The organism is Caldibacillus debilis DSM 16016 (assembly GCF_000383875.1).
Taxonomy (GTDB): Bacteria; Bacillota; Bacilli; order Bacillales; family Caldibacillaceae; genus Caldibacillus; species Caldibacillus debilis.
This window is the reverse complement of the sequence record NZ_KB912902.1, coordinates 115,343-173,013: the sequence shown is the minus strand read 5'-3', so window position 1 is coordinate 173,013 and position 57,671 is coordinate 115,343. Positions and strand designations below refer to the sequence as shown.

Here is a 57,671-nt window from a genome sequence, read left to right as displayed (position 1 = left end):
GGCGGCTTCCAGCAATTCTTCCTTCGTGCAAGTCCGCATGCCCTTTTCCTCCGTTCCCGGATACGGGGCTTTCATCCACGCCGTCTTCCCGGAAATCGTTCCGTCCATAAACAGTTTCACGCCGCCGATGCGGATGCGGCCGGTCAAATCCCTTTCTTCCAATCGGCGGATCCCCAATTCCTTCACTTCCTCCCAAAGCAGGTAGAGGACGAGCCGCTGTTTGAATCCCCGTTTTTCCGCTTTCCGGAAAAGGGACAGGTCGTTCCAGCGGCCCATCATTTCGGCGACGGAAGTGATGCCGAACCGGGCGAGCCGCCGTCCGGTGCGCACGATACCTTCGATCCGTTCTTCTTCCGTTTTTTTCGGTTTGGCGTTCTCGATGAGCCGATTGGCGTTTTCGATCATGATCCCTGTCGGATCCCCGTTTTCATCCCTTTCGATTTCCCCGCCGAAGGGATCGGCGGTGCTCTTGTCGATCCCCGCCAGTTCGAGGGCCTTTGAGTTGACCGCGGAGGAGTGAAAATCCGAGCGCATGACGTGGACGGGCCTTTCCGTCGACACCCGGTCCAGGTCGAAGCGGTTCAACGGCCGGCCGTCGAGGAGCTTTGTCTCATCCCAGCCCCAGCCTTCGATCCAGCCGCCATCCGGCGTTTTTTCCGCCTGCTTTTTTAAGGCGGCAATCGCTTCTTCGATATTCGTGACTTCGGGGATGGTGATGGCGGCCTGTCCGGCGATATCCGCAAGCAGGCGCGGATGGGCGTGGGCGTCAATGAAACCGGGAACGATGGTTTTCCCTTGCAGATCGACCGGATCGGGGGCGTCCACCTGTTCCGACGGGCCGATCCATTCGATTTTTCCGTCGGTGACCTTCATGGCCGAAACGAAATCCCTTTCGTTTTTCCCGGTAAAAATTTTTCCGTTCACAAAATATTGGGAAGGCATGCTGATCCTCCTTAAAGGCTCATTCGGATAATGGAATGCTGACAAGTTCATTGTATCACAAATTGAATCTTCGATACGGGGAGGGTGAAAAACCTTTTCCGGCAGAGCCTGCCACTGTCCCTTGCTTTGTTCCAATCGGCCCTTGGCCATGATTCGAGCCTTCCGCCAAAAAGCGGAATGGTGAAACGCGGATATCCCGGGGAACTTCCCGGGATTCCAGTTTAGGGCCAATCTTTTACGAAAAATTTATTCTGATAAAATAAAAAAAACTAAAAAAATGTTTTTTTGATAATATTTAAATATTTCAAAAGTCTGATATAATAATTTTGTACATAAATCATGAAATGAGGAGGAATCGGATGAGTGTAAAGGAATTAACCGCGCCGGATTTTTACAATTTTGTCCGGGATGAGGTCGAGCAATTTGCCGCCGATCCCGGGAGAATCGCGATCAAATATGTGACGGAAGACGGGACGTCCCGGCTGATTTCCTACCGGGAATTGATCGAAAGGACCAACCAATATGCCAACGCCCTGCGGCATCACGGGTTAAAAAAGGGAGACCGGGCGGTCGTCATCGTCCCGCGGTCGCCAGAGGCTTATTATTTGTATCTGGCCTGTTTGAAGGCCGGGATCGTGATCATTCCCTGCTCGGAAATGCTGCGGGCGAAAGATTTAAGCTACCGGATCAGCCATTCGGAAGCCAATACGGTCATCGCTTACTATACGTTGACTGCCGAAGTCGACCGGATCGGGGAACCGCTGCCTTCATTGAAAAACAAGTTTACGGCCGGCGAAGGGGAGGCGGACGGATGGATTTCCTTGACGGGGCTTGCCAATAGTGAAAGCGTTTACTATGAAGGAGAGAACACTGCCCGGGAGGATCTGGCCCTCCTGCCGTATACATCCGGAACGACAGGGAATCCGAAGGCGGTCGCCCATACCCACGGCTGGGCATACAGCCATTTGCGGATGGCCGGGAAACTTTGGCTCGATGTGCGGGAAGGGGACCTGGTTTGGGCCACCGCGGCGCCCGGCTGGCAAAAATGGGTTTGGAGCCCCTTCGTTTCGACGATCGGTTTGGGCGCCACCGCCTTCGTGTACAACGGAAAATTCCATCCGGAAAAATATTTGCAGCTATTGCAGGAACATGAGATCAACGTGCTGTGCTGCACTCCGACCGAATATCGGTTCATGGCGAAGCTGAACGATTTGTCCAAGTATTCCCTCCCGAAATTAAGGAGCGCCGTATCCGCCGGGGAGCCGCTCAACGCCCAAGTCATCGCCACGTTTAAGGAGCAGTTCGGCATCGATGTCCGGGACGGGTACGGCCAATCGGAAAATACGATGATGATCGGGAACCTGCCGGGCATGAAAATCAAACCCGGTTCCATGGGAAAACCTTTGCCGGGCTACGTTATCGACATCATCGATGAAAAAGGCGAACCGGTCCGACCCGGCGAAGTCGGCGATATCGGCGTCCACCGCAGCTTGCCGGCATTATTTAAAGAATATTATAAAGACCCGGGGAGGACGGAAGCGGCCTTCCGCGGCGAGTGGTACATTACCGGGGACCAGGCGAAGAAGGATGAGGAAGGCTATTTCTGGTATGAGGGCCGTTCCGATGACATCATCATCAGTTCCGGCTACACGATCGGCCCCTTCGAGGTGGAGGACGCGCTGACGAAGCACCCGGCCGTGAAAGAATGCGCCGTCGTCGCGAGCCCCGACCCGGACCGGGGAAGCGTCGTCAAAGCATTCATCGTCCTGCGGAATCCGGAAGATAAAAACCGGGAAGACCTCATCCCGGAGATCCAGGACCATGTGAAGAGGCTCACCGCACCGTATAAATATCCGAGAAAAATCGAATTTGTCGATGAATTGCCGAAAACCACATCCGGAAAAATCCGCCGGGTGGAATTGAGGCAAAAGGAGCTGGAAAATGCGAAACTGCAAGGATAAAAGGGGCGAGGGGGGGTACGAATTTTTTACTATCCCACTTCGTTCAAATAAAACCCCGATCGTTCCGTACGAATTTTGGGTGACAACCTTCTTCCCGCATGAATCCCTTTTGCAAGGCGAAGGGGATCCGAAGGAAAGGAGACCGGCCGCCGCAACCGCCCGTTTGCCAAACACCGGCCTCCCCGGTAAGGAAATTCGACCTTCGCCGGGCAACACCCATGGGGAAAAAGGCAAAAGGAATTCCCAGTTTTGGGGACGGTGGATCTCGCTGGGTAAAACCATCGGAGAAAAGGCCGGGTGGACGTGAAACGGAGGGAGATAAAAAAGGGGGTCTTCGAACGGTTCCGCCGTTCCCGTTTTTTCCGGAGATAAAGATCATGGAAAAAGCAAGGGGAAACGGCGGGTAAGATCCATGGGCCGGACCGGGGAACGGCACGATGCTGCGGAGAAAAGGGAATCCTTTCTCCGCATTTTGTTTTTCGGAAAGATTCATTTTAAATCCCAAACTTTCCTTCGCCTTGGAAAGCATCGTTTGGAGCTGACCCCCATTTTCCGCCAGGAGCCGGGCGGCCGTTTCGTCTCCCTGATCGATCGGGTTCAATTCTTCGTCCAGGTTGATTTCATAAACCTCTCCGTCTTTTTGCACCATAAATCCGTATTCGTAGCCGCCAATGAGCAAAGGCCAGATAATCAAACCTTCCATGCTTTCTTGTTTGGACACGCCCAGATGCCCGGTCAAGCTTAAATATCCCGGTTTTTTCTCGTTAAACAGGTACCCGTCGATTTCTTTGCTGTGCACGCCGAATTGGTTTTTTACGGCTTCCAAAAAGGGCTGATATTTGATTGTCGTGACCAGCCGCGAGATGGATATATAAAATAATATTCAGAATCTTCTGATAATATTCGGTGTTTTGCAAAACATTGGTTTTCGTAACGATCTGATCGGTCAAGCGATGTTCGTCAATAAAGCGGCTGAATGTTTCATCGTCGGCGATTTTGTACATGATGGCATGGAGATAGGACAATCGGGAAAGTTTATCCGTTTGCCCGATCCATGCATCGGCGGGGCGGGCCCGTAGAGGAAAATGATGACGGGATTTTTCACGACTTCCCGGCCGGAACTTACCGTTATCAAAGACAACGAGAAGGCCTTCAACTTATACAGAAAAATGGGATTTGTCCTGGAAGGGGAAAAGGTGCATTCACTAATCATCAATGGAAAGCCCGTAAATGAATAATATATATATAAATTGATGTAGAAAAAGGCAGTATCCGGGCGGTTCGGACGTTGGGCATTTCGGCTCCGTACAGAAAGGATTCCTTGCGGGAGAAGTTTTCCGAGAGCCGGTGCAAACAGATTAAGCCGGAAAGGGAAATTTTTTCGAATGGCAGATTTTTAAGATGAAAAAAATTTCCTCAGCGAGAAGAGGGGAATTCGACTAAGCCTGTCGACATTTCCGGAAACACCCGCCGCATTGGCATTCCGGTCAAAGCGCAATCGTTTTTCTTCGAAATGAAAAGTGGGAAAATGATTTTGAATGCGCCAATGGCGTTGTATGCAATTTCAAAAAGGAAGGGAGATCCCAATGAAACTTGTCGGCATTTCCGGAAGCTTAAGAAAAGACGTATAACACGAAACTCTTGAAAACGATCGGGGAAAGGTACGCGGAATCCTTTGATTTGGAAATCTTGAGCATCCGGGAGCTGCCTTTCTACGACCAGGATGAAGAAGCGGATCCGCCGGATGCGGTCAAAACCTTCAAGGAAAAAGTGAAGAAGGCGGACGGGGTGATCATTGCCACGCCGGAATACAACTGGTCCATTCCGGGGGCATTAAAAAACGCGTTGGACTGGCTGTCCCGGGGCGACAAGGAGATGAAGGATAAGCCGGTGATGGTCGTGGGGGCTTCCACGGGCATATTGGGGACCGTCCGCGCCCAAATCGATCTGCGGAAGATTTTGGGAAGCTCCGGTTTGTCGGCCAGGGTCCTGCCTCCTTCAACCAACGAATTTTTAGTCACGAACGCCCATGAAAAATTCGATGAATCCGGCCGGCTGACGGATGAAGCGACGCTGCAATTTCTGGACGCGGTCGTAAACCGCTTCGTCGAATTTGTAAAAAAGCCATGAAGGAAAAAGGGGAGGGAATCGGAGGATAAGGAGGTGTCCGAATAGAGGATTTCCAGGTGCCAAAGGGGACCGTCCGGGGGAAATCAGCTTTTGCGCTCCTGCCGGCATCCATTCCCGGGTGGACGGGCGATCATAAGGCATCGGAAAAACGCGCGTTTCTTTTCCAGCCCGTTTCCAGGTGACGAAGGGAGCCGGTCATGGGAACAGCCTCCGGCCGCTTTTCGGCATCCCTTCCCGGGTGACACGGGGACCCGAGTCGGGTGTGTAGGCTTGGATGAGCGCGAAAAAATCCGGAAAGATGATGGAAAATGTCTGTTTCCGGGAACGGCCAAAATCCGAATGAAAAAAGGAACCTGGCGCCTCGGCCGGTGCCATGGCGTCAGGGAGCCATCCTTTGGGGGCGGCGGTTTCGGATCCGTGTTGCCTTTTCAATGGGCGTCCGCGAAGTCTGACGATGGCTTTCGCGCAACCGCCCTTTTGATTTTCTGATCCGGGTGTGAAAGGGCAAGGAAGACCGGATGGTCCGGCAGGCGCAATTTTTTCCTGAGTTGGGATGCGAGCCGATGTCCATACGGGGTTTTTCGCAATTTTCTTATGGTTTACCGGAACGTCGTTGCCGTTCATGAAACACCCTTGAAAAGGACCTCGACCGTCTGATTGGATTCCGGGCAGGACCGGGAGCCGGCGATCCGGTTTCCTGCGGCATGGCAACGACCTTTTCCCGTGGACCGTAAAAGCCGGAATTTTCCGCCGCGGAACCGGTCCGCGGCCTAAGGAACTCCGGCTCCGGCCGGTAACGGCAGACCGGCATTATTGGTCGAGGAGGCGGTTCACCAGGAAAATGAGCCACCCGCATTTTTCATCGTTCTTTAGGTTTTGCAGCAAGCCGAAAACAATGGCGCGGCTCGGTTTTTCCTTTTGCAATTGTTCCGCCAAAAGGTCGAGGGATTCCCGCTCCAAAGGTTCCTCCACTTCCTCCGAAAGGCGCCCGATCTCTTCCAAGACTTGCGGAAGGGTGATTTTGTTCTTCGCCGGGTGCCGCATTTCCCGCATGAGGCCTTCATCGATAAAAACCGCCGAGGAATGTTTCGCCAACAGATTCGTTTTTTCCGCCAGGGAACGGGAAAGCTTTTCCAGGTCGACCGGCCGGTCGAGGGTGAAAAAGATTTTGGCGTAACCGTCAATAAAACCTTTCATGCAGAAGAGCAGGTCGTATTTTTTCGCTTCAACCGCGCCGCCGTACAGCTCCTCCAGCAGCCTGAGGATCGCGTCGTCGATCAATTCTTCGTAGCGGTTCAATTTTTCGAGCAGTTCCTCGTTCACCGTCTGCAGATGTTCTTTGACGAACATTTTGGCGAAATCCTTATGTTCCTGAAAAATTTGAAAGGTCGTCAGGAAATATTCATACAGTTTCACCTGCGGTTCGGCCTTTTTTCTGACCACACGGTCAATCTCGGCGGCAATCTTTTTCATAAAATGGTCGATGATCGACAAGATCAATTCTTCTTTCGACTTGAACGACAAATAAAAAGCGCCTTTCGAAATCCCGCAAAGTTCCGTGATTTGCTGGACGGATGTGGATTCGATGCCCTGCGTGGCAAAGAGTTCGATGGCCTTTTCCATAATGAGCTGCCTTTTCGTCATTGGCCAACCACCGCCTTTTTTTGTTGACAACTGACCAATCAGTCATTATTATAGGTAATGTTATTAGCCTCGTCAAGAAAGGAAGGGATACATTGAAATCGATCATCAACTTCGTGCTGAGAAACAAATTCGCGGTATGGCTTTTGACCTTAATTGTCGCCGCCTCAGGCATCTATTCCAGCACCAGAATGAAGATGGAAACGATCCCGGACATTTCCATCCCCTATTTGATGGTCATGACCGCCTATCCCGGCGCAACGGCGGAAGAGGTGATGGATAAGGTCTCGATCCCCATCGAAAAGACAGTGGAAAACCTGGAGGGCGTCAAGGCCGTTTATTCTACTTCCTATGCCGGTTTGTCCAGCATCCAAGTGGAATACGATTATGAACAAAACATGGCCGACGCAAGGCGGGAGCTGCAAAACGCCATCGATGACGTCACGCTGCCGGATGAGGCGATGGAACCGAAGATTTCCGGAATCAGCATGAACATGATGCCCGTCCTCGCTTTCAGCGTCAGCAGCTCGAAAGAAGACATCGCCGAGCTGACGTCGACGGTGGAAGACATCCTTGTCCCGCGGATCGAGAAAATCGAAGGGGTCGCTTCCGTCACGGTGACGGGGCAGCAAATCGAAGAAGCGGAACTGAAGTTCGACGGGCAAAAGTTGGCCTCCCTTGGCCTCAAGGAGGAGGACGTCAAAAATCTGATCAAGGCCAATGATCTGGATGTATCCCTTGGCCTGTTCGAATTCAAAGATGCGGAGCAGGCGGTCCGGGTGGACGGCAAATTTACGACCGTCGACGAATTGAAAAACATGCTCATCCCGGTAAAACCCGGTCCGAACCAACCCCAGCCTTTCGTCCGCCTGGGCGATATCGCCTCCGTGGAAATCGTCGGAAAGGTGGAATCCGTGTCGCGGACGAACGGCAAAGAAGCGATCGCGATCCAGATCGTCAAGGCACAGGATGCGAATACGGTAACAGTCGTGAATGAAGTGAAAAAACTGATGGCGGATCTCGAAGAAAAGATCGACGGCTTGACCGTCGAGACGACCCTTGACCAAGGGCAGCCGATTGTCGATTCCGTGAAAACGATGGTCGGAAAAGCCCTGTTCGGCGGGCTCATCGCCGTATTGGTCATCCTGTTGTTCCTGCGGGACTTCAAATCGACGTTGATTACCATCATTTCCATTCCCGTTTCCATCCTGCTGGCCCTTTTGCTTCTGCATTGGCTCGGCATCACCTTGAACCTGATGACTTTGGGGGCGATTACCGTCGCCATCGGCCGGGTGATCGACGACTCCATCGTCGTCGTGGAAAATATTTACCGCAGGCTCCATTTGAAAGAGGAAAAATTAACGGGACGGGCGCTCATCCGTTCGGCCACCATCGAGATGTTCCAGCCCATTTTGGCTTCCACCTTGGTAACCGTCGCCGTTTTCGCGCCGCTGGCCTTTGTCGGCGGGATGGTGGAAGAACTGTTTATGCCCTTCGCGCTGACGATCGCCTTTTCCCTGGGCGCGTCGCTCCTGGTTGCCATAACCATCGTCCCCGCTTTTTCACATACATTGTTTAAGAAAAAGCTGTACAGTGAAAAAACGGAGATCCCCCATAAGGAATTAGGGAAATTGGCCGTTTCTTACAAAAAAGTGCTGAACTGGGCATTAAACCATAAAGCCGTCACTTCCTTGATCGCCATCGTCCTTTTGGTCGGCAGCTTGATGTTGACGCCGCTGATCGGCGTCAGCTTCCTCGGCAATGAGCAGGAAAAGGTGATGTACCTGACGTACACGCCCAAGGCGGGGGAATTGCCGGAGACGACGCTCCAAAATGTGAAGGAAATGGAAGAAAAGATGCTGGCCCGGGACGACGTCGAGACGGTGCAAATTTCGATCAACCATGAAGCCGATGTCATGTCCGCGGCCTTCGGAACGGGATCGAAAGGCGCCTTGATGTACGTCATTTTTGATCCGGATACGAAAGATTTCCTCGATGTCAAAGCAAAAATTGAAGAGGAATTGAAAAAGACCGGCCATTCGGGTACATGGAAAAGCCAGGACTTTTCGGCGACCGCCTTTGCCAATAACGAGCTCAGCTACACCGTTTACAGCGAGGATTTGGACAAATTAAAGGAAACGGTGGACGAGATCGAAAAGATCATGGCCGAAAGCGACAGGCTGAAAGATGTGTCTACCTCGCTGGAAGAAAACTATGATGAGTTTACGTTGAAAGTGGACCAAAAGACCCTCTTGCCTTACGGTTTAACGACGGGCCAAATCGCCGCGATGTTGAACCCGAACATGCAAGAGGAAGTGCTGACGACCGTTCAAAAGGACGGAAAGGATCTTGAAGTCGTAATCAAAAAGGACAAAAAGACACCGGAAACGATCGACGATCTGTTGGCCCAGCAAGTTCAAACGCCCACAGGCGCCTCCGTAAAACTTTCCGATCTGGTGAAAGTGGAAAAGGGCCAGGTGCCGAACAAATTTGACCGGAGCAAGGGGCAATACTATGCCACCGTCACCGGGACCATCATCGGCGATGATGTCTCGCGGGCATCCAAAGAAGTCAATGAAAAAATCGATGAGCTGAAACTCCCCAAAGGGGTGGAATTGGGCGAAACGGGGGTCACCTCCGACATTAAAGAAACCTTTACGAAATTAGGCGTCGCCATGGCCGCGGCGGTAGCCATCGTCTATTTCATCCTCGTCGTCACCTTCGGCGAAGGATTGGCACCTTTTGTCATCTTGTTCTCCCTGCCCTTCGCGGTCATCGGTTCCTTCTTCGGGCTTTGGATCGCCGGAGAGACGATTTCCGTTTCCGTGATGATGGGTCTCTTGATGCTGATCGGGATCGTCGTCACCAACGCCATCGTGCTGGTCGACCGGATCATCCACATGGAGCGGGCGGGAATGCCGATGCGGGAGGCGATTCTGGAAGCCGGCGCAACCCGTTTGCGCCCGATCCTGATGACGGCCATCGCGACGGTCGGCGCCCTCATCCCGCTGTTGTTCGGCGAAGAAAGCAGCGGCTTCATTTCCAAAGGTTTGGGGATTACCGTGATGGGCGGTTTAACCAGCTCCACCTTGTTGTCGCTGCTCATTGTCCCGATCGTTTATGAAGTCCTTTCGAAACTCCTTCGGAAAAACCGGAAAGAAATCCAGGAAAACTGATGACCTTGCCCCTTTCCTTTCGCGAAAGGAGGCAGGAACCGAAAAACGGCCATCCGCTTTCGGGGCTGCCCGTAAGCCTGTATAGGCAAACGGGCGGCCCTTTTGATTCGGATAGCAGGGGGAGGGGCATGACATCTCTTCCTGATCCCCTTCTTGTCGCGAAAGCGCTGCCATCCGTTACATGGGAGGATGACGCCCCTTCCCTGATCCCGGAAACCGCCGTTCACCGGGACACGGATGTTTTTTGCGCCGGAAAATCCCAGGATTCAGTTTTTCGGCCGGTATAGGAAACGGTTTTTCGGCTTTTGGGAATATCCGTTTGCGCCTTCCGAATGGGCCTATCCGTTTGCCCGCCGGAAACGTCCGGGATGTTCCGGAAGGGGGCGCGGGGGGCTGATTTATCGTTTATGGCCAATCTTTCTGCAAGAACCGGGTGCATTCCCGTCGGATTGAGAATTATTTCACTAATTCGTCATATCTTTTCCGATCTTTGATCCCTTTCCCATATATAATAGGAGTGTAAGAAGTTTTTATTTTTACCCATGCGGGACTAAAAATGACCATAAGGGACAAAAATTGACCAACAAGAATAGGAGGGAATCGTCCTTGGCCATCGTTGAAAAGGAAGTTCAGAAAAAAACCGATCATTACCAAGAAATCGATGCGTTGGTTAAAAAGGGACAAGAGGCATTGAACCAATTTTTCCTGCTGGATCAGGAAGCGGTTGACCGCATCGTGAAAGAAATGGCCCTTGCCGGGCAGAAGGAGCATATGCGGCTGGCCAAGCTGGCCTATGAGGAAACGAAGCGGGGAGTTTACGAAGATAAGGTGATCAAAAATTTGTTCGCCACCGAATATATTTATCACCACATCAAATATGACAAAACCGTCGGCATCATCAAGGAAAATGTTCATGAAGGCATCATGGAAATCGCCGAACCGGTGGGCGTCATCGCCGGCATAACCCCGGTCACCAACCCGACATCGACGACGATGTTCAAGGCGCTGATCGCCATGAAGACGAGAAACCCGATCATTTTTGCTTTCCATCCGTCCGCCCAGCAGTCGAGCAAGGAAGCGGCCAGAGTCATGCTGGAAGCGGCGGTGAAAGCCGGGGCCCCCGAACATTGCATCCTGTGGATCGAACATCCCGCCGTGGAAGCCACCCGTTATTTAATGAAGCATCCGGGCATCTCCTTGATCCTTGCCACCGGGGGAGCGGGCATGGTTAAAGCGGCTTACAGCTCCGGAAAACCGGCGTTAGGGGTCGGCCCCGGAAATGTGCCGTGTTACATTGAAAAAACCGCCGACATCAAACGGGCGGTGAACGATCTGATCCTTTCCAAAACCTTTGACAACGGCATGATTTGCGCATCGGAACAAGCGGTTATCATCGACAAAGAAATTTACGAGAAAACGAAAAACGAATTGAAACAGAACGGCTGCTATTTCGTGACGAAGGAAGAAAAGAAAAAACTCGAAAAAATCGTCATCGATGAAAATTCTTGCACGATCAACAGCGCCATTGTTGGCATGCCAGCAAAAGTTATCGCCGATATGGCGGGAATCCAGGTGCCCGAAGATACAAAAATCCTGATTGCCGAGCTGGAAAAGGTGGGACCGGAAGAACCCCTTTCCCGGGAAAAATTGAGCCCCGTTTTGGCTTGTTATAAAGTGAACAGCACCGAAGAGGGATTTGAACGGGCGGAACAAATGTTGGAATTCGGCGGTTTGGGACACAGCGCAGTCATCCATTCCAACGATGAAGCGGTCATCCGGGAGTTCGGGAAACGGGTGAAGGCGTGCCGGGTCATCGTCAATCAGCCCTCTTCCCAGGGAGCGATCGGGGATATTTACAACGCCTATATTCCGTCATTGACCCTCGGATGCGGCACCTTCGGCGGAAACTCGGTATCCACCAACGTCGGGGCCGTGCATTTGATCAACAAGAAAACGGTGGCGAGAAGGCGGGTGAATATGCAGTGGTTCAAAGTTCCGCCGAAAATTTATTTCGAAAAGGACGCCACCCAATATTTGTCGAAAATGCCGGAGATCTCCCGGGCGTTTATCGTCACCGATCAGGGGATGATACAACACGGCTATGTGGACCGGGTATTGTATTATTTAAGAAAAAGGCCGGATTACGTCCACTGTGAGATTTTTTCCGAAGTGGAGCCGGATCCCTCCGTGGATACGGTCATGAAAGGCGTGGAAATGATGTTCCATTTTCAGCCGGACGTCATTATCGCCCTCGGCGGGGGATCGCCGTTGGACGCGGCAAAAGCGATGTGGCTGTTTTATGAACATCCAGAAACCGAGTTTAACGGATTGAAGCAAAAATTTTTGGACATCCGCAAAAGGGTGTTCAAATTTCCGAAACTGGGGCGAAAGGCCAAACTGGTGGCCATCCCGACGACTTCCGGTTCCGGGTCCGAAGTGACGTCCTTTGCCGTGATCACGGACAAAAAGCTGGACATCAAATATCCGCTGGCGGACTATGAATTGACGCCGGATGTGGCCATCATTGACCCGGCGTACGTGATGACCGTTCCGAAATCCGTCACTGCAGATACGGGAATGGATGTGTTGACCCACGCCATCGAAGCTTATGTTTCCAACATGGCGAACGATTATACGGACGGATTGGCCATCAAAGCCATTCAGCTTGTCTTTGAATATTTGCCCCGGGCGTATAAAAACGGCCAAGATGAGCTGGCGCGGGAAAAAATGCACAACGCGTCCACCATTGCCGGCATGGCTTTTTCCAATGCCTTTTTGGGCATCAATCACAGTCTGGCCCATAAGCTCGGGGGCGCTTTCCATATCCCCCACGGCAGGGCCAACGCCATTCTGATGCCCCACGTCATCCGGTATAACGCGACGAAGCCGACCAAGTTTGTCGCCTTCCCAAAATACGAACATTTTATCGCCGACAAGCGGTATGCGGAAATCGCCAGAATTCTCGGACTGCCTGCGAAAACGACGGAGGAAGGCGTGGAAAGCTTGGTTCAGGCCGTGATCGGACTGGCGAAGGAATTGGAGATTCCGATGAGCCTGGAAGCCCTCGGCATCGATCGCGATGCCTTCGAAAAGAAGGTGCACGAACTGGCCGAGTTGGCTTTCGAAGACCAATGCACCACGGCGAACCCGAAAATGCCTTTAGTCTCGGAATTGGAAGAAATTTATCGGCAGGCGTATAAGGGCGTTTGAGCCGCCCGTTTTTCGGCGGACGGCGGCGCTTCCTCGGCCGGGGCGGGCGGCAGCCGCGGAAAAGGGCGAAACCGTTCCCGCCGGATGGATGAATGAACGGATAAACCATGTCCCGAATGAAAAGAGAAGAAAAGGGGATTTCCGGAGGCGGAAATCCCCTTTCGTGTTTTCAGTTTCCGGCCCCGTTCGCGGCAGATTTTTTCCCATAAGATTTTGAGATTTCTTCGGAGCCTTTTCCAGGTTTTTCTTCTCAAGTTTCCTCGTCCGTCTTCCTCCATTCGCCGCGCCGGTCCCCATTTTTCCAGTTTTCCGAACCGGACTCGGTCGGCGGGGAACGGAGGCCGCCTTTAACCCTCCTGGAAAAATTCCTGATCCCCTTCTCCTTCAAACACCCTTAGTCCATGTTCCGTTCAGCCCATGGCCATGAAAAATTTGTCCCTTTGAAAACGGGCGGGCTTTTTGTTCCTGGCGTTCGGTCCTTTTCCGGGAAGGAGGCGGCCGTCCGGGGATGCAAAACTTTTCGAGGGATGAGGAGGAAGCTGCCAATCCGGATTTAATGTTAAAAAATATTACATAAATTTATTGACAGTTCTTATTTTTCCGTTATAATTTTGGTTATATAAAAGGTTATGTAATATAATATAACATAACCATGTAATAAAATATCTGAAATCAAGGGGAGGGTCGTTGTTATGGATGAAATGTATTTGATGAACAGTTTATGGACGATGGCAGGGGCCATTTTGGTGGTCTTAATGATCGGCGGGTTCATCCTGCTGGAAGCCGGGTCGACGCGGATGAAAAACGCCGGACACATCGCCGGAAAGACGATTTTCACATTCGGTTTGACTTCTTTAGTATTTTGGGCCGTCGGTTACGGATTTATTTTCGGGGGCCATGCCAATTTCTTCGTCGGTTTGTCGGATTTCTTTTATTCGGGGGATCAAGGGGAAGGGGCGGTTTCGGAATCGGTTTATTTTGTCTTCCAATTGGCCTTTGCCGGCATATCATTAACCATCGCCCTCGGCGGATTCGCGGAACGGGCCAGGTTTTCCGTTTATGTCCTGTTTACGGTCCTGTTCAGCATGTTCGTCTATCCGGTAATCGCCCATTGGGTTTGGGGCGGGGGCTGGCTGAGCGAACTCGGAAAACAGGACTTTGCCGGATCCACCGTCGTCCATTTGACGGGAGCGATGGGAGCCTTGGCGGCGACCATGCTGTTGAAACCGAGGATCGGAAAATACAATCAAGACGGGTCGGCCAACAATATTGCCGGGCATAACCAGGTTTACACCGCTTTGGGGGTTCTTTTGCTGTGGGTCGGCTGGTTCGGATTCAATGCGGGCAGCACCGTTTCCGTTGACGGGGCCTTTTTCGGGTATGTCGCTTTGAATACGAATATTGCCGCTGCCGCCGGCGCCGTGGCCGCCACGCTCATTTCCTGGCTCGTGTCGGGGAAGCCCGATATTCCGACCATCATGAACGGCGCCCTGGCCGCCCTGGTGGCGATTACGGCATCCTGCGCCTTTGTCGAGCCGTGGGCCGCGGTCCTGATCGGTTTTGTCGCCGGCATTCTCGTCTTTTACAGCGCCAGATTTTTTGAAAGAAGAAGAATCGATGACCCCATCTACGCCCTCTCGGTCCATGGAACCGCGGGGGTTTGGGGGACGCTGTCGACGGGATTTTTCACGACTCCCGACCTTGCTTCGGTCGGTTTGCCGGGTCTGTTTTACGGCGGAGGCCTCACCCAGTTGGGCGTGCAAGCCCTCGGGATCGTCTCGTGCGGGCTCTATGCGTTCATCGCATCCTTCATCATACTGGTCATAACAAAGAAACTGCTCGGCGGACTCCGCGTCTCCGAAGAAGAAGAAATCATGGGACTGGACTTGAGCGAACACGGCACCTACGGCTACCCGGAACAGCTCAGCGGCGAAAAGTCGAAAATACAGGCTGTCTAAATGACGGCAAAAATGGTTTTCCTGAGGCAGCGGCGCTCCGGACAACTGGAACGAACCGTTTTGAACGACGGCCGGAATGGGTTTTACGCTTAACCCCGGAGGTCCGATGAATCCTCGTCGGGCGCCGAACGGCCTCCTTCGCCGCGCAGTGGGCCGGACCTCCGGGATGCCTTCCGACGATTGAATAAAATCGGGCGGAGGGCAGCTGAATCCGCCGGAACGGCGGATTTTTTGCCGCTCGGCTGAAGAGCGGAAAATTGCAAATATTGGTTTTGCCAAAAGACCAGGGCGACCGCCCGGCAGCGGTGATGCGCGGAAAGTTGTCAACATGGAGTATTGCCCCGAAAACGACCCATACCTTCCGAGGAAAAATGTCAACATGGAGTACTGCCTCCAGCGAGATGCTCGGAAAATCGGCCGGAGGTGCCCGAAGTTTTGCCGGTCCCTGCGGAAATGTCCAACATCTCTTTTGCCTCCGCGGCCGTGCTGTCCAACATCGCGTCTTAATGGTTCAAGAAATTTTTCCGAGTGACTGACATCCGGGCGGGATTGTCCAATATTTCCGAAAGATCGTCCAACATCCCATTTGACCGGAAAACCGTTTCGTCCAAAATCGGATCCGAAAAGTCCATCATGATCAAAAAAATGTTCAACATCACAAATCGATGTCCAACATGGTAAAAGATTTGTCTAACATTTGAAAATTTTTGTCCAACATGAAAGAAAAATCGTCCAACATGGAAAAAAATATGTTCATCATCGCCAAAAATTTGTCCATCATCGCTCAAAAAATGTCCATCATCGATCGTTGTGTCCGACATCGGCCGCGGAATGTCCAATAGGTCTCCCGAAAAGTTCAACATTGGGCCTTCTGCACCGGACGTTGGCAGGAAAAATTCATTAGGAAAAGAAGCGGCCGGGTCTGCCCCGGCGGTTTCCCGATAATAATCGGCTGCCCTTTTCCGGACATTTTGCCGCGAAAGATCATGAAAAATCGGCGGACATTTATCCCTGTGAAGGAAGTGCGGAGATGCCAAATGCGGAAGGGGCCTATCAAAGGCTGAAAGATTGGAAAGAGAAACGGTTGGCGGAAGGCTTCACCGACATTTCCTCCTTAAACCGTTTCCATGATTCGGTGATGCGCCGGGTGTTTGCCGTCGCCGCCGCGCGGTTGGGGAATCCTCCCTGCGACTTTTGCTGGTTTATCACCGGAAGCGGCGGAAGGGAGGAACAAGGGTATGTCAGCGATCAAGACCACGGATTAATCTACGAACCGGGGGACGGGGAGATCGACAAGTATTTTTCACGGTTCGGTAAGGAACTTGCCGACGGCCTCCACGCGCTCGGCTATCCCTATTGCCCCGGAAAGGTGATGAGTTCGAACCCCCTTTGGTGCAAATCATTCCCTGATTGGCAGAAACAAATGAAAGAGTGGCTGGAGGAGGGGAGCTGGGAAGCGGTCCGCTATCTCCAAATCTTTTTTGACGCCCGGGGGTTGAATGGGCGCGGGGAATGGATTTTGGCGTTAAAAGATTTCATCTTCGAGCATCAAAGAAAAAACCCCGGCCTGTTGATCCGTATGACCGAACAATCCTTGAACGTGAAACGGGCCTTTGGACCGGTCGGTCAGGTTCTCGTGGAGGAAAAGGGGAAATATCACGGCATGATCAATTGGAAATATTCCGCGTACCTTCCCTATGTGAACGCGGTCCGGATCTTGGCCGTCAAGGAAGGGATCTACGAAACGTCCACCTGCGGCCGCATCGATCAGCTTTCTGCAAACGGGGGATACGAGGAGATCATGAAGGAAAAGAAGGAATTATTCCAATCCCTACTCCAACACCGGCTTTCCATAAAGACCTTTTCATACGAAGAATCCCACTATTTGCCTTGGGAAAGGTTGAATGAAAATGAAAAAAAGGAAATGAAAAAAATGTTAAAAGAGGGAACGAAATTACTGAAGGCCGTTCGGAAACGGGTAGAAAGGGATGTTAAACATGGCCTTTGAACCGGTTCTTTCATTAATCCGCTTCCTTCAGGGGACCGTTTCCCGATACGCGGACTTCCCGATTGTCCAAAACCGGGAGCAAATGGCCCTTTTGAGGGAACTGCAAAAAGAGATGCAAAAAAGGGATCCCTTGAATACCCCCTTCGATCAGCTCGATGTGGTGGCCATAGACTTGGAAACGACGGGATTTTTTCCCGATAAAGGGGATGAGATCATCTCGATCGGCGCGGTGAAAGTGTCGGGAAAAAAAGTCTGTGATGACCAAACCTTCTATTCCCTCGTGAAACATGAAAAACCGCTGGCCGAAGAAATAAAGATCCTCACGGGCATTTCCAACGAACAGCTGAAAGCGGCCCCGCCATTGCCCGAGGTTCTTCATCATTTTTTTCATTTTATAAGGGATTGCATCCTCATTGCCCACCATGCCGGCCATGAGAAAAATTTTTTGCAGCGGGCCTGCTGGAAAAGCTTCCGCAGCCCTTTCCCGCACCGGATCGTGGACATTTCCTTTCTTTCCCGGATCGCGGAACCCGATCTGAAACATGCGGAGTTGGAAGAAATCTGCGCCTGCCACGCAATCCCGGTCGTCAACCGGCATCACGCCCTCGGGGACGCCCTGTTGGCGGCGCGGGTTTGGTCCCTGTATATCGAAAAGGTGGAAAAGAAAGGTTGCCGTACCCTGCGGGAGCTCTATGAACGACTCGCAAAATCCGGTTAAAGCAAGTCCGCTTTTCCGGGACGCCCGGCCATTCCGTTTTCTTTCTTTGTCAGTTGCCCGCATGGCTCTTCCTCCCGCTTTCCCGAAGAAAAATTCCTTTCAAAAAGCAGGAAATCAAGCGGGCCTTGGGGAATGAAAAATTTGGAAGGGAAGGCGGACGGGTTCCGGTTTTCCCTTCCCTGGTTCCCGCCAACCGGCATCCGGCCCTTCCCGACGGGGAAATCGGCGGGATGCGGACGGGAAGTTTTTCCACGATAAAAGCGAAGGGGAGAGAAGGCCGTATGGCAAATCAGGAATGGGTCCGGCGATTGAAGGAATCGTTAAGGCTTCCGCTCTTTGTTGCGCCGATGTTTTTGATCTCCAATCCGGCGATGGTTTTAACGGCTTGCGAAGCGGGGGTCATCGGCTCCTTTCCGGCGCTGAACGCCAGAACCGGGGACATATTGGAAGAGTGGCTGAAGGAGATTAAGGGGCAATGGGACGAATGGAAACGGAAAAATCGGAAGGAACCGGCGCCATGGGCGGTCAATTTGATCTGCCACCGTTCCAACGCGCGCTACGAGGAGGATTTGAAACGGATCGAAAAATATCAGCCCCCGATCGTGATCACGTCCCTCGGGGATCCCGGACCGGTGGCGAAAATCGTCCATGGATACGGCGGGGTCGTCTTTTCCGACGTGATCAACGTCAAATTCGCCAAAAAGGCGATCGAAAAAGGGACGGACGGGCTGATTCTCGTGGCCGGCGGAGCGGGGGGACACGGCGGAACCTACAATCCCTTCGCCTTCCTCCATGAAGTGAGGGAATTTTGGGACGGTCCGGTCGTATTGGCCGGCGGAATGGCGAGGGGGGAGGACATCCTTGCCGCGGAGGTTCTCGGCGCCGATTTCATTTACATGGGTTCGAGATTCATTCCCTCCGAAGAGAGCGCGGCGGACGAGGAATATAAACAAATGGTGCTGGACGCTTCCATCGAAGACATCCTCTATACGGATGCCTTCAGCGGCGTCCACGCCAATTTCCTCATCCCTAGCATCGTAAAGGCCGGCCTGGATCCGGCGGATTTGCAGGGGAAGGGAAAGGTCGATTTTTCCGAGATGAACGGTCCGAAGCGAAAGGCCTGGAAGGACATCTGGTCCGCCGGGCACGGGGTCGGCGCGGTCAAGAAACGGCAATCGGTGGCGGAAATTGTCGCCGAACTGGAGGCCCAATACCGCGCGGCCAAAAGGAAGATCGCAAACGGCCATGGGGAATAAATAGGAACGCCGCGCGCAGGAAAACGGGTATACGGCCCCACAGGATGCGAAAGAAAGGTAAATCTTTGCAATTGGAACTGCAAACGTGCTTTCCAAATCCGGGAAGGAATGAAAAGGCGGATCTTTCCGGAGGCAGACAGGCGAATCGCTATCCGTTTCATGCCGGAAGGATCACTCTCTTCGCGAAAACCGTTCTGTTCCAGCATCCGGCATCCGTTCGTTCCCGCCCCGGACGGAAATGAAAAAACGAACTTGGCCGATGGACGCAAGTTCGTTTTTTCCGGTCAGCGGGCGTTCGGGAAGACCCTCCGCACCATTTCATTGAATTCTTCCGCGAACCCTTGGATCGGTTCGCCGTTGTTGATCTTTTGCGCGTAATCGTTCATCCGCTGGGCGAAGTCTGGATTTGCGGATACATACACGTTGTCGATGCTCGTATCGGCCCTTCTTACCCGGTCGGCGATCTTTTCTTCCAGCCTTTTGGACAGGCGGTCCACGTTATCGTCCAAGACAACGGCGACATAAGCGTTGCGGTCCGTGCAGATGACGTTGGCGGTATCGACTTCCTTTAAATCCGCCACTTGCCGCGCCGCTTCTTCGGCAACCGCATAACGGTTATTTCCGTTATTGTCCGCCCCGTAACGGCCGTTATCGTTCGTCATATCGGGATTGTTGACCGTATTCGGCCCATTGCCATTCCGGCCGTTGCCCGTAAAATCCCACGCATTTCTTCCGTCCCTTTGATCATTGACGTTCAGGGTGTTGTCCCGGTTTCTTGAAGTTTGTTCATTTTGATCTTGATCGCCGTTCATGCAGCCGATCAGGCTGAAAGATGCGGCGGTCAGCAAAAACATCAGCACCAGCTTCTTCATGATGCGATCCTCCTTCCATTTTTTCTTTTTATAGGATGTTCTCAACCGGAAGATTTATTCTCCGGTTCCGTGGAAAACGGCCTCCTTTTTTTTCCTGAAAAATTTTTCATGAGGTAAAAATGCAAAGGCTTTCCGGGAAAACCGGCCTGGAATCGTCCGGTCAGACATCGGTTTTTTCTTCCCATAAGCCGACGGCCAAATGCTTCCAATCGCTGCCTGACTAAAGGCGATCGGTGAAATCGACATGATTGAGGCGGAGGCATATCCTTCCGATCCAGACACTCCCGATGCCGGCGGAACGGGGAAAGGACCGCATCTCTTTACAAAAGTACGGGCGCCTCCGGACAGGCCGGGGACGTGCGGCGCTGCCGGCGATCGGCGTCCCGGCCGTGACATCCGGGCCTAAACTAAACGTTCGCCGCGAAAACGGATAGAAGGCCGGCCGGCTGCTCCCGGATGAAACCTTTCATACGTGCCGGCGGAGCGGTTGGAAAAGCGGGGCCAAACCGGATTGAAAAGCCCTTGCCGGTCTTTCCGTATCGCACATCAATAGGCGTCAAACGTCCGGATGCGGCCCGGCTTCATCCCGGAAGGACAGGAAAAAATTCCCGCCTTAAACATTGACTATCGGTTCAGCAATGATAAGATTACGGTAGAACGCCAAGGAGAAAAAGGTGAATGGCCGTGAGCTTCATCAAGCTGGAAAATGTCCATAAGCGGTACCGGATGGGGGAAGTGACGATCCATGCGGTGCGGGGGGTCAGCTTTACGATTGAAAAGGGCGAATTTGCCATCGTCGTCGGTTCCTCGGGGGCCGGAAAAACGACGGTCCTCAACCTTTTGGGCGGGATGGACCGGGCCGATGAGGGGACGATCATCGTCGACAAGAAAGACATCAGCGCGTATAACGATAAGATGCTGACGGAATACAGGCGGAACGACATCGGTTTCGTCTTTCAATTTTACAACCTCGTCCCCAACCTCACCGCCAAGGAAAACGTGGAATTGGCGGTGCAGATCAGCAAGAACCCCCTTGACGCGGAAGAAGTGCTGGAAAGGGTCGGTTTGAAAGAACGGATGAACAATTTTCCCTCCCAGCTTTCCGGAGGCGAACAACAGCGGGTGGCCATCGCCAGGGCGCTGGCGAAAAACCCGAAACTTTTGCTTTGCGACGAACCGACCGGCGCCTTGGATTACCAAACGGGCAAAACGATCCTGAAACTTTTGCAGGATACGGCGAGAAAAACGGGGATGACGGTAGTGATGATCACTCACAACTCCGCACTGACGGACATGGCGGACAAAGTCATCCGGATGAAAAGCGGGGAAGTGACCGCCATCGAAAGGAACGAAAATCCCGTTCCCGTGGAAAGGATTGAATGGTAATGGGAAGCCATCCGATGTCCAAGCTATGCTTTCGCACCATCTGGAAGACGAAGACCCGCTTCCTTTCCATCTTTGCCATCATCGCCCTCGGAACGGGATTTTTCGCCGGGATCAATGCGACGGAACCGGACATGATCCTTTCCGCCGACGAATATTTTAAACGGACCAACCTTTCCGATCTTCGCGTGTATGCGCCGCTCGGATTGGATAAAGAGGACATGGAAAGGGTGAAAAAGGAAAAGGGGATCGGAAAAGTCCAGGATGGGTACTCGAAAGATCTTTTTCTGACCACCGGGCAGGGCAACACGTACATTGTCAGGGTGTACAGCTATAATGAAGACGATTTCCGCGGGAAGAAGGGATTGAATCAGCCGGTGCTGAAGGCGGGCAGGCTGCCGGAAAAGCCGGGTGAAATGGCCGTGGAAGGGGGAAAATACGCTCCCGGGGATGTCATATTGGGCAGCAGCGTTACTTTGTCGGCGGCGGAGGATGAAAAAACCGGGGATGTTTTGAAACGGCAGACCTTTACCGTCGTCGGCGTCATCGATTCCCCTTTATATATCAGCTTCGAACGGGGCCAGACCAACATCGGGGACGGTGCCATCGATTTCTTTGCCTTCATCCCGGAAGAAGATTTCGCCGGCGAAAAACCGACGGACCTTTTTATCCAAACGGAGGAATCCCGCCGCTTGACCGCCTTTACCCGGGAATATGACAAACATCTGCAGCCGATCAAAAAATCGCTGGAAAAACTCGGGTCCGAGGCTGCCTCCGCCGACAAAAGGGATTTGGCGAGGAAGCTGGACGCGGCGAAAGCGGAACTGGCCGAGCAAAAACGGAAAGCAAAGGAGCGGCTTGCCGCCGGGAACAGGGAGCTTTTGCGCGCGGAGCGGGACATCGGGAGGGGCGAAGCGGATTTAAAGGCGCAAGAAGAAGCGGCCGAAGCCCAATTGAAACAGGCGAAAGCGGAATTGGAAGAGGCAAAGGGGGCTTTGGCGAAGGGAAAAGCCGCCTACAAAGAAAATGAGGAAAAATGGCAGGCCGCCTATCGGCATTATCTGCAGGAAAGGGAAAAATTGGTTTCGGCGAAGCGTGAACTGGACCGAGGGTTACAGGAAATAAAAGCGACGGAAGGGAAGCTTAAAGCGGCTGAAGGCCGGCTGGAACAAGGGCGGAAACAGCTGGAAGAACTGGAACGGACCATCGGGGCATTACGCTCGCTGCGGGAGGCCTTGCTCCAAATCTCCCCGATTTCCCGGGAAACATTCAAACAGCTGATCGAAAATGCCGGCCTGCCCGAAGAAATGAAGGAATGGCTGTTGAACAGCTATAACGGGGAAAACGGCCCGGCCGTCGCCGCCGAATTGGATAAGTCCCTTTCCCGAATGGAACAGGAATGGACCGGGCAAAAAGAGGTTTACGAAAGGGAAAAGGCGGAATACGAAGCCGGACGGGACCTCCTCGATGGGGCGAAGAAAGAATACCGGTCCGAATTGAGCCGCTATGAAAACGGCTTGGCGGAGCTCAAGGCTGCGGAGGAGGAATTGAAGAGGGGCAAAGCGGAGCTGGACCGGGCAAAACGGGAAATCTCCCGGAACGAAGAAAAAATCGCCGCCGGGGCTGCGGAGATCACCCGGAAGGAAAGGGAACTGCAGCAGGCGCTGTCGGAAGGGAGGAACCGGCTGAACGCGGCGAAGGCGAAATTGGCGGAAGAACGGAAAAATTACGAGGCGGAAAAGGCGAAGATTTTGAGCGAAATTCGCCAAGGGGAAGAAAAAATCCGGGATTCGGAGAAAAATTGGCAGGAGATCCCGGATGAATGGTTTGTATTTACAAGGGACGGAAATCCGGGCTATTCCGGATACGGGGACGATGCGGAAAGGATCGGCGCGGTGGCGAAGGTTTTCCCCCTGTTCTTCTTTTTGGTGGCCGCCCTCGTGTGTTTGACGACCATGACGCGGATGGTGGAAGAAGATCGGGTGCAAATCGGGACCTTGAAGGCCATCGGTTACGGATCCGGACGGATCGCCGCCAACTATTTGATCTACGGTTTTTCCTCCAGCCTGTTGGGATCCCTGTTCGGGCTTGCCGTCGGTTTCCGGCTGTTTCCGAAGGCGATCATGGAGTCCTACCAAATCATGTATACGATTCCCGACATTTTAACGCCCTATCATTGGGATCTAGCCGTCCTTTCCACCGCCATCGCCCTTCTGACGACGACGGCCTCCACCTTTTTGGCGGTGATGCAGGAATTGCGGTCCGTGCCGGCGAGGCTGATGCAGCCGCGGGCGCCGAAGCCGGGGAAGCGGATCCTTTTGGAGAGGATCACTCCCCTGTGGTCCCGGCTGTCCTTTTCCTATAAGGTCTCTTTCCGGAACATCTTCCGGTACAAGCGGCGATTTTTCATGACCGTGCTGGGCATTTCCGGCTGCACTGCCCTGTTGATCACCGGTTTCGGATTAAGCGACTCCATCAATGATATCATGGGAAAACAGTTTAAGGAAATTTTTCTCTATGACGGCCAGGTCATCGCGGAAGGATCGGATGGGGAAGCTGTAGACTGGGCGGCGATTTTGGGGACCCGGAAAGAAGTCCAAGCCTACATGCCCTTAAGCGGCGAATCGGTCGACGCCCTGCTTTCCGGGTCGGACCGTTCCTATGAAGCCAATTTGCTCATTCCGAAAGAACCGGAGGAGCTGGATCCGTTCATTCATCTACGGGAAAGAAAGACAAAACGTGCCATCCGCATCCCGGAGGACGGGGCCGTCATCACCGAAAAGCTGGCCGAACTGTTGAACGCCGGACCAGGGGATACGATCCGTTTCCGGGATCCGGACAACCATACCTACGTAGCGAAAATCTCCGCCGTTGCCGAGAACTACATGTCCCATTATCTATACATGTCCCCGGCGTACTATGAAAAAATAACGGGGAAGGCCCCGGATTACGATAAGGCGATTTTTTCCTTGAAGGACCCGGAAGGAAACGGCAGGACGGCCTTGGCGGAAGATCTGATGAAACAGGACGGGGTGGTGAACGTCTTTTTCCTGAAGGATATCGCCGACCATTTCCACGATACGTTAAAAAGCCTCGATTCCGTCGTGCTGATCCTCATCGTTTCCGCGGGGGCCCTCGCCTTTGTCGTTCTCTACAATTTGACCAACATCAACATCACCGAACGGATCAAGGAAATCGCGACGGTCAAAGTGCTCGGCTTCCGGAATTGGGAAGTGGATGCTTACGTTTACCGGGAAAATTTGCTCCTGACCTTGATCGGGACATTGACCGGTTTCCTATTGGGAATCCTTCTCCACCGCCATGTGATCGATACGATGGAAATCGATACGATGATGTTCGGCCAGCAGGTTCATCCGGACAGCTTCCTTTGGTCGGCCCTTTTGACCTTCGCCTTTTCCATCGCCGTCAACCTGGTCATGCATTACAGACTGAAGGGCATTCCTATGGCGGAATCGCTGAAGTCCGTCGATTAGGAAGCGGGGGACGGGAGCGGAAAACAGCCGGCGATCCGGAAGCGGGCATTTCCCATCCCCGGGCCTGCAGCCTTGATGGTGACGATGGTCAACGGGGCCCGGCCCGTTAATGTGGTACAAATTAGGGAGGAGCAGTGCGGTACGGAGTTTGTCGGAAAAAGAAATTCCAAAAAGAAGCGGGCAACTGCATCTATGATTTTGGGAAAAAATCTTCCATAGGAAATTTGAGATAAAAACAAAAGCCCCCTGTTCAACAGGGGGCTGAAATCATATTTTCAAGGGAAGAGAAAAGGTTTCAGGTAACGGTGCCAAGCCTAATGTTTTTTCATAAAAAATTCAAATAATATAACGGTAAGAACAACGAGGGTTGATTTCAGCGGTATTTGCAAAATAATCCGAATGATGAACATTATTTCATTCCGAAGGATCCGTCCTTTGATACAAGTAGGGTCATCCGGCCAAGGACAACCCCTTTATTTCATGAATATCTGGGGGTCAATGGAAGGAAAACGGCCTGGACGACGTTTAGTGAAGATCAAATCGACGTCAATTTCCGTCATTTCCCGGTTTTATTGGAGATGACCGATATTCTGCTCGAGTATGCCTACAAAGGGGCGGCGAGCATTCGTTTAGACGCGATCGGTTTTATATGGAAGGAATCCGGCACCAGTTGCATGCATCTGCCCCAGACCCATGCCATCATTCAATTGTGGCGGCTCGTTCTCGATTATTTTAAACCAAATACCCAAATCATCACCGAAACGAACGTGCCGCATGCTGAAAATATCAGCTATTTCGGAGACGGGACAAATGAGGCCCACATGGTCTATCAATTTTCGCTCCCGCCGCTCGTGTTACATGCGTTCACGGTTCATAACTCGCGAAAATTAACGGAGTGGGCGAAAACCATCGGGAAAGTCTCCGACCAAGCCACCTATTTTAATTTCTTGGCCAGCCATGACGGAATCGGCATGCGCCCGACAGAAGGGATTTTGTCGGAAGAAGAGAAACTATTATTGGTGGAGAAAGTGTTGCAAAACGGCGGACGAGTCTCCTATAAAACGAATACCGACGGAAGCCGGTCGGTCTACGAATTGAACATAAATTATTTTGACGCGCTCATGAACCGGGATACCGATGTCACGGAAGAGCGGCAAGTTCAAAAAATGCTTGCGGCCCATGCGATTTTACTATCGGTAATCGGTGTTCCGGCCATCTATTATCATTCGCTGCTCGGCTCGCGCAATGATTATAAGGGCCTTGAGGAATCAGGAATAAACCGCCGGATCAATCGTGAAAAACTTGAATACGGCCGCATTGTCCATGAATTGGAAAATAATTCCCGGCGCAAAGCGATTTTTCACGGCTTGAAACGAATGATCGAAATCCGCCGCAAACAGCCGGCATTCTCGCCCTATGCACCGCAAAAGATCCTTGAATTGGGCGATCACGTATTTGCCTTAAAAAGGGAGAACGAACATACGGGTGAATCGGTTTATTTGGTTGTGAACGTCACGCCAAACACGGCAAGGGTCGACTTGGGAATAAGCGGAGAGGATTTGTTTACGGGTGAAAAAGTGAATGGATCCTTCTCATTGTCCCCGTATCAGTTTGTGTGGATCAAGTAACCGGGCGGGACGGATGTTTTTCGGCAGCCGGGGGATGTTCTTTAGGATTCGACCCCCTGAAATTATTGATCGATGAAAAAAGGGCGCATACCTCGCCCTTTCTTTTCTAAAATCGGATGTGAAGGAAGGAACAGGAGCTGGATTTTCATGAGATTTTTAATCGCAACGGATTCTTTTAAAGATTCCCTTTCCGCATATGAGGCGGGGAAAGCCGCAAAAAGCGGAATTTTGCGGGCGTTTCCTGAAGCGGAAGTGGAGATCGCTCCGATGGCTGACGGCGGAGAGGGAAGCGTCGACGTTCTTTTATCCGGAAATCCCGATTCGGCAAAGGGAATCGAAGTGTTCGTACACGGTCCGCGGATGGAACGGGTAAAGGCAACCTATGCCGTGATCGGGCAGGATGGGGAGGAAACGGCATTTATTGAATCGGCCCAAAGCAGCGGACTCATGCTCCTTGCCCCGGCGGAACGAAATCCGATGTATACAACGACTTACGGCCTTGGAGAACAGATCCGCGATGCGGTCAAACGGGGATATCGCCGCATTGTCATCTCCCTTGGCGGAAGTGCGACGAACGACGGCGGCGTCGGCATGCTGCAGGCCCTCGGATGGAAATTTTATGACGAAACGGGGCAGGAAATCGGAAAAGAAGGAAATCCTTTGTTGAAAGTTGCGAGTTTTTCGGATGATGACGCCATCCCTGAGCTGAAGGAATGCCGATTTATTGCCGCCAGTGATGTCATGAATCCCTTTTATGGGGAGAAGGGAGCGGCTTACGTTTTTGCCCGGCAAAAAGGAGCAAATGAATCTGAAATTGCCGTGCTGGACGAAGCGTTACGGAAGCTGGCCAAACTGTTTGAAAACCATTACGGTGTCAATGTGCAAGAAATTCAAGGCGCAGGGGCGGCCGGAGGGCTCGGCGGCGCCATCACCGCCTGTTTGAACGGCCGCATTTCTTCCGGGGTGGAAACGATGATAAAGCTGACAAGATTGGAAGAAAAAATAAGGCGGGCCGATGTGGTCATCACCGGGGAAGGAAGCTTGGACAACCAGTCCATGATGGGCAAAGTGCCGATCGGCGTGGGAAAACTGGCAAGGAAGCACGGGAAAATTGCCGTCGGCATCGCCGGCCGGATTGACACGGAACTGCAAGAAATCAATCGGTTTCTCCATGCGGTCTTCTCCATCCAAACGGAATGCCGTCCGTTAGCGGAAGCCCTTCAACCGAATATTGCCGCCAAACAGATTGAAGTAACGGTCGAGCAGGTTGTCCGAATGCTCAGGGCGGGGGTTACGTGAAATGGTGTCAAACGTCAGTGGAAAAGCCGCAGTCACGCGTCAGCGAATGGACACCGATTTTTACCGTCTGTGGAAAACGTATTGCAAAAATTTCATGATGCTCCACACGCGACGCTAATAACGCCGGCCAGAAGATGATGCCCATTTTTTACAACCCATTTTCCCTCCAATGGCTCTTATCAACAATGTAACAAGTCAGGGTGAATGGTGGGTCTTTAATTGGGGAGATTTTTCCTGGTTCTAGAATTACGACCATTGCGAGGATCATGAAATAATTCCGCGACCGGGAAGAAAAGCGGCGAATTGCCAAATCACATGTGGAAAATGTAGAAAAAAGAAAATCCAAGCAAGAAGAGTATGTATGAAGGTTTTCGAGAATCATACAATCCATTTTAATTGACAGAAAGGCGGAGGGAGGGCTGTGGTTCCTTGATCAGAAATTCTCCGCCTGTTTCGTTATGGATTGGGATAATAACGTTGGTATGAGTGTTGAGGGAACTGTACGTTATTCGGAACGCTTAAAAAGCCCTAATCCTGAAATTACGGAGAGAATAAGAAGTAAACCTAATCCAATCCAATTCAAAAAAAGACAAAATTTTCCACCTGTTACAAGGTCAGGAGATCAGTTGTATTCATCTACATAATGACCCACATTCCAAAATAACCCTAAAGAAATGAAACTAAAAACAAAAAATACTATGTTGATTTCTCATTTTGTCAAGGCCGATTATTTTTTCGCCAAAATCGCCGGTTTAAAATTCCCCGGAAGGACCTCTTGGATCCTTCTGTTTTTCTTGTTGGTTTTCGCTTGGATTTGGAAGGGGGATTGGGAGAGTGAATATATTTTCGGCCGGTTTTCCGATCGATCCCTTCCCTTGCGATATCGGAAATACTTTCCCCTTTCATACATCTCTTTGATCATGAAAAATTCCCCTCTCGTAATCAAAAACCTAGCTCCTCTCATCGACACTATGGTTCTAATGTAAGTGGGGAATTTTATTCCGGCTATATTGGGGATTTTATCATCGGCTTTAACAGTATAAAATGCAATAGAAATTGTTCTGCGTTTTGAATTAGAACCGGCAATAGTAAGGTAAATAAGGATTATTTCAACCTTCGGACATCCTTGAGCTTTAACCTTGAATCAAAAGACCAAAGCAGCTGATCTCATCCAATTTCACTTTCCTCGAAACGGCGGCATGCGGAAAAACGTGATGTTTGAAATGTTGTGGATGACAAACTTTAAAACCGAACATAGGTTCCCTGACAAGGAGTTGTCGCAGAAGGGAGATATATTTATTCATGAGACAAAACATAGAAAAATCGTGTAAGGATTGCGGAGACGGCAGCCTGCTGATGCGATGCAAAAATTCGTAAAAGCGGATACGAATTTCCACCGGAGGGGATCGGGATGGAAAAATGGGTGTACGTTGCCATAACGGGCGTTCACCATTATTTCGGAACGAAGATTTTTCAACTAAACCAAGTCATCGTATTGACCAAAGAACCGGACAATCCCTATGATGCCGAAGCGATCCGGGCGGAAATCCCATCCATCGGCAAGGTGGGTTATGTGGCCAACAGCACGCATACCGTCCCCCGGGGTTGCCATAGCGCGGGGAGAATCTATGACACTTTTGAACAAAGCATTGTTGGCGCTGTAAGGTTTATCCTGAACGATACGGTGATTCTCGAGCTTTTGCCCGAGGTGAAGGGGATTCATTTTTTCATGGGATGGGAAGAGAGCAAAATATTCGGGTAACCGGTTCGTTTTTTGCGAAGCATCCGTTTCAATGGTGAAAGGAAATCAAATCTCGTTCTCGAATAACGATAAACAGCGGGAATTCTATGAAACAGGGGTGCCAGAAAATGACGGAACGGTTGATACGATTGCTTCGCATTCTGATCCTCATCCAATCGAAACCGGGCATCCTGGCGCGGGAACTGGCCGAGCGATGCGAAACGACGGAACGGACCATCTACAGGGATCTTGAACTGTTGAGCCTGATCGCTCCCATCACCCATCTCGGGCACGGGAAAGGGTATCGCTTTATCGGGAATTTTTCTTTATATCCGTTAAACTGGACCGAGCAGGAGGCGTTGGCCTTCTCCATGTTGCCTTCGGTGATCGATCCGGTCAAGGGAATGTTGTCTCCCGGTTTTGAGACGGCCTATGAAAAGGTGATGGCCGCTTACCGGAAAGAAAAGATGGAAAACGACGAGATCCTGGATCGCGTCGCCCGGGTGATCCAGATGGGAACGCCGGCCTATCGGGAGGAATCCACCCATTTTTTATCTGCCATCATCCAGGCGATTCTTTCCCAACATACGATCGATACCGTCTATCATACCCAGAGCAGGAATATCGAGACGCGGAGAAAAATCGACCCCTATTATCTCGTTCCGCGGGAAAACCGGTTTTACCTGATCGGGTATTGCCATTTGGCGAAGGAAGTGAGGACGTTCCGCATCAGCCGCTTTAAAGCGGTCAACATTTTGGAACAAACTTTTGACAAGGATTATTTCAATATCCGCGCCTATCTGCAACATTCCTGGTCCATCGAAAGGGGAGACCGGCTGATCCGCTTCAAGGTCCGCTTTTCGCCGAAAGTGGCGAGGTACATCAAGGAGGAAGAACTGTTTGTAAAACCGAGGATGACCGACCTGGAAGACGGCAGCCTCCTCTTCGAAGTGACCCTCAACCATGACCGGGAGTTTCTTAACTGGATCTGTCAATACGGACCGGAAGCGGAGATTTTGGAACCCGAATCGTACAGGAAGAAAATGCGCGATATGTTGATGTGCTGGCAAAAAATCTACGAATAAAACTGAACATAGATTCTTTAGCAATACACACATCTTATTATTCCGTAATCAAAAAGCCTCAACATGGTATTCCTGGAACAAAGTTTTTCCGATTATTATCTGTAGAAAATAGACACATTGAATGATCTGAAAGAGAAGAAGATTAACTTTTTATTGTTGGAATCATATTCCATCAAGAATAATTAAGTTATAAACAGTACCCGAACTAAGAAAGACAATCATCCTTTACAAGCACAAGAACCATGTGGAGAAAGGATGGTATAGGTCAATTAGGAAAATAGAATCAGGCAGATGAGAGGGATATATCGAAGGAAAACTGTCATACTTCAAAGAACTAAATGGTTAAGTTGTACATTATCAGCTAACCCTTGATATTGTTATAAAATAAAAGAAGAGAGGTTCAAAAGAGTCTAATATAAATAGTGTGAATTTTGAGTATGTGACCAACGAGATGTAGGAAGAATGAAAATAAATCCTGTGGATTTTGAACACTATATTTTTGACAAAAATTGGTTCATGCATAATAATTTCATTCTACTCCACATCATTATTTTGTTTCGGTTGATTACATCGGTAGATGACATTTCTTCCGTATAATGTAGAAATTTAGAGAGTTCCAAATAATGACTGTTTAATTTTTTTCCTATCATTCAGAAAAAACGGTTCTTGAAGAATATACAAAGGGATTTTGTATCTTTGGGAAAGATTCCGCAGAAGCGCAAGTTAATGAATGTAGGAAGAAAAAGGGGGAGAAGAAATATGCATAAAATTCTTGATTCTTATTTGGAACAGTTCACAAAAGAGCATGAAATACATGACGGTGCAATCGCCCGGAGTGAAATCGAAAATTATCAACCTTGATGAAAAGGGAGGAAAACCGGATGATCGCAAACGTGAACGGATGCGTGCTGGAACTCGTGACCGGAGATATCACCCGCCAGGAAACGGAGGCGATCGTCAACGCCGCCAACGGTTCCCTGATGGGCGGGGGCGGGGTGGACGGAGCCATCCACCGGGCGGCCGGGCCGGAACTCCTGGAAGAATGCAAAAAGATCCGTCGGGAGCAGCTGAAAGGGGAGTTTTTGCCCACCGGCGAGGCGGTGATCACGAAGGGCTACCGGCTGAAGGCGAAATACGTCATCCACACCGTCGGCCCGATCTGGGACGGGAAGGATCGGGAATGGAAAATGGAACAGCTGGCCGATTGTTACCGTAATTCGCTGAAATTGGCAAAGGAAAAAGGGATAAAGAGCATTTCCTTCCCTTCCATTTCCACCGGGGCTTACCGCTTTCCCGTGGATTTGGCGGCGGAAGTCGCCCTGAAGGCGATCGTCGGATTTTTAAGGACGGATCCGCTGGAAAAGGTGGTCATGACCCTCTTCAGCAAGGAAGATTACCAAATTTATGAAAGGGCGTTGCATAAGCTATTGGAAGAAGGATCGAAGGAACAGGCATGAACGGGATCCGGCAGTCGGACGGAAAAAAGGGACTTCCGCACACCCCGGCATGGGACGGCGGACGCCCCTTTCTTTTGTCGGATCCCAAGATTCCATGATTTCACGGCCTTCTTTTGGCCTTCCCGGCGGCCCGGCCTTGTTCCGGGCGCGGCTTTTTGCAAAATCCCGCCCATTTTTTATCGGACGCCCGGTCCGCTTGCCAGCATCACGTGAAAAAGGCTGGCCGATATACTGTACAGGAACCCTTCCGCAGCCGACGTCGGATGCAGATACGGACGACAAGCCGATTCCGCATGTTTCGGCGTTCAAATCCGGAAGGGATTTTCAAACCCTTCTACTGCCGGTGCCGGATGCGAAACCAGTTTCCCTTGTTTTAGACGTTCGTCACCGAAAGGGCGTGAGCCGGCACGAATCCGGAATATGATTCTCGGTTCCGGCTTTTCTCTCCCTTGCCCCCCGCAGGATGAACCCCAAGTTGGGCGGCCGATTGGCGGCCTTTTCCGGTTTAACGATCCGCGCACGCGGCGAAAAAGCCAAAGGCGCGGGAAAAGCGGATCAATGGCCTGCCTTTGTCAGGAGCGGATGCTCCCGTTTTAAGTGTTCCAAAAATTTTCGGCAGCCTTCTTGAACCAATTCGTAAACTTCTCGGAATCTTCCCGTATAATAGGGATCCGGGACGTCCATTCCCTTTTTGCCGGGAACGAAGTCGAGCAGACGGAAGACTTTCCCTTTCGCCCCGGGATCGAGGCGGAGGACGTCTTCGTAATTCTCTTCATCCATAACGAGGATGTAATCGAATTCCCGCAAATCGTCCCTGCGGATTTGCCTCGCGTAGATTCCTTCATAGGAAATCCCGTTCTCATCCAAGATCTTTCTTGTCCCCCGGTGGGGTTTTTCGCCCGTATGCCACCCGCCGATCCCGGCGGAATCGACGGTAAAATGCCCGGCGAGTCCCTCTTTTTCCAGCAAATGCTTGAAAACCGCCTCCGCCATCGGCGAACGGCAAATGTTTCCCATACAAACGAATAACACCTTGATCATGCTGCATCTCCTCCTCAATTCCATTTTCTTTGAAAAGGGGAAAAAAGCAATAGGGAAACGGGGACCGCATAGATTTTTTCAAGCCGGGATGATACATTTATTATGAAAAACCATGATGGAGAAGGGATGAAAATGGCAGGACTGAACGCGATCATGGAATGGACGTTTTTTGAAGAAGTGCCGGTTCCGAAAGAGGTCAATGAAATCTTGGTGGAAGGGGAATATGCGGAAGCGGCCTACAAGACGGTCCGGGACGTGGCCGTCATTACCAATAAAAGGCTCATTATCGCCGACCGGCAGGGCCTCACCGGGAAAAAGGTGGAAATCTATACCATCCCTTTCAAATCGATCATCATGTATTCCTCGGAAAATGCGGGGCTGCTTGATGTCAACGCGGAATTGGAGCTGTGGACAAAAGCGGGGACGTTCAAGCTGAACATAAACAAAAAAGTGGATATCCGAAAGCTGGACCGGCTGATCGGCAAATATATCCTGTGATCCCGCCTTTTTCCGCGAAATGTTAAATGCGGAATCGGCAAAAGGCGACCGGGTTCAGGATGGACGGTTCCGGGAAAAAGTTCCCCCGGACACAAGACGGGGGTAGACGTCTTTCCGTTCAGAACGGACGGATCCGGGAAAAAGGCTGGGGGATCCCGTTTCCGAGTCCCTTTTGGACTGCGGTTTCTTCCGTAAAAAAATAAGACGGGAAATTCCGCTGGCGGACAATGTTTTCCGAAAAAACAAGAACGGGATTCCCGTTGAGGGACGATGTGTCCCGAAAAAAACATACAGGACTCCCGTTGGCGGACGGCGTTTTTCGCCGCTTTCCCGGTGAAACCGCGGGAAGTGCCCGCAAAATTCCGGAAACCGGCCATCTTCGTACCCGGATGAGATTGTCGTCGGATGATTCCAAACGGGAGAAGGCATCAAAATCTCCGCCGTCTCCAACCGGACGGCGGCCGATTCCGCGAAAGGAAAAGGACGTTTTGTGAACGAAAATAAGAGGTGCTTGAAATTGGCAAAGGAAAAATCCCGGGAAAAATTTCCGGACGGATTTTTCGTCCCGAAGGAAATGGAACCGTATCCGCTGCCGGAAGGCTGGGCATGGGTTTTTTTTGATAAAGTGGTCATCCATTATTTTGAGCGGAAAAAACAGCTGCCGAAGAAAAAATACCGGAAGGAGGGCAGGCTGCCCGTCGTCGATCAGGGCCAGCCGTTCATCGCCGGTTACACCGATCAGGAGGAATTCCGTTTTTCCGGGGATTTGCCCGTCGTCATCTTCGGCGACCATACGCGATGCATCAAATGGGTGGATTTCGATTTTGTCGCCGGCGCGGAGGGGACGAAAATCCTCCGGCCCGTTTCTTTCATCGACCCGAAATATTTTTATTATTTATTGAAAAACATTCCCCTCCCGGACAGGGGATACAGCCGGCATTTCAAGTATTTGAAAAAAATGCCCCTGGCCGTCGCCCCAATGCCCGAACAGAAGCGGATCGTGGAAAAAATCGATCTCTTCATGTGGAAGATTGAGCGGGCGAAAATGCTGATCGAGGAGGTAAAAGAATCTTTGTCCTTGCGGAAGGCGGGATTGCTGCAAAAGGCCTTCATCGGCTATTTCGGGCCGAACGGGCCGGAGGACGGGGGCCGGGAAGAGACGCCGTCCGACGGCGCAAGACAAAATGGACGCCCGCTCCCCGAAAATTGGAAGTGGGTTCCTTTAGGATCGGTGGTGCATTTTTACACGGGGAGTCCCTTTCCCGGCGGACTGGAAAAAGGAAAGGGAAAGGGCTATCCCTTTTACAAAGTCGGGGATTTGAAATATGCGGATGAAAACGGTTATCTTTCCGAAGCGGAAATTACGGTGGACGAAAAGACGAGAAAGCGGATGAAGGCGAACCCCGTCCCCGAGGGAACGGTGATCTTCGCCAAAATCGGCGAGGCGATCCGGCTGAACCGGCGGGCGATCGTGCCGCGTCCGGCCTTAATCGACAGCAATCTCATGGGAATGAAGGCCGACGAACGGTACGTGGATGATAAATTTTTATTCTATTGGTCTTTAAAGGAAGATTTTTTCCGGTATACCCGGGCCACTTCGGTGCCCTCGATCCGGAAAAGCACGCTGACCGCCATCCCTTTTCCCCTTCCTCCGCTGGAAGAACAGAAACGGATCGTCCGGACGCTGGACGGCCTGGTAAAGAAATTGGAAGCGGAAAGGCGGCGGCTGTTGGAAGCGGAAGAAGCATTGGGCCTGTTGGAACGGTCGATCCTTGACCGGGCCTTCCGCGGCAAGCTCGGCACCGCCGGCGAAAAGGACGAACCGATCGTCCTGCAGGTGAAAAAAACCTTCTCGCCGAGCCGCAAATAATTGGCCGCCAGGACAGGAAAAGGTTTTGGCGCCGCCGGCAAAACCGGATCCTTCTTTTTCCGCCGGAAGGAAAAGGCTTTCTTTTTTCGCGTCGGCAAACGGGAGGTTTTCCGGCCGGCGGAGCAAGGAGTTTTTTACCTCGATGCGGATGCGCCTCAAGCCCCTGAACCGGAATTGGATGGCGCCGGGGAACCGCCGCTTTTTCCGGAACGGTGCGCCTTGCGCCGCCGCTTTTTGCGGCCCGTTTCCCGTCCGTTCCGCAAGATCCGTGGACGGCCGGGCGCCGCGGCCGGCCCTTGGCGGGCGTTCTTCACCGCGGGCTGAAGTCGATATTGCAATAAAATCACAAATATTCTGCCATCTGCGGTTGATTTTTATCGGGGGTTCATGGAAGAATTATAGATAGAAAAATTTTAGGGGGCGGGATCTTATGACGGGCCAAACTGAAAACGCTTTCGATTATGCGGGCGGATCGGGAATCTGCTTTCATCCTTCCGAAGCGATGGTCAACGGGGCGAACGTGACCGGATTTATGAAAAAACACGGGATCGGAACGTACGAAAGCTTGCTGGAAAAAGCGGCCAACGACCCGGATTGGTTTTATCCGGCCGTTTTCGAGGAATTGTCCATCCCGTGGATGAAAGGGTACGAGCGGGTGCTGGACGTATCCGGCGGCCCCGAATTGCCGCTGTGGTTCAAAGGGGGCTTGACGAACCTCTATCTTTACGGCCTGCAGAAGCATATCGATCAGGGGAACGGCGGACGGACGGCCCTCATCTGGGAAGGGGAAGACGGAGCGATCATCCGGAAAACTTTCCGCGAGATCAAGCGGGAAACGGACCAGTTGGCGGCGGGATTGAAAGCCTTGGGAATCCGGAAGGGGGATGCCGTCGGAATCTTCGTTCCGCAAATCCCGGAAATTCCGGCGATCCTTTTTGCCTGCGCGAAAATCGGCGCGATCGCCGTCCCCTGTTTTTCCGGGTTCGGAACCGATGCGGTGGCGGCGCGCCTCACGGATGCGGAGGCAAAATGTCTGTTCACCGTCGACGGATTCCGCAGGCGGGGAAAGGTCATCCCGCTGGCGCAAAAATCCGCCGAGGTCGCGCGGCTGGTCCATTCCTTGGAAAACATCGTCGTCATCGCCAATCTCCGGCGGCAAGAAGGGGGGGCGGGAACAAAGGGGGAGGGGAATTGGCTGGATTATGAAGCGGTATTGAGCCTCTCCCAGGAAGACGTTCCCATCGAGCCGATGGATGCGACGGAGCCCTATATGATCCTCTATACGTCGGGCACCACCGGCAAACCGAAGGGGACGTTGCACACCCATTTCAGCTTCCCCTTGAAAAACGCCATCGACATGTATTTTTGTTTCGATTTGAAAAAGGACGACCGCATGTTCTGGCTGACGGATTTGGGTTGGATGATGGGGCCGTGGCTCGTTTTCGGGACGGCGGTCAACGGGGCGGCCATGGTGATCTATGAAGGAAGCCCGGACTATCCGGATGAAAACCGGCTGTGGGAGCTTGTGGAAAAACACCGGATTACCATCTTCGGCGTCGCCCCGACGGTGATCCGTTCGCTGATGAGGCAGGAGGCCGCCCCCGCGGACGCCTATGACCTGTCGAGCTTAAGGATTTTAGGTTCCACCGGGGAACCCTGGAACCCGAAGCCCTGGTTCTGGTATTTTGAAAAAGTGGGGGGAAAACGCTGCCCGGTCATTAATTATTCCGGGGGAACGGAAATATCCGGCGGGATCCTGGGATGCGTTCCGATCCTTTCGCAAAAGCCCTGTTCCTTCCACGGACCCGTTCCGGGCATGGCCGCCGCCGTCGTCGATCAACAGGGGAATCCCGTATGGGACAGCATCGGGGATTTGGTGGTCACCAAACCTTTTTTGGGCATGACCTACTCCTTTTGGAAGGACCATCAGCGCTATTTGGAGGCCTATTGGAGCCGATGGACGGGATTGTGGCATCACGGCGATTTCGCCAAGATCGACCGGGACGGCTTTTGGTATATCTTGGGCAGGTCGGATGACACGATGAATGTGGCGGGGAAAAGATTGGGGCCGGCCGACCTCGAATCGGTGGCCGTCATGCATCCGCTCATTAAAGAATCGGCCTGCGTCGGCGTGCCGGATGAAGTGAAGGGGGAAGCGCCGGTCTTGTTTGCCGTCCCCGGCGGGACGCTCCCGGATCCGGCTGCGGTCAAAGAAGAAATCCGGACATTGATCGCGGAAAAGCTGGGAAAGGCGTTCCTGCCGAAAGAGGTCCGTTTCGTCCCCCAGCTCCCCAGAACCCAGAGCGGGAAAATTGCCCGCCGCCTGGTCCGCGCCGCCTATTTGGGCCAGGAACCGGGCGATGTTTCCACCCTGCAGAATCCGGAAAGCCTGACGTCCATCCGGGGGCCGGGCACAAAATGAAGGATGCCCCAAAGCGGAAAAAGGGAGCCCCCCGGACGTTGTCCACCGCGGCGCTCCGAGCAGGAGCGTGCGAACGATGAAGCGCAGCCGATCCTTGGATCCGTTCCAAAAGGCGTATGGGAATTTTCCTGCGTACGAACGATGAAGTGCAGCCGATCCTCCCGGACAATGTAAACCGAGGCGGATCGCTTTTCGGGAAATGACGTGAACATGCCGGCGGCAAAACACGAAAAACAGGCTCAAAACCATTGGGGGAGCAGGTCTGAATCGCCGTGAACATGCCGGCGATAAAACCCTTTGGGTAAATGCGAAGCAATGCCGGCGTTTTTGCAAAGGGCCGAAAAAAGATGGCCGCCATTCCGCCCGTCTCCTCGTGCCGATTTCTTCAAAAAAGGGCGGGATTCTTCATCCGGAAGGCGTTTTCCGGGTTTTTTTGTTGTTCCGGTTTTTCCAAAAGGCAAAAAGCAAGAGCAGAACCGGAACGACGACCTGCAAAGGGAGATGCAGATAAAGGGTCTCCCATTTTAATCCTTGCCTGATATGTTCGGGGTAGTTGCTGGCAATCATCATAGAAACGATTAAAGTGACTACCCCGATTGGATAAACCGCCCGCCTGTGGGAATCCAGACGGAAAAAATCGGCGATGGCAATGACGGAGGCATAAAAATAGATGGCAATTTTGAAAAAAGCGCCGATGAACAAGGAGATCAGAAAAATGACATCCAGCCGCTGCAAAAATTCCATCACGTCAATTTCCTTGATGGCGGCCAAAAGCGGGAAGGGCGTGTTCTTCATGGCCGTCATCCCCAAGGTGCACAGGTTGACGGCCTTGGTGAGGGCAATGCTCAGGCCGCTGAATAAAAGGGCGCATATCCCGATCATCCTTCCCCCTTTCCTGCGGTTCAAATAAGGGAAGATAAAGGCGAAGACGACCGCCTCCCCGAAAGGCATGTAGAGGATTTCCGTGAAGGCGGATTTCAAGACGGGAAAGAATCCGTTCTCCAAAAAGGGTTTCAACCGATGAAAGTCGATGGCATTGGAAAAAAACAGAAGGACGATCCCGAAAATGGCGATCAAGTATAAAAGAAAAACATTGAGCTCCCCCGTTCTTGCGATGACCTCGATGCCGTTTTTTGCCGCATACATGATGACGACGATCATCAAGGCGTTGATGATGAACAGCGGGGTTTCCGGATAAAAGGAGGAAAGCAGAAATTCGCCGAAAACCCGCAAGTCCCTTGCGGCGGTGTACAAAAAATAGAGAATGTAAACGTAGGCGATGATCCCTCCGGCCAGTTTTCCGGCGATACTTTGAACATAGGATGAAAATACCTGGTCCGGATAAAAGAGAAATAATTGATAGTAAACGAAAAAGAGGACGGCGCCGCCCAATGTCCCCAGCAAAACGGCCAGCCAGGCGTCCCTCCCCGCATCGGTACCGAGGGGGATGACGATGGCGGTGCCGAGTTCGAACAACAGGATGAGAAGAAAAAGCTGCAGACGATCGATTTTCGCCTCTTCCACGGTCATTCACCGCCCTTCATTCGGTAAAAATAAGGTTTGGTCCGCAAGTCGGATCTGCGGATGTAGGCGTCAACGCGGACATTCACTTCCAGTTCCGGAAAAATCTTTTGATTCCATTCTTTTTTCACCTTTTTCCAGTATTTCGGATGGTCGGAATAAAAGTACTCTCCGAATCCGAAAATGTCCACCTTTTTTTCTTTCGCAAATTCGACGCTTTTCAAGATTTCCTTGCGAATCTCCTTTCGAATCGCTTCTTGCAGTTTGACCAATTCCGCCGGATCCCATAAATCCAGCGGCACGTGGGTTTCCCCGATGTTCCCCTCCACTTTGACGGATACGGTTACGGACGGCCTCCCGTTTGAGAGCTCGGCTTTCGTCCCCGTTTTGGAACGGACAACCCGGTAAGATACGGCCTCTTTGTGATTCGCCCAATCGAAATTGATGATGGTGCTTTTGATCCGGTTTTGCGTCCATAGGAAACCCCTTGCCGTTTCCTCGCCGATCCATTCGATCAGCCGATCGTTATTAAAAACCCCGATTTTGTCGGAAATGATGCGGGAAGGGACGAATGTTTCTTCCATGTCCGTTGCGTTTCTCCCGTTTCGTTTGTTTCCTTCGATGGAAAATCCGGTCAAGGTGAGCTGTTTTCCGGAAGAAGAAAGATCATCGATGGCTTCCTTGACGTCTTTTTTGATGGATTCCCCCCATAAGGACTCCGAGAACTTGATGGTTTTGATGATTTTGTTTGCCGGGATCTGGTCGATGGGCGTTAAAATTTTCAACAGATCGGTCGCCCGCATATCTTTGGCGATGACCACAAAGGATGTCGTACGGAACTGCGGGCTCCTTTCCAGCCTGTCGAAGATTTCCAATACCCCTTCCCTGGCCAGGTCCTCGCCGATGACGACCAGATTGGCGTGGGAAAAATATAATTCCCGGGAAATATGCCCCATGGCCTCCCGGGCGGCTTCCACGATGGTGTTGCCGTTTCCGGTGTAGACATTTACCGGGGAACCTTTGGAGGAGGAGACTTGCTGCATGCTCGCCGAGTTCCTGGGGTTCATGATCTGCATCGTCAATAGGTAACGGTTATCTTCCGACTTGTCGATGCCGATGGCGATCACAAAGGCGATATTGGTCAATTCCCTTGAACTCCAGCAGCCGGCGAGGGAAGGAACGGTCAACATCAGGCATAACCATAGCAGGATTTGTTTTCTCATGACGCTCACCTTGGTTGTTCATCTTTTTTGTCAGGAGGCTTCGGTCCTTGATCTTGCCCGGTACGCTCGATATTGTTCTGGCTGATCAGCTTCGGCCGGATGTCCTTTTTCCACGCCGGCATGCGAATGACGGTGTCCCCCAGGTTTTTCACGATCAGCGGAGCGAAGGGAGCCATATAAGGAACGCCGAAGGAACGCAAACTGCATAAATGGATGGTGATGAACATCACGCCGATAATAATGCCGTAAATCCCGATAATGGACGAAATGATCATCAAGGCGAAGCGGATCAGCCGGGCGGAAATGGCGATGCTGTAGGACGGGGTGGCAAAGCTGGCGATCCCGGTAACGGCGACGACGATCACCATCATCGGGGAAACGAGACCCGCCTGGACGGCCGCCTGGCCGATGACGAGGGCCCCGACGATGGATACCGCCTGACCGATCGTTTTCGGCAGCCGAAGACCCGCTTCCCGCAAAATTTCAAAGGTCAGCTCCATAAGGACGACTTCCACGATCGCCGGGAAGGGAATGGCTTCCCGCTGGGCGGCGATCGTAATAATTAATTGGGTCGGGACCATCTCCTGATGGAAATTGGTCAAGGCGACATAGGTGGCCGGGGCGATCATGGAAACGAAGAAGACCAAGATTCTCAACAGCCGGATCGCGTTGCTGATATCCACCCTCGTGTAATAATCGTCGGCAGTCTGGAAAAATTCGATGAACAACGCCGGAACCGTCAGGACGAAGGGGGAACCGTCGATGATGATGGCGATCCTTCCTTCCAGCAAATTGGAGGCGATGGTATCGGGCCGTTCCGAGTAAAAAATGGTCGGAAAAACGGAAAAGGTCTCATCTTCGATAAATTGTTCGATGATTCCGGAATCCAGGATGCTGTCCGTATCGATGCGGCGGAGCCGGGTTTTTACTTCTTCGACGATTTCATCGTTCGCGATTCCCTTTATATACATGATTCCGACATTGGTTTTTGTCTCTTTCCCGATCTTCATCGATTCGAGCCACAGGTTCGGGTTGCAAATCCGCCTGCGGATAAGGGCGGTATTGTCGCGGATGGACTCGGTGAATGATTCCTTCGGTCCGCGGATGGAAACTTCCGTGTTCGGGTCGGTCACATTCCTCGTCTTGCCCCCTCTGGTGCCCGCCCCAAGCGCCTGATCCGTTCCGTCGACCAGGACGACCGTCTCCCCCGACAGGACGGAGTTAAATAATTCGTTCCATTCTTTGATCACTTTGACATTGGTTACGGATAAAATCTTTTTTTCGAGGACGGTCAAAACTTCCTCTTTCGGGATGTCTTCGAAATGCTGCTCGTTCAATAGCGATTCAATGATAAATTCGCTGACCGTCGCGTTATCGGACAATCCGTCGGCCATAACGACCGCCGCTTGGAAGGGAAAATGGGAACCCTTTCCGGCTTCCAGGACGCGGATGATAATGTCGCTGCTATTGCCGGTCGTTTCTTTGATCATTTGTATATTCGCTTCCAAACGTTTGTCCAAGTACTTTTTTTCCAGGCCGTCCGCCCGGCCGCTCCTGGCCGGCCCGTTTTTCATTCCGTTCGGCTTCCGCTGTTTGTCTTTGATGAGCTTGTTAAAGAAGGCTGACCACAAAGCCAATTTGCTTCCCCCTAAATCATTTGATTTCCGGATTGACGGAAACGGGTGCTCCCGGCCGGAATGAAGTTCCCGTGGATTTTTTTTCATTATTTGTTAAAGGGGAAGCCGTTATACATAAAGATTGGAAAGAGAGGAAAGAATATGGATGGGGAAAAGGTGATGACCATGTTCAAAATTCTCGGCATAACCGTTCTTCTGTTTGTCTCCCTCGTCGCGCTGTCCTTTGCCGTCGATTTGGCGATGGGCACCGGTTTTGAAACGGCCCTTTCCAATCTGCGGAGCCCCTTCCAGGTGATGAGCGCTGCGGAATATTGTGTGTTAACCCTGTTCCTTGCCGTTTTGCTCGGCGGTCAAATCGCTTCGGTTTGGGCAAAGAAAAAAAATGGGCGGCAAGGGGGAAGAGCGGCTAAAAAGGGAACGGACGGGAATTCATAAATTCCGGGGAAACGGGCCGGCGGCGGGGAAAACGGGGGATTTGTCAGATACGCGGGGTCCCTTTTCAAAAATCAGGAGAGGGAAAAATCGCCGGAGAACGCCCGGACGAACTTTTGCGGTATTTGCCAATGGAGGGACGAAACGGGTGGAACCTCAACCGGCGGGCGGGGCTCTATGCGCGGCTGGGGGATCCGCGCGTTGGCGGGATTTGACGGAGGAAATGATCGTTGTCCATTTTCACCGCCCATCCCGGGAAAAGTTATTTTCCGGCGGATGGGGAAAACGACGCTTGGCGGCTTAAAAAAGGAGAAAGGAGGCCGGCTACGGCCCTTTCTCCCGATCGCGGTCAAGTCGGAATGTTGGCATTTGCAGTGTTCCCCGATGGAGGAAGCGGGTTTCGCCCATGAAAACCATGCCGCTTACTTTTCCACGGCTTTCATTACTTATTCCCGTTACTGCTTGGATTTCCGGTATCCTGCCTTCATCGCTTCCTCTTCCGTGCAAAACCATTCTTCCGCCTTTGTCACATCGTAATACCTTCCGCCGGGAAGATGATAGATTTTTTCCCCGCGGGAATTGATATTTCCCTTAATGGTTGGATTTTGGCAGCTTTTCTCCGCGGAAGGTCTCCTTCCGTCTTCCCCGGTTTGCCCTTTGTCCCCTCCGCTTTGGAATCCGTCTTCCTTGACGTAGTTTTCGATGGACCAGATGCCGATTCCCTTTTTCCTGGCCTCATCCTGGATTTCCCGGAACTCATCCACATATTTCGTATTCGGAGGAAAGACGGCCACCCGGGCGAGTCCTTTTTCCAAAAGCAGTTTATTGACCATTTTTCCGCCCACATAGGCGTAGGCTAATATCCTGCCGTATTGATCCCGTTCCTGGACATCCAGCTCCAGCTCCACCTTTTTTCCTGTCAGCAGCTTGGCGGTAAATTCGGACGCTTCCTTTCCGAAAGGCTGCTCACCGATCCTCGGATGCTTGGTCTCCGGGGTGTCGATTAAGATGAGGCGGACCCTTTCCACGGAGCCGTCGGCAAACCGGGCATCGAAGGTATCCCCGTCGACGACCTTGATGACGGTTGCCGCGATCCGTCCGGAATCGCCGGCGGTGTCAGCGGGAACTTCCCGGTTCAGCTTTTCCGCCGCCTGATTTACTTGCTCCCCGTCCGCGGCGCCTTCCGTCTGCGCCGGGATGTTTCCGGAACTTTCAAGCTTTGCGGCCGGATTGCCGCATCCGGTTAAGTAAAGGAGAAGAAACAAAAGCGGAAGGATTTTCCGAAACCGGTAAAAAACGCGAACCTTCCGGATATTCATCGACAAGCCCCCTTGGAAGTGAGTCGGTGAAAAAAGAATAATCCTGAATAAAATTCCCTTTCTATTATAATGGAAATTCTTATTTTTTCAGGGGAAAAATTTAAGCTTGTTGAAAGGGGGCGAAACGGGCGGGAAATGGCCTATGGGAAACGGATCGGAACCGGGGAGGGTCATCCTGCGGTTTCAGGAGAAACGGGAGACAATCCGCAAGAAAGCGGAGGATCCGTCCCGGGGCAGCCGTTCGTCTCGTGGGAAAGATTTCGGTACGAAGGAATTTCCGTTGACAAAAAAGAGGCTGCCCCGATAGGCCGGGTAAACGGCCGTTCGGAGACAACCTCCGGCTGAGCGTATTTCCTTTCCGAAAGGATCTGCCATTTTTCTCTTCGGATATTTTCCCTTTTCGCAGACATTTCCATCCTTGGAGTGCCATCATTATTTATGAAAAAGACATTCGGTTCGGCCGGCGATAGCTTTCCGGAAAAAGGGACGGAAAGGGCCTTTCCCTGTTTGGCCGGGCCGGTTCAGTAGGCCGTCCAGCCGGCGTCGGCGGTGATGACGGCGCCGTTTACGAAGCTCGAATCGTCGGAGGCCAGGAACAGGGCGACCGCGGCGATTTCCTCCGGTTTTCCCTGGCGGGGATTAATATTCGCTCCGGACATCGCCCGATTCATTCCGAACTTGCTCGGAGCGTTGATCGTCGTTCCGATGTTCGTTTCCACCGCACCGGGGGCGATGGCGTTGCAGCGGATGCCTTCCTTCGCATATTGGAAAGCGACGTTTTTCGTAAAACCGATGACCGCATGTTTGGATGCGGTATATGCGGCCCCTGCCCGGGAACCGAACAGGCCGCCGATCGACGCGATATTGATGATGACCCCGCGCTTTTTCTCCAAAAAGATCGGCAGCGCTTTTCGGGTGGCGCGCATGACGCCCGTCGTGTTGACGGAAAAGACCCGGTCCCACAGTTCATCCGTCACTTCCGCCGCGGGCATGAAGTTGTCCATAATTCCGGCGTTGTTGACCAAAATATCCAATGTCCCGAAGGCCTTGACGGTTTGATCGACCAGGTTTTGGACATCCGCCTCCACGGCCACGTTGGCTTTGACGCCGATGGCTGTTCCGCCGTTTTCGGTGATTTCCTTAACGACGGCATTTTGTCCCGCCTCCTGGACGTCGGAGACGACCACCTTTGCCCCTTCTTTGGCGAATAATTTGGCGATTTCCTTCCCCATGCCGGATGCCGCTCCGGTTACGATGGCGACCTTCCCTTCAAGTTTCACAAATTTTCCTCTCCTTTCAATTATGATGGGCGGTGCAGCATCTACTATCAGAATAAAAGAAGGAGGCGATGGAAAACAAGGGAGGAATCGGAAAAATTTTCGGATTTTTCCGGTGTCCGGCAAAAACTTCGAAAAAACTATTGTCACCGTGCATTGTCCCTTTTATAATAAAAATTAAAATGAAATATGGAATCAACCTGCTTGTAAAGGGGAGTAGCGTCAGGGAGAATTCCCTGAAACAAAGTCGTCAATTCATGGATGTGTGAAACATCCATCGGCTTTGTTGGCATGGCGGTGCCCAGCAAGACCTTTACCCAAAGGGTAAAGGTCTGTTTTTTTTGTCCGGACGGAAAGGATCGGCAAAAGTTCCGGCCTGCTTTCGGCCGCCTTCCCCGTTCCGGGAATGGGAAAAGGGATATTTTCCCGCCCTTGTGCGGGGAAAGACCGGAAGAGGCCGGGGGTGCTGGGCATTGGCCGGCGGAGGGTGGGTTTTGCGGCGGCCGGATGGTTCAGCCGCAAAGGTCAACGGGCTTTATTCGGAAAACCGGAACGAATGCTGCGGGAGGGGAGATATCCGGATGACTTGATGGAGAAGCTGGAAAATCCGTCAAGATTGCGAAGCGAAGCCATCCGTCCCATGCGGGAGCCGAGGGAAAGGTCCCGATCATTCGGACGCGATTTCATTGGTCATGGCCCTTTTTAAGCGGGAAAGGGACTCGGCCCGACCCGATCCCACGGCCATGGGATTTTCGTGCAATCATAAAATCAGGGTCAAGCGGAAATCCTTTATCTGATGCCGGCCCCATCCGGTAAGGGGAGGGGCCGGGGAGGGCGGTTCGGACCGTCCCATTCAAGAAGCAAAAACGACGAATTTCGAAAATCTGCCAGAGGGGGATTTGGTATGGATTTTTCCATCCTGCTTGAATACGGTTGGGTATTAATCGTATTGGTCGCGCTGGAAGGATTGCTTGCCGCCGATAATGCCGTTGTCATGGCGGTGCTGGTCAAGCATTTGCCCGAGCGGGAGCAAAAGAAGGCTCTGTTTTACGGGCTCTTGGGGGCGTTCACTTTCCGCTTTCTTTCCTTATTCGTCATTTCCATCCTGGTAGACGTTTGGCAAGTGCAAGCGGCAGGCGCCTTATATTTGCTGTATATCTCCGTCAGCCATTTCCTTAAAAAGAAAAAAAGGAAAAAGAAAAGCGGGGAAGGGCACAAGGGCGACTCCCTGTGGCGCACGGTATTAAAGATTGAACTTTCCGATCTGGCCTTTGCCATCGATTCGATTTTGGCGGCGGTGGCCATCGCCGTAACCTTGCCGGAGACCGGATGGTTCAAAGTCGGGGAAATCGATATCGGCCCCTTTTCCGTCATGCTGCTCGGAGGAATCATCGGAATCGTCATCATGCGGTTTGCCGCATCCGCCTTCGCAAAAATTTTAAAGAAATATCCGGATTTGGAAGCGGCGGCCTTCATCATCGTCGGATGGGTGGGTGTCAAACTCGCCGTCTACACCCTTTCCCATCCGAACCTCGCCTTGCTTGACAGGCACTTCCCGGAATCCTTCGCATGGAAGTCGATCTTCTGGACCGTTTTGATCGCCATCGCCTTGGGTGGATACCTGTTTTCCAAACGAAAGGCAAGGACGGCCGATACCGAATTATGACGAAATAAAGCGGACGGCTTGACTGGCGGCAAAGACCGGCCAAGCCGTCCTTATTTTTCGGGCAAAAAAGGATAGAAATAAAACGAACATTCGTTCTATAATGGAGATATAAAAAGCCGTCTCGCCAAGATCCGTTCCGAGGCTTCCCGCTTCCCGGCCGGCGAACCGCTGCCGGCGGCTCAGCCGTTTCCGGCTTGCGCTTCCCCGGTTTTCCGGAGCGGCTGGCGGAACGGAGAAGGGTTGACCTTGATCTCAAGCTGCGGCCGTCCGGATCTTCTTGCCATATTGCAGCCAACAGCATTCATCCGGAACCGGCTGCGGCCATCCGCCGGAAAAAAGGGACGTCGGTCCGGGGGCGGAGATCACGCCCTCCGTTTGCAGGGAGGGACCCGCGACTTTTGCAATATTTTCCATCCTTGAAGGAATTAATTTTTCCATGTCGAATAAATGAAAAACAAGCGGGCGGCCGATGGGAAAAAGGAGGGTGGAAAATGGAAAATTTGCCGTTTACGGACGAGCTGCAGAAACGGATGCGGCTGCTGGAGGAAGATAATCAAAGGCTGAGAGAACAATTGAACATATACAAGAAAATATACGACAATTTGCCCGAACCGTACATTTTATTGGATGAAAACAAAAAAATTGTCGACGCCAATCCTGCGGCTTGCACCTTGTTTGAAACGAATTTCGAGACGTTGATGAACAGCTCGATCACCGAATTTCTTTCACTAACCCCGCCGGAAGTCTTCGAGGATCAGAGAATGCTCATCCGTGAAAACGGGATGTTGGAAGACGAATGGTTGATCCGTTCAAAAAACGGGTTGGTGAAACATATCGAATTTTTTTCTTTGGGCAATATTTTGCCGAACATCGACTTGTACATTCTAAAGGACGTGACCGCGCGAAAACGGCTGGAATTCGAACGGTTTTTCCATCTCCAGCTTTTTAATAATATTTTCAATCAGGTCATCGACGGGATCGTCATGTTTGATGAGAAAGGGATCATCGTCAACGCCAATCCCGCCTTCTGCCAATATTTGAAAAAAGACAAGAACGAATTGATCGGCTTCCCCATTCAAGCCGTTCTGGCCGGGGACGATTCCTCCCGGCGGGAGGAAATCGGCAGGATATTGTCGAAAGCGCCCTTCATCGGCGAGATCCAGCTGAAAAGCGGCGAGGAAAGGAAGGTTTTTGAAATTTCCACCAGCCCGAATGTTTATAACGGGTTGTATATGTCGATTTTGCGGGACAAAACGGAAAAATACGAGATGGAAAACGAATTGTACAACATCGCTTTAAAATTCCGGAACGTCTTCCACGGCGCCCTGGACGGGATGATCTTGTGGAAGAACGGTTTAAAGATTTACGACATGAATTCGGCCGGGAAAAAAATATTGGGTTTGACGGATCAGGACGATATTCACAAACAGTTGGACTGGCTGTTTTGCAGGAAAGGAAACAAAAAGGATTTCTTCCGCAATGTTTTTTTGGAATTGCATCAAAAAGGGGAAAAACGGTTTACGATGGATATCGAAACCGCAGACGGCAAGGTCCGCACCCTCGAGATGACCTCGAAGCGGGACATCGTCGACGGTATCCATTTGACCGTCTTCCGCGATATTACGGAGAGGATGAAGATGGAGGAACAATTGCGGAAAACGGAAACGTTGAATGTGATCGGCGAATTGGCCGCAGGGATCGCCCATGAGATCCGCAATCCGATGACCTCGCTGAAAGGGTTTATCCAGCTGCTGCAAAACAGCATTTCCGGTTATGCGATGTACTTCGACATCATCACGGCGGAATTGAACCGGATCGAATCGATCGTGAACGAATTTTTGGTCTTGGGCAGGCCGCAGGTTTTGCAGTTTTACAAGTGCGACATCACCCGGATCATGCGGGAAACGATCGACCTCTTGTACGGGCAGGCGGTGCTCAACAACGTTCAATTCCGCACCCATTTTGCCAAAAATATCCCGAAAATCTATTGCGATCCGAACCGGATTAAACAGGTATTCATCAATATTATCAAAAATGCCATCGAAGTCATGAAAGAAGGCGGGTTTGTGACGATTGAAATAAAAAAAGAGAAAAGGAACACCCTGGTGGTGGCCATCAGCGACGAAGGCGGAGGAATCGGGAAGGAAGATTTGAAAAGATTGGGCGAACCTTTTTACACCACGAAAGAACGGGGAACGGGACTTGGACTCATGGTCAGTTATAACATCATCAGCGAACATAAGGGAAAGATCATGGTGGAAAGCGATCTCGGAAAAGGGACGACTTTCTTTATTTATTTGCCGATTTTACAGAAAGAGGAGCTGGAAGAATGATCGAATACGTGCGCATCCCTTCGCCGGTCGGATCCTTGACGGTTTTTGCGAAAAACGGGAACTTGATCCGCCTGTCGATTGACGGGGACGGGTTTCAGCCGCCGAATTCCCGGGAGCTGGTTTTCAACCCGGAAAATCCGCTGCTCAAGGAGGCGGAAAGGCAGCTGAAGGAGTATTTTTCAGGGAAGCGGAAGGTTTTCCGCCTGCCGTTGCAAATGGAAGGTTCCGTCTTCCAGCGGAAAGTTTGGCGATGCCTGCTGGAAATTCCTTACGGCGAGACGAGATCCTATCAGGATGTGGCGGAACGGATCGGAAACCGAAAGGCCGTTCGCGCGGTCGGGCAAGCCAACCGAAACAATCCCCTCCCCATCATCGTCCCCTGTCACCGGGTCATCGGCAAGGACGGAAGTTTAAAGGGATATTTCGGCTCCAAAACCGATTGGAAAGCTTACTTATTAAAGTTGGAAGGATTTTCTCCGCAAAAGGCGGAAGATCAGCCGCCCCGGGCGGAAATCATGTAAAATCGGGGCGATTTTTGGAGAATTTCCGGAAAAGAAAACATCTTTTGTCTTTTATTGCGAACCTATTTACTTTAAAAGGGATCTTTGCCATAATGGGCACTGTTAAAGATTTTTCCAGAAACGTACCAATGGGAGGATTTTGATCGTGGAGCCGTACTCGAAGAACAAGTCAGAATTGGAAACGGAAATTAAATTGATGCGGGAGCGGATGATCGATTGCGCGAAACATTACGGCTTGACCGATGAGAAAACGATCCGTTGCAGCCAGGAATTGGATCGGCTCATGCTGGTATATCAACGGCTTTTTCATGAACAAAAAGTGAACGATGATGTTTTCCCCTGGTACGAACGAGAGAGGGAGGAAAAAATGGCCTATACTATTTGAACGTTCGGCTCAGTCCCTGGCAGGCTGAACAGGAATAACCAAAAGTTTTCGCGCTCCCGGCATGAACGGAACCAGACCATTCTATAGAGAGCAGACCGGATCGGCAGGGAAAGGGATTCCCGGTTCCGCAGGTCGTTTGGATTAGATAAGGGGGAAATTTTTCGCCCGGGGATGGCGGAAAGAAAAACCAATAGGAAAGAAAAAAAGAAAAAACCGCTTAAACGGCTTCGGCCGTTTAAGCGGTTTTTGCATTTGCGGCAACGGTAATGTTGTTGTTCCCGTCGACATCGATCGTGATCGAGCCGACGGGGCCTTTTTCGTCGAGCAGCCTGTCGGCAATCGGGTCTTCCACATGTTCCTGGATGGCACGGCGGAGCGGGCGCGCACCGAAATCGGGGTGGTAGCCGATTTCCGCCAGTCGTTCTTTGGCTCTGGGCGTGACCTCCAGTTGAATATCCTGTTCGAGGAGATTGTTCTTCACTTCCTGCAGCATGATGTCCACGATTGTCAACAGATGTTCTTTTTCCAGCGGTTTGAACTCGATGATCGCGTCCCAGCGGTTCAAGAATTCGGGTTTAAAGTAGTTGTTCAATATTTCAAGGGCGCTTAAACGCTGGGCGGTATTGCCGAACCCGACTGCAATTTTCTTTTCCAAGGATCCGGCGTTGCTCGTGGCGATGATGACCGTGTCTTTGAAGCTGACGGTGCGGCCTTGGCTGTCGGTGAGACGCCCGTCTTCCAGGATTTGCAGGAAGATGTGCTGCACATCCGGGTGGGCCTTTTCGATCTCGTCAAGCAGAATGATGCAATAGGGATTCCTGCGCACCTTTTCCGTCAATTGCCCCGCTTCTTCGAAACCGACATAACCCGGAGGCGAGCCGATCAATTTGGAGACGCTGTGTTTTTCCATATATTCGCTCATGTCGAGGCGGATCATCGCGTCTTTGGAGCCGAACAGGCTTTCCGCCAGCCGCTTGGCCAATTCGGTTTTACCCACGCCCGTAGGTCCGACGAACAGGAAGGAACCGATCGGGCGGTGTTTGGCCTTCAATCCGGCGCGGCTGCGGCGAATGGCCTTGGCCACTTTTTTGACGGCTTCCTCCTGGCCGATGACCTTGGCCGCCAGTTCTTCTTCCAGATGTTTGATCATTATTTTTTCATCGCTTTGCAATTTGCCGACAGGGATTCCCGTCTTTTCTGCGATGATTTGTTGGATGTCGGCTTCATCGATGACGGGTTTTTCTTGGCTGGCCGCATTCTTCAGCTGTTTTTCCAGCTGAATTTCTTCATAACGGAGTTTTGCCGCCAATTCGTAATTTTCTTCTTCAGCGGCCTTTTCCTTTTCCTTCGAGATCTTCGCCAGCCGTTCTTGGAGCGTTTGTTCGTCGGCATAATTGATGGTCAAGTTCGCCTTTGAACCGGCTTCATCCATCAAATCGATCGCCTTGTCGGGAAGGAAGCGGTCCTGGATGTACCGGTGGCTCAGTTTGACGCAGGCTTCGATCGCTTTGTCGGTGTAGCGGACATGATGGAATTTTTCATAGTTTTCCTTCAGGCCTTTCAAGATTTGGATCGCTTCGTCGACGGTCGGTTCATGGACGATGACCGGTTGGAAACGGCGTTCCAGGGCGCCGTCCTTTTCGATTTTCCGGTATTCTTTTAACGTGGTGGCGCCGACCAGCTGCAATTCCCCGCGGGCCAAGGCCGGTTTCAGGATATTGCCCGCGTCCATTTGCGAGCCTTCCGCCGAACCCGCCCCGACGAGCAGATGGATTTCATCGATGAAAAGGATGATGTTTTTCCGTTTTTGCAATTCGGCAATAATCCTTTTCATCCGGTCTTCAAATTGGCCGCGGATGCCGGTGTTGGCGACAAGGGAAGCGACATCCAGCAAATAGACTTCCTTGTTTTTCAATTTCTCCGGAACGTCGCCTTCCGCGATTTTTAAGGCCAATCCTTCGACGATGGCCGTTTTGCCGACGCCGGGCTCCCCGATCAACACCGGGTTGTTTTTGTTCCGGCGGTTTAAAATTTCAATGACTTTCCGGATCTCCTTATCCCGTCCGATAACCGGATCGATCAAGCCGGTTCGGGCCATGTTCGTCAAGTTGCGGCCGAATTTGTCCAAAAAGCCGCCGCCCCGGTCCGTATTCCTTTGTTCGGTGGCGACTCCGTCGGCGCTCATGAAGGAGAAGGGGCCGGATGCGCTGCCGAAGCCGTTGAAGAATTCGTCAAAGGAAAATCCTTGGAACGGATTGAAATTCATCGACATCCCCCCGAAATTGGAAGCGACTTTATCTTTTTCCCTTTGGTAGCATTCGGAACATAACTGCAGATGTTTATGATGGCCGTTGATCATGAGGTGGAACTGGACGTTGGCCGGACGTTTATGGCAAATTTGGCATTGCATCGCATTCAACCTCCCCCGAAGGAAATGAAGCGCCAGGTTTATTGACTTTGACTATCTTTGACTTTCACCTTTATTATACTTTGACCTTTTTTGACTTTCAAGTGTTTTTGATCAATTTTTTTAAAAAAATTTTTCTTTCCCCTGAATGAAGATCCCCGCACCGGTTCGGGCCGCCAGCCCGCCGGTCCTGTTCTTCCCTTGTCCGAAGGCGCATATGGTATGGTAAGGGAGGAGAAACATGGATTGGAGACGTTCGCTGTCCATTGCCTTGGTTTACGTCGGAACGGTTGTGGGTGCGGGATTTGCCTCCGGGAGGGAGATCGTCGAGTTTTTTTCCAAATACGGATTCAGCGGAATGATCGGGATTTTCTTTTCCGGATGTTTGTTCATGTATTTCGGGAGAAAGATCATGATCCTTTCCATCCGCATTCGCGCGAAAAATTTCGATGAGTTCAACCGATTTCTGTTCGGACCCGCATTGGCTCCCCTGGTCACCTTCATCCAATTCCTCATGCTCATCGGCGTTACTTCCGTCATGCTTTCCGGAACGGCCGCCGTTTTCGAAGAGCAGCTCCGGCTACCCGGGGCCGCCGGACTTTTGCTGACCGTGCTGTTGGCGGGGGCGGTGATCACGATGGGGAAAAGGGGGGTGGTCTTCGTGAACGGGATGGTCGTTCCGCTGCTCGTCCTTTTTTCCTTCTCCTTGTTATGGAAGAGCGCGGAGTTCGGGGATTTCCCCGGCAAGGTCTTTTCCTTCGACGGTTTCCGTATTTCCGCCCTGAATTCCGCAGTCGCCTACGCGGCCTTCAACATCGCTTTGGCACAGGGGGTTTTGGTTCCCGCCGCCGCGGAAATCGGCGATGTCCGCACCGTCAAACTGGGCGGGTTGTTGGGCGGGGCGATCTTGACCGCCGTGATGCTGGCCAGCCATTTCGTGCTCGTCCAGCTCCCGGATCCCGCTTCCTTCCAGATCCCGATGGGGGCCGTAATCGGGCGCTTGGCCGGCTCCTTCTATTTTCTTTATATTCTTGTGATTTACGGGGAGATATTTACGACGATTATCGGAAATGTTTACGGATTGGAGCGGTTTTTGCAGACCCACTTCCCGGGGGGCAAACGGCGGCTGGGCCTTTTTATTTTTTTCTCCTGTTTGCTGCTCAGCCTCATCCCTTACGGGACGCTGCTCGGATTTTTGTATCCGCTGTTCGGCTATGTGAGCCTGATCTACTTTCTCTTCCTTCTGCTGCGGGGGAAAAGACAGGGGGAATAAAAAAGATGCGGAAACCTTCCGCACCTTGTTCAATGCAAAGGAAAGATCAAAAAAAGAAGGAGATCGAAGGTCAGATGGGACAGGATGACAAGGGGCAGACTTTTTTTCCAGGCGTAAAGGGCCGACCACAGGATCCCGAAAAAAAACGCCGCGGCGATTAAAATGATATACTGGGAGTAAATATACGTCATCGCGTAGAGGAAGCCGGAAAGGAGGGCGCTCTGCCAAAAAGGCAGGTAATTCAGCAGGCGTTTGAAAAGGAAGCCCCTGAAAAATATTTCTTCCCCGGGAACGATGATTAAAGCCAGCACGATGTAATGCCAGAAAGAATCGGGGGAAAACCGGTCGTAAATGCCGATGATTTCATTTTTTAAGAAGGACAGGGACAGCCAATCGATGATCCCGTAGGCGAGCAAGGCCAAGGCGTAAAAGAATATGCCCGATGCGAGGCCGTAATAGAAATACTTATGTAAAGGCAGCCGGTCGTCGAATTTTTCGATGATCATCGCGTAGGAAATGAGGCATAGCATCGCGCCGGTGAGCAAATACCAAAAGACCGCCGGTCTGGTGAAGGTAAATCCGATCAAAAGATGGGAAAGGATGATGGCAAACATCCATTTCCGGTCTCTCAGGACTTGTTCCATTTTTGAAACGACTCCCTTCGAAAAAACAAAATTATTGTACCATACCTCTTTTTAAAATGGAAAAGGATCTTACGAACGTTTCTTGACAAATTCCGAAGGGGGGTTTCCCGATTTTCCCCGCCGAACAATGAGGGCTTCCGCCAAGAGGGGATTCGCAGACAGGGGAAGGAAACCGGATGGGGGAACGGGGGTTCGGATCCCAAAAACTTGAAAAGGGATGAAAATTCATCCCTGTTTGCCCTCGCGCCGGGCAGGCGGCCGTTATTATAATGTTTATACGGGGACGGCAACGTTTGCAGACGGTCCGTTATTCTTCAACGATTTTGTAATGTTTATGGTTGACGACGGTCCGTTCTTCCAAATCCAGTTCCCGGTAATTTTCCATGTAAGTCAAGTCGACGATGACCGAATTTTCATTGACCTTCTCCACGATGCCCCTCAACCCGTTCTTAAATTCGATGATATTCCCGACGGAAGCTTTTTTCATCGGCGATCTCTCCTTATCAATGATCACTTTTATCAATAGTTTGCATGAAACCGGAAAAATTGTAAAGATTTTTGTAAATTGTTTATATTCGATCCGGACTTTTCTTCCTTTGTCCGGCCCGGACGATCAGGTTTTTCCTATCGTTTTCGCGATTCCGAAAATGGAAAGAGGGTGGAAGTGATGACGGAGGAAATGGCGAAGGAATTATTGGAACAATTAAAAAGGGGACAAATCCGCGAAATTTACGTAAAAAAGGAGGATTTTCCCGTCTTCCGCCAAGTCCTCGTCCAAAGGGAGGACTTCGGCAATTTCCGCGGCATCGCCCAAAAGGGGGGCGGCGTCATTTTTCATTATTTGCCCAAGACATGAATGGTAAGGAAGGGGATTCCGGATGGAGGGATCCCCTGCCGAAAGGTTTTCCGCCCTGTTTTTGCGTGCCGGAAAGCAGATGCGCCGGCCGGGGTTTTCGGGCGGCGGATCGTTCGGGAGGCGTCCGGGCTGAGGCGCCCGGACTTGTTCGTTATTTGTCGGTGAGGGCCTTCCGCAGTTTTTCCAAGGCCCGCTTCTTTTTCAGCTTCACGGTGGCGTAGGCGGAATTCTCCATTTCCGCGATCTCCCGCAATGAATATCCCCAGATGAAATGGCGGATCACAAATTCCCGCTCGGATTCCGGCAGCCGGCAAACCGCATCCTTGATGAAGGCCATTTCCGCGGCTTTCGGCTCTTCCTTGACGGAGTTCCAATAATTTTCGTCCACATCATGCTCGATGCCCTCCTTTCGCTTCCATTTTTTCAACTCGCGGACGATCCCCCGCCGCACGGTGATGTAGGCGTAGGCGGAAAAATTGCCCTTTTCCGGCTTGTAGTTCAAGTACGCCTGCCAAAGATGGATCAGGCCGATCTGAAAAAAATCTTCGCGGTTCTGATAGATGTTCAAATTCCGGAGAACGGAAAGAATGAGCGGCCTGTATTGTTCGGCCAAACGGTCAAAATCCTCCATTTTCCCACCGATCCTGGAAAGGCGCGCCTCCCGCAAATTCCCGGGTAATTTCAACGTACAGGCCGGACAAAATTTTGTCTATTTTGTAAAATCTGATTTCGATCAAAAAAACAAAGTCCCGTTCTTTTCCCTGCGATTTCTTTCGCGAAAAAGCGAAATTTTCTAAAGGAATTTTGCGATTTTTGCAGCTTCGGAAATTGGATTTACGGATTCTGCCAATTTCGCCAGCAGTCCACTAGTGAATCCCGTCCGGTTTCTTGTTAGCCTGATGGGGAAGAAAACGGGAGGTGTTGCAAGTGTTTAAGAGATTGGCATGGATCTTGGCCATCGCCTTCGCGCTGGCAGCGGGATCCGGCGGGAATGCCGATGCGGCAGCGATCTATACGGTGAAAAAGGGGGATACCCTGTATACGATCGGAAAGGCGCACGGGGTTTCCGTTCTCAGCATAAAAAAGGCTAACCGTATGCCGTCGGACACCATTTATCCGGGGCAGAGGCTGGTGCTTCCGCCTTCCTTGACCGCCGAAGAAATGGATTTGCTGGCAAGGCTCGTCCATGCGGAGGCGAAGGGTGAACCCTATGCCGGCAAAGTCGCGGTGGCGACCGTCGTCTTAAACCGCCTTGACCATCCCGATTTTCCGAAGACGGTGAAAGGGATCATTTACGCCAAAACGGGCGGCCATTACGCCTTCACCCCGGTGGCCAACGGCACGATCAACGAGCCCGCCGACGAATCGTCCAAACGGGCGGTGAAAGAGGCCATCGCTTTCCGGGGGATGGGACAAGGATCCTTGTATTTTTACAATCCGAAAACGTCCACAAGCAAATGGATATTCTCGCGGACGGCCACGATTACGATCGGCAATCACCGTTTCGCGAAATGACAGATTGGCAGCATGCAGACGGGAAAGGACCCGGCCGCCCTTTCCTCCTGGGGGGAGGGAAAGCGTCCGGGTTCTTTCCCGCTTGATGAAATTCTCCAACTATGGAAGAATGGATGTTCCATTCTTCTTTTTTGGGAGGGCGAACCGGTTTTTCCCTTCCGCCGCCGGGAAATGGTCATAAAAGCGGAGGAAGGGGGGAAACTGTTTCTTGACCGGCAAAGCCCTGGCCCCGTGCCGGAGGTTAGGAGGAAAGGTTTTCTCCGGATCTGTCCGGTTCTTTCTTTGCCAAATTCCGGAACGGAAGGAAAGATCGCGGAAAAGGGCGCCGCCCTTTTTTTTCCGCGGCATTCGCCCTTTTATGAAAAAATAGAGAAATTCCGAACATGGGCGTTGTCTGTTTTGAAAACTCATGTTATCTTTATGTTAGCTTCTCTTTGTTTTATAAAAAGATACGACGGCACACAGAATAACATGTAAAAGGGGTTGATTTTTTTGATCGAGAAAGAATATAAAGTCGTGGCTGACACGGGCATCCATGCACGGCCTGCAACGGTCCTGGTGCAGACGGCAGGGAAATTTGATTCGGAAATCACGTTGGAATACAAAGGGAAAAAGGTGAATCTGAAATCGATCATGGGCGTGATGTCCCTCGGCATCGGCAAAGGTGCGGACATTAAAATCACCGCCGAAGGCAGCGACGAAGTCAATGCCATGCAAACGATCGAAGAAACCATGAAAAAAGAGGGAATCGTATAATAATGACAACTTTGATCAAAGGCATCGCAGCATCGAGCGGCATATCCATCGGGAAAGCATTCCGGCTCGTAGAACCGGTGCTCTCTTTTGAAGAAAAGACGGTGGAAAACCCGGAC

Annotated in this window: 41 protein-coding genes and 3 pseudogenes (2 of these 44 running past the window's edge); 30 read left to right on the top strand and 14 right to left on the bottom strand. The window is 51.7% G+C overall.

From position 1 onward, the window contains the following. Positions 1-942: the 5' portion of an amidohydrolase gene (locus A3EQ_RS0113990; protein ID WP_020155803.1), read on the bottom strand. It extends 624 nt beyond the left edge of the window; the window shows 942 of its 1,566 coding nt (coding positions 1-942); its start codon is at positions 940-942; its stop codon lies beyond the left edge, outside the window. Positions 943-1,301: 359 nt separating this feature from the next. Between A3EQ_RS0113990 and A3EQ_RS0113985 the strand changes: the two genes are divergently transcribed. The 4 genes and pseudogenes from A3EQ_RS0113985 (at position 1,302) to A3EQ_RS21145 (ending at position 5,033) form a co-directional block, all read left to right on the top strand. Further along, entirely contained in the window at positions 1,302-2,903 is a 1,602-nt protein-coding gene (locus A3EQ_RS0113985; protein ID WP_020155802.1) for an acyl-CoA synthetase, read from the top strand. A gap of 532 nt (positions 2,904-3,435) precedes the next feature. Beyond that, positions 3,436-3,648: a hypothetical protein gene (locus A3EQ_RS22555; RefSeq protein WP_154652879.1), complete on the top strand. Its 213-nt coding sequence runs from the start codon at positions 3,436-3,438 to the stop codon at positions 3,646-3,648. Between the two features lie 364 nt (positions 3,649-4,012). Further along, positions 4,013-4,141: pseudogene (locus A3EQ_RS23175) on the top strand (GNAT family N-acetyltransferase); the annotation flags it as partial. A 403-nt stretch (positions 4,142-4,544) separates the two neighbouring features. Then, the gene (locus tag A3EQ_RS21145) at positions 4,545-5,033 is read left to right on the top strand and encodes an NADPH-dependent FMN reductase (RefSeq protein ID WP_020155798.1); all 489 of its coding nucleotides are present in this window, start codon (positions 4,545-4,547) and stop codon (positions 5,031-5,033) included. Positions 5,034-5,843: 810 nt separating this feature from the next. On the opposite strand, the gene A3EQ_RS0113945 is transcribed toward A3EQ_RS21145, so the two are convergent. Then, positions 5,844-6,677 carry a TetR/AcrR family transcriptional regulator gene (locus A3EQ_RS0113945; RefSeq protein WP_020155794.1) on the bottom strand — a complete coding sequence of 278 codons (834 nt, stop codon included), beginning with the start codon at positions 6,675-6,677 and terminating at the stop codon, positions 5,844-5,846. A 92-nt stretch (positions 6,678-6,769) separates the two neighbouring features. On the opposite strand from A3EQ_RS0113945, the gene A3EQ_RS0113940 reads away from it, so the two are divergent. From A3EQ_RS0113940 to A3EQ_RS0113880, 6 genes are all read left to right on the top strand, one after another. Further along, positions 6,770-9,850, top strand: coding sequence for an efflux RND transporter permease subunit (locus tag A3EQ_RS0113940; RefSeq protein WP_020155793.1), 3,081 nt, complete (start codon positions 6,770-6,772; stop codon positions 9,848-9,850). A 606-nt stretch (positions 9,851-10,456) separates the two neighbouring features. Continuing rightward, complete coding sequence (adhE, locus tag A3EQ_RS0113930; protein WP_020155791.1) at positions 10,457-13,060, top strand: bifunctional acetaldehyde-CoA/alcohol dehydrogenase; 2,604 nt, start codon at positions 10,457-10,459, stop codon at positions 13,058-13,060. Positions 13,061-13,752: 692 nt separating this feature from the next. Beyond that, entirely contained in the window at positions 13,753-15,018 is a 1,266-nt protein-coding gene (locus tag A3EQ_RS0113915) for an ammonium transporter (RefSeq protein WP_020155788.1), read from the top strand. A gap of 1,030 nt (positions 15,019-16,048) precedes the next feature. Further along, positions 16,049-17,026, top strand: coding sequence for a DUF294 nucleotidyltransferase-like domain-containing protein (locus A3EQ_RS0113895; RefSeq protein WP_020155783.1), 978 nt, complete (start codon positions 16,049-16,051; stop codon positions 17,024-17,026). Further along, positions 17,016-17,744 carry an exonuclease domain-containing protein gene (locus A3EQ_RS0113890; protein ID WP_020155782.1) on the top strand — a complete coding sequence of 243 codons (729 nt, stop codon included), beginning with the start codon at positions 17,016-17,018 and terminating at the stop codon, positions 17,742-17,744. The genes A3EQ_RS0113895 and A3EQ_RS0113890 overlap by 11 nt, the downstream gene beginning before the upstream one ends. Positions 17,745-18,025: 281 nt before the next feature. Beyond that, positions 18,026-19,000: an NAD(P)H-dependent flavin oxidoreductase gene (locus A3EQ_RS0113880; RefSeq protein ID WP_020155780.1), complete on the top strand. Its 975-nt coding sequence runs from the start codon at positions 18,026-18,028 to the stop codon at positions 18,998-19,000. Positions 19,001-19,284: 284 nt separating this feature from the next. On the opposite strand, the gene A3EQ_RS0113870 is transcribed toward A3EQ_RS0113880, so the two are convergent. After that, a complete protein-coding gene (locus tag A3EQ_RS0113870) occupies positions 19,285-19,872 on the bottom strand; it encodes a YhcN/YlaJ family sporulation lipoprotein (protein ID WP_020155778.1) in 588 nt (195 codons plus the stop codon). Between the two features lie 684 nt (positions 19,873-20,556). Between A3EQ_RS0113870 and A3EQ_RS0113850 the strand changes: the two genes are divergently transcribed. From A3EQ_RS0113850 to A3EQ_RS0113830, 4 genes and pseudogenes are all read left to right on the top strand, one after another. Further along, positions 20,557-21,258 (top strand): ABC transporter ATP-binding protein, encoded by a 702-nt coding sequence (locus tag A3EQ_RS0113850; protein ID WP_026499987.1) that lies wholly within the window; start codon positions 20,557-20,559, stop codon positions 21,256-21,258. Positions 21,259-21,272: 14 nt separating this feature from the next. Continuing rightward, positions 21,273-24,749 (top strand): ABC transporter permease, encoded by a 3,477-nt coding sequence (locus A3EQ_RS21765; protein ID WP_169382706.1) that lies wholly within the window; start codon positions 21,273-21,275, stop codon positions 24,747-24,749. Between the two features lie 371 nt (positions 24,750-25,120). Next, positions 25,121-26,377: pseudogene (locus tag A3EQ_RS0113835) on the top strand (alpha-amylase family glycosyl hydrolase); the annotation flags it as partial. Positions 26,378-26,524: 147 nt separating this feature from the next. Then, positions 26,525-27,676, top strand: coding sequence for a glycerate kinase family protein (locus tag A3EQ_RS0113830; RefSeq protein ID WP_020155770.1), 1,152 nt, complete (start codon positions 26,525-26,527; stop codon positions 27,674-27,676). An 801-nt stretch (positions 27,677-28,477) separates the two neighbouring features. Here the strand turns inward: A3EQ_RS0113830 and A3EQ_RS0113825 are convergent. After that, positions 28,478-28,622 (bottom strand): annotated as a pseudogene (locus tag A3EQ_RS0113825) (IS21-like element IS5376 family transposase); the annotation flags it as partial. Positions 28,623-29,087: 465 nt separating this feature from the next. On the opposite strand from A3EQ_RS0113825, the gene A3EQ_RS0113815 reads away from it, so the two are divergent. The 3 genes from A3EQ_RS0113815 to A3EQ_RS0113795 all read left to right on the top strand — a co-directional run bounded on the left by A3EQ_RS0113815 (position 29,088) and on the right by A3EQ_RS0113795 (position 31,959). Then, entirely contained in the window at positions 29,088-29,438 is a 351-nt protein-coding gene (locus A3EQ_RS0113815) for an HIRAN domain-containing protein (RefSeq protein WP_020155767.1), read from the top strand. 107 nt (positions 29,439-29,545) lie between these two features. After that, positions 29,546-30,502, top strand: coding sequence for a helix-turn-helix transcriptional regulator (locus tag A3EQ_RS0113810; protein WP_020155766.1), 957 nt, complete (start codon positions 29,546-29,548; stop codon positions 30,500-30,502). Between the two features lie 881 nt (positions 30,503-31,383). Further along, entirely contained in the window at positions 31,384-31,959 is a 576-nt protein-coding gene (locus A3EQ_RS0113795; RefSeq protein WP_026499986.1) for an O-acetyl-ADP-ribose deacetylase, read from the top strand. Positions 31,960-32,514: 555 nt separating this feature from the next. Here the strand turns inward: A3EQ_RS0113795 and A3EQ_RS0113780 are convergent. After that, positions 32,515-33,000, bottom strand: a complete 486-nt coding sequence (locus A3EQ_RS0113780; RefSeq protein ID WP_020155760.1) for a low molecular weight protein-tyrosine-phosphatase — start codon at positions 32,998-33,000, stop codon at positions 32,515-32,517. Between the two features lie 132 nt (positions 33,001-33,132). Here A3EQ_RS0113780 and A3EQ_RS0113775 point away from each other — a divergent pair, with 132 nt between their 5' ends. The 3 genes from A3EQ_RS0113775 (at position 33,133) to A3EQ_RS0113750 (ending at position 37,790) form a co-directional block, all read left to right on the top strand. Then, positions 33,133-33,498, top strand: coding sequence for a PH domain-containing protein (locus tag A3EQ_RS0113775; RefSeq protein WP_026499985.1), 366 nt, complete (start codon positions 33,133-33,135; stop codon positions 33,496-33,498). Between the two features lie 517 nt (positions 33,499-34,015). Continuing rightward, positions 34,016-35,368 (top strand): restriction endonuclease subunit S, encoded by a 1,353-nt coding sequence (locus A3EQ_RS0113760; RefSeq protein WP_154652878.1) that lies wholly within the window; start codon positions 34,016-34,018, stop codon positions 35,366-35,368. Positions 35,369-35,798: 430 nt separating this feature from the next. Further along, the gene (locus A3EQ_RS0113750; RefSeq protein ID WP_020155754.1) at positions 35,799-37,790 is read left to right on the top strand and encodes an AMP-binding protein; all 1,992 of its coding nucleotides are present in this window, start codon (positions 35,799-35,801) and stop codon (positions 37,788-37,790) included. A gap of 405 nt (positions 37,791-38,195) precedes the next feature. Here A3EQ_RS0113750 and A3EQ_RS0113740 read toward each other — a convergent pair whose 3' ends face one another. From A3EQ_RS0113740 to A3EQ_RS0113730, 3 genes are read right to left on the bottom strand one after another with little or no spacing between them, the layout of a single operon-like run. Next, a complete protein-coding gene (locus A3EQ_RS0113740; RefSeq protein ID WP_020155753.1) occupies positions 38,196-39,320 on the bottom strand; it encodes a GerAB/ArcD/ProY family transporter in 1,125 nt (374 codons plus the stop codon). After that, complete coding sequence (locus tag A3EQ_RS0113735; RefSeq protein WP_026499983.1) at positions 39,317-40,534, bottom strand: Ger(x)C family spore germination protein; 1,218 nt, start codon at positions 40,532-40,534, stop codon at positions 39,317-39,319. The genes A3EQ_RS0113740 and A3EQ_RS0113735 overlap by 4 nt, the downstream gene beginning before the upstream one ends. A 5-nt stretch (positions 40,535-40,539) precedes the next feature. After that, the gene (locus A3EQ_RS0113730) at positions 40,540-42,108 is read right to left on the bottom strand and encodes a spore germination protein (RefSeq protein WP_051091425.1); all 1,569 of its coding nucleotides are present in this window, start codon (positions 42,106-42,108) and stop codon (positions 40,540-40,542) included. A gap of 204 nt (positions 42,109-42,312) precedes the next feature. On the opposite strand from A3EQ_RS0113730, the gene A3EQ_RS21135 reads away from it, so the two are divergent. Then, entirely contained in the window at positions 42,313-42,606 is a 294-nt protein-coding gene (locus A3EQ_RS21135) for a hypothetical protein (protein ID WP_154652877.1), read from the top strand. A gap of 452 nt (positions 42,607-43,058) precedes the next feature. Here the strand turns inward: A3EQ_RS21135 and A3EQ_RS0113715 are convergent, their stop codons facing one another. Beyond that, the gene (locus A3EQ_RS0113715) at positions 43,059-43,922 is read right to left on the bottom strand and encodes a thermonuclease family protein (RefSeq protein ID WP_020155748.1); all 864 of its coding nucleotides are present in this window, start codon (positions 43,920-43,922) and stop codon (positions 43,059-43,061) included. Between the two features lie 521 nt (positions 43,923-44,443). Next, complete coding sequence (locus A3EQ_RS0113700; RefSeq protein WP_020155745.1) at positions 44,444-45,202, bottom strand: SDR family oxidoreductase; 759 nt, start codon at positions 45,200-45,202, stop codon at positions 44,444-44,446. Between the two features lie 901 nt (positions 45,203-46,103). On the opposite strand from A3EQ_RS0113700, the gene A3EQ_RS0113680 reads away from it, so the two are divergent. The 4 genes from A3EQ_RS0113680 to A3EQ_RS21130 all read left to right on the top strand — a co-directional run bounded on the left by A3EQ_RS0113680 (position 46,104) and on the right by A3EQ_RS21130 (position 50,104). Next, on the top strand, positions 46,104-46,865 hold the full coding sequence (locus tag A3EQ_RS0113680) for a TerC family protein (RefSeq protein ID WP_020155741.1): 762 nt from the start codon (positions 46,104-46,106) through the stop codon (positions 46,863-46,865). Between the two features lie 491 nt (positions 46,866-47,356). Next, positions 47,357-49,198: a PAS domain-containing sensor histidine kinase gene (locus tag A3EQ_RS0113670; protein WP_154652876.1), complete on the top strand. Its 1,842-nt coding sequence runs from the start codon at positions 47,357-47,359 to the stop codon at positions 49,196-49,198. Beyond that, positions 49,195-49,719 carry a methylated-DNA--[protein]-cysteine S-methyltransferase gene (locus A3EQ_RS0113665; RefSeq protein WP_020155738.1) on the top strand — a complete coding sequence of 175 codons (525 nt, stop codon included), beginning with the start codon at positions 49,195-49,197 and terminating at the stop codon, positions 49,717-49,719. Before A3EQ_RS0113670 ends, A3EQ_RS0113665 begins: the two co-directional genes overlap by 4 nt. Before the next feature lie 145 nt (positions 49,720-49,864). After that, on the top strand, positions 49,865-50,104 hold the full coding sequence (locus A3EQ_RS21130; RefSeq protein ID WP_268761502.1) for an aspartyl-phosphate phosphatase Spo0E family protein: 240 nt from the start codon (positions 49,865-49,867) through the stop codon (positions 50,102-50,104). 235 nt (positions 50,105-50,339) lie between these two features. Here A3EQ_RS21130 and A3EQ_RS0113655 read toward each other — a convergent pair whose 3' ends face one another. Then, positions 50,340-52,514 carry an ATP-dependent Clp protease ATP-binding subunit gene (locus A3EQ_RS0113655; protein ID WP_020155736.1) on the bottom strand — a complete coding sequence of 725 codons (2,175 nt, stop codon included), beginning with the start codon at positions 52,512-52,514 and terminating at the stop codon, positions 50,340-50,342. 238 nt (positions 52,515-52,752) lie between these two features. Between A3EQ_RS0113655 and A3EQ_RS21125 the strand changes: the two genes are divergently transcribed. Next, the gene (locus tag A3EQ_RS21125) at positions 52,753-53,784 is read left to right on the top strand and encodes a YkvI family membrane protein (RefSeq protein WP_020155734.1); all 1,032 of its coding nucleotides are present in this window, start codon (positions 52,753-52,755) and stop codon (positions 53,782-53,784) included. 29 nt (positions 53,785-53,813) lie between these two features. Here the strand turns inward: A3EQ_RS21125 and A3EQ_RS0113640 are convergent, their stop codons facing one another. Then, on the bottom strand, positions 53,814-54,428 hold the full coding sequence (locus A3EQ_RS0113640) for a CPBP family intramembrane glutamic endopeptidase (RefSeq protein ID WP_020155733.1): 615 nt from the start codon (positions 54,426-54,428) through the stop codon (positions 53,814-53,816). Positions 54,429-54,735: 307 nt separating this feature from the next. After that, positions 54,736-54,915: a YkvS family protein gene (locus A3EQ_RS0113630; protein WP_020155731.1), complete on the bottom strand. Its 180-nt coding sequence runs from the start codon at positions 54,913-54,915 to the stop codon at positions 54,736-54,738. Positions 54,916-55,095: 180 nt separating this feature from the next. Between A3EQ_RS0113630 and A3EQ_RS0113620 the strand changes: the two genes are divergently transcribed. Further along, a complete protein-coding gene (locus A3EQ_RS0113620) occupies positions 55,096-55,284 on the top strand; it encodes a hypothetical protein (protein ID WP_020155729.1) in 189 nt (62 codons plus the stop codon). 151 nt (positions 55,285-55,435) lie between these two features. On the opposite strand, the gene A3EQ_RS0113610 is transcribed toward A3EQ_RS0113620, so the two are convergent. Next, positions 55,436-55,915, bottom strand: a complete 480-nt coding sequence (locus A3EQ_RS0113610; protein WP_020155727.1) for a sigma-70 family RNA polymerase sigma factor — start codon at positions 55,913-55,915, stop codon at positions 55,436-55,438. Positions 55,916-56,211: 296 nt separating this feature from the next. Between A3EQ_RS0113610 and A3EQ_RS0113600 the strand changes: the two genes are divergently transcribed. The 3 genes from A3EQ_RS0113600 to ptsP all read left to right on the top strand — a co-directional run. Next, complete coding sequence (locus A3EQ_RS0113600) at positions 56,212-56,799, top strand: cell wall hydrolase (RefSeq protein WP_020155725.1); 588 nt, start codon at positions 56,212-56,214, stop codon at positions 56,797-56,799. A gap of 492 nt (positions 56,800-57,291) precedes the next feature. Continuing rightward, positions 57,292-57,555, top strand: a complete 264-nt coding sequence (locus tag A3EQ_RS0113590) for a phosphocarrier protein HPr (protein ID WP_026499979.1) — start codon at positions 57,292-57,294, stop codon at positions 57,553-57,555. 2 nt (positions 57,556-57,557) lie between these two features. Next, positions 57,558-57,671, top strand: the 5' portion of a protein-coding gene (gene ptsP, locus A3EQ_RS0113585) for a phosphoenolpyruvate--protein phosphotransferase (RefSeq protein WP_020155722.1). Its footprint extends 1,602 nt past the window's final position; only the first 114 of its 1,716 coding nucleotides appear in the window; it begins with the start codon at positions 57,558-57,560; the stop codon falls past the right edge of the window.

What these genes read in the sequence shown, in the direction of transcription:
- A3EQ_RS0113985 (WP_020155802.1), top strand. Translation starts at nt 1,302, where the DNA reads ATGAGTGTAAAGGAATTAACCGCGCCGGATTTTTACAATTTTGTCCGG.
- A3EQ_RS0113945 (WP_020155794.1), bottom strand. Translation starts at nt 6,677, where the DNA reads ATGACGAAAAGGCAGCTCATTATGGAAAAGGCCATCGAACTCTTTGCC.
- A3EQ_RS0113915 (WP_020155788.1), top strand. Translation starts at nt 13,753, where the DNA reads ATGGATGAAATGTATTTGATGAACAGTTTATGGACGATGGCAGGGGCC.
- A3EQ_RS0113895 (WP_020155783.1), top strand. Translation starts at nt 16,049, where the DNA reads ATGCCAAATGCGGAAGGGGCCTATCAAAGGCTGAAAGATTGGAAAGAG.
- A3EQ_RS0113890 (WP_020155782.1), top strand. Translation starts at nt 17,016, where the DNA reads ATGGCCTTTGAACCGGTTCTTTCATTAATCCGCTTCCTTCAGGGGACC.
- A3EQ_RS0113880 (WP_020155780.1), top strand. Translation starts at nt 18,026, where the DNA reads ATGGCAAATCAGGAATGGGTCCGGCGATTGAAGGAATCGTTAAGGCTT.
- A3EQ_RS0113870 (WP_020155778.1), bottom strand. Translation starts at nt 19,872, where the DNA reads ATGAAGAAGCTGGTGCTGATGTTTTTGCTGACCGCCGCATCTTTCAGC.
- A3EQ_RS21765 (WP_169382706.1), top strand. Translation starts at nt 21,273, where the DNA reads ATGTCCAAGCTATGCTTTCGCACCATCTGGAAGACGAAGACCCGCTTC.
- A3EQ_RS0113830 (WP_020155770.1), top strand. Translation starts at nt 26,525, where the DNA reads ATGAGATTTTTAATCGCAACGGATTCTTTTAAAGATTCCCTTTCCGCA.
- A3EQ_RS0113815 (WP_020155767.1), top strand. Translation starts at nt 29,088, where the DNA reads ATGGAAAAATGGGTGTACGTTGCCATAACGGGCGTTCACCATTATTTC.
- A3EQ_RS0113810 (WP_020155766.1), top strand. Translation starts at nt 29,546, where the DNA reads ATGACGGAACGGTTGATACGATTGCTTCGCATTCTGATCCTCATCCAA.
- A3EQ_RS0113795 (WP_026499986.1), top strand. Translation starts at nt 31,384, where the DNA reads ATGATCGCAAACGTGAACGGATGCGTGCTGGAACTCGTGACCGGAGAT.
- A3EQ_RS0113780 (WP_020155760.1), bottom strand. Translation starts at nt 33,000, where the DNA reads ATGATCAAGGTGTTATTCGTTTGTATGGGAAACATTTGCCGTTCGCCG.
- A3EQ_RS0113775 (WP_026499985.1), top strand. Translation starts at nt 33,133, where the DNA reads ATGGCAGGACTGAACGCGATCATGGAATGGACGTTTTTTGAAGAAGTG.
- A3EQ_RS0113750 (WP_020155754.1), top strand. Translation starts at nt 35,799, where the DNA reads ATGACGGGCCAAACTGAAAACGCTTTCGATTATGCGGGCGGATCGGGA.
- A3EQ_RS0113740 (WP_020155753.1), bottom strand. Translation starts at nt 39,320, where the DNA reads ATGACCGTGGAAGAGGCGAAAATCGATCGTCTGCAGCTTTTTCTTCTC.
- A3EQ_RS0113735 (WP_026499983.1), bottom strand. Translation starts at nt 40,534, where the DNA reads ATGAGAAAACAAATCCTGCTATGGTTATGCCTGATGTTGACCGTTCCT.
- A3EQ_RS0113730 (WP_051091425.1), bottom strand. Translation starts at nt 42,108, where the DNA reads ATGAAAAACGGGCCGGCCAGGAGCGGCCGGGCGGACGGCCTGGAAAAA.
- A3EQ_RS21135 (WP_154652877.1), top strand. Translation starts at nt 42,313, where the DNA reads ATGGATGGGGAAAAGGTGATGACCATGTTCAAAATTCTCGGCATAACC.
- A3EQ_RS0113715 (WP_020155748.1), bottom strand. Translation starts at nt 43,922, where the DNA reads ATGAATATCCGGAAGGTTCGCGTTTTTTACCGGTTTCGGAAAATCCTT.
- A3EQ_RS0113680 (WP_020155741.1), top strand. Translation starts at nt 46,104, where the DNA reads ATGGATTTTTCCATCCTGCTTGAATACGGTTGGGTATTAATCGTATTG.
- A3EQ_RS0113670 (WP_154652876.1), top strand. Translation starts at nt 47,357, where the DNA reads ATGGAAAATTTGCCGTTTACGGACGAGCTGCAGAAACGGATGCGGCTG.
- A3EQ_RS0113665 (WP_020155738.1), top strand. Translation starts at nt 49,195, where the DNA reads ATGATCGAATACGTGCGCATCCCTTCGCCGGTCGGATCCTTGACGGTT.
- A3EQ_RS0113655 (WP_020155736.1), bottom strand. Translation starts at nt 52,514, where the DNA reads ATGCAATGCCAAATTTGCCATAAACGTCCGGCCAACGTCCAGTTCCAC.
- A3EQ_RS21125 (WP_020155734.1), top strand. Translation starts at nt 52,753, where the DNA reads ATGGATTGGAGACGTTCGCTGTCCATTGCCTTGGTTTACGTCGGAACG.
- A3EQ_RS0113640 (WP_020155733.1), bottom strand. Translation starts at nt 54,428, where the DNA reads ATGGAACAAGTCCTGAGAGACCGGAAATGGATGTTTGCCATCATCCTT.
- A3EQ_RS0113630 (WP_020155731.1), bottom strand. Translation starts at nt 54,915, where the DNA reads ATGAAAAAAGCTTCCGTCGGGAATATCATCGAATTTAAGAACGGGTTG.
- A3EQ_RS0113620 (WP_020155729.1), top strand. Translation starts at nt 55,096, where the DNA reads ATGACGGAGGAAATGGCGAAGGAATTATTGGAACAATTAAAAAGGGGA.
- A3EQ_RS0113610 (WP_020155727.1), bottom strand. Translation starts at nt 55,915, where the DNA reads ATGGAGGATTTTGACCGTTTGGCCGAACAATACAGGCCGCTCATTCTT.